41 protein-coding genes and 2 pseudogenes are annotated in these 42,333 nt (G+C 40.6%); 40 read left to right on the forward strand and 3 right to left on the reverse strand.

The window, feature by feature from the left end; all coding sequences use genetic code 11:
• The coding region (locus AACT42_RS00560) for a helix-turn-helix domain-containing protein (RefSeq protein ID WP_141194988.1) at nt 1–266 on the reverse strand (266 nt) is incomplete at its 3' end.
• 757 nt (nt 267–1,023) lie between these two features.
• Between AACT42_RS00560 and AACT42_RS00565 the strand changes: the two genes are divergently transcribed.
• Nucleotides 1,024–1,560: a nucleotidyltransferase family protein gene (locus AACT42_RS00565; protein WP_047691683.1), complete on the forward strand. Its 537-nt coding sequence runs from the start codon at nt 1,024–1,026 to the stop codon at nt 1,558–1,560.
• A 191-nt stretch (nt 1,561–1,751) separates the two neighbouring features.
• On the opposite strand, the gene AACT42_RS00570 is transcribed toward AACT42_RS00565, so the two are convergent.
• A complete protein-coding gene (locus AACT42_RS00570) occupies nt 1,752–1,976 on the reverse strand; it encodes a hypothetical protein (RefSeq protein ID WP_254918662.1) in 225 nt (74 codons plus the stop codon).
• 282 nt (nt 1,977–2,258) lie between these two features.
• Between AACT42_RS00570 and AACT42_RS00575 the strand changes: the two genes are divergently transcribed.
• The 22 genes and pseudogenes from AACT42_RS00575 (at nt 2,259) to AACT42_RS00685 (ending at nt 20,472) form a co-directional block, all read left to right on the forward strand.
• Nucleotides 2,259–2,444, forward strand: coding sequence for a hypothetical protein (locus AACT42_RS00575; protein ID WP_094132230.1), 186 nt, complete (start codon nt 2,259–2,261; stop codon nt 2,442–2,444).
• A 1,247-nt stretch (nt 2,445–3,691) separates the two neighbouring features.
• Nucleotides 3,692–4,183, forward strand: a complete 492-nt coding sequence (locus AACT42_RS00580) for a GNAT family N-acetyltransferase (RefSeq protein ID WP_045571645.1) — start codon at nt 3,692–3,694, stop codon at nt 4,181–4,183.
• A 613-nt stretch (nt 4,184–4,796) separates the two neighbouring features.
• Nucleotides 4,797–5,309 (forward strand): DUF4145 domain-containing protein, encoded by a 513-nt coding sequence (locus AACT42_RS00585; RefSeq protein WP_094132228.1) that lies wholly within the window; start codon nt 4,797–4,799, stop codon nt 5,307–5,309.
• 219 nt (nt 5,310–5,528) lie between these two features.
• The gene (locus AACT42_RS00590; RefSeq protein WP_079400291.1) at nt 5,529–5,819 is read left to right on the forward strand and encodes a YkgJ family cysteine cluster protein; all 291 of its coding nucleotides are present in this window, start codon (nt 5,529–5,531) and stop codon (nt 5,817–5,819) included.
• Nucleotides 5,820–6,013: 194 nt separating this feature from the next.
• Nucleotides 6,014–6,478, forward strand: coding sequence for an ASCH domain-containing protein (locus tag AACT42_RS00595; RefSeq protein ID WP_021704928.1), 465 nt, complete (start codon nt 6,014–6,016; stop codon nt 6,476–6,478).
• A gap of 261 nt (nt 6,479–6,739) precedes the next feature.
• Nucleotides 6,740–7,381, forward strand: coding sequence for a DUF6037 family protein (locus AACT42_RS00600; RefSeq protein WP_029853472.1), 642 nt, complete (start codon nt 6,740–6,742; stop codon nt 7,379–7,381).
• Between the two features lie 152 nt (nt 7,382–7,533).
• Nucleotides 7,534–8,031 carry a GNAT family N-acetyltransferase gene (locus AACT42_RS00605; protein WP_094168063.1) on the forward strand — a complete coding sequence of 166 codons (498 nt, stop codon included), beginning with the start codon at nt 7,534–7,536 and terminating at the stop codon, nt 8,029–8,031.
• Nucleotides 8,032–8,166: 135 nt separating this feature from the next.
• Complete coding sequence (locus AACT42_RS00610) at nt 8,167–8,637, forward strand: GNAT family N-acetyltransferase (protein ID WP_004737548.1); 471 nt, start codon at nt 8,167–8,169, stop codon at nt 8,635–8,637.
• 594 nt (nt 8,638–9,231) lie between these two features.
• Nucleotides 9,232–9,837, forward strand: a complete 606-nt coding sequence (locus AACT42_RS00615) for a DUF922 domain-containing protein (protein WP_094182949.1) — start codon at nt 9,232–9,234, stop codon at nt 9,835–9,837.
• Nucleotides 9,838–10,492: 655 nt separating this feature from the next.
• Nucleotides 10,493–10,966 (forward strand): T6SS immunity protein Tdi1 domain-containing protein, encoded by a 474-nt coding sequence (locus AACT42_RS00620; protein WP_094182950.1) that lies wholly within the window; start codon nt 10,493–10,495, stop codon nt 10,964–10,966.
• Between the two features lie 165 nt (nt 10,967–11,131).
• On the forward strand, nt 11,132–11,572 hold the full coding sequence (locus AACT42_RS00630) for a hypothetical protein (RefSeq protein ID WP_040122767.1): 441 nt from the start codon (nt 11,132–11,134) through the stop codon (nt 11,570–11,572).
• A 1,065-nt stretch (nt 11,573–12,637) separates the two neighbouring features.
• Nucleotides 12,638–13,303, forward strand: a complete 666-nt coding sequence (locus AACT42_RS00635; RefSeq protein WP_094182952.1) for a hypothetical protein — start codon at nt 12,638–12,640, stop codon at nt 13,301–13,303.
• 147 nt (nt 13,304–13,450) lie between these two features.
• Entirely contained in the window at nt 13,451–14,014 is a 564-nt protein-coding gene (locus tag AACT42_RS00640; RefSeq protein WP_088733285.1) for a sugar O-acetyltransferase, read from the forward strand.
• Between the two features lie 236 nt (nt 14,015–14,250).
• Nucleotides 14,251–14,469 (forward strand): DUF6500 family protein, encoded by a 219-nt coding sequence (locus AACT42_RS00645; RefSeq protein WP_017049924.1) that lies wholly within the window; start codon nt 14,251–14,253, stop codon nt 14,467–14,469.
• Between the two features lie 611 nt (nt 14,470–15,080).
• Nucleotides 15,081–15,596, forward strand: coding sequence for a lipocalin family protein (locus tag AACT42_RS00650; RefSeq protein WP_094167991.1), 516 nt, complete (start codon nt 15,081–15,083; stop codon nt 15,594–15,596).
• Nucleotides 15,597–15,817: 221 nt separating this feature from the next.
• Nucleotides 15,818–16,420: a histidine phosphatase family protein gene (locus tag AACT42_RS00655; RefSeq protein WP_094132213.1), complete on the forward strand. Its 603-nt coding sequence runs from the start codon at nt 15,818–15,820 to the stop codon at nt 16,418–16,420.
• 137 nt (nt 16,421–16,557) lie between these two features.
• On the forward strand, nt 16,558–17,136 hold the full coding sequence (locus AACT42_RS00660; RefSeq protein WP_000395682.1) for an O-methyltransferase: 579 nt from the start codon (nt 16,558–16,560) through the stop codon (nt 17,134–17,136).
• A 221-nt stretch (nt 17,137–17,357) separates the two neighbouring features.
• Nucleotides 17,358–17,828, forward strand: a pseudogene (locus AACT42_RS00665) (alpha/beta hydrolase fold domain-containing protein); the annotation flags it as partial.
• Nucleotides 17,829–17,875: 47 nt separating this feature from the next.
• Nucleotides 17,876–18,421: a glutathione S-transferase family protein gene (locus AACT42_RS00670; protein WP_254918664.1), complete on the forward strand. Its 546-nt coding sequence runs from the start codon at nt 17,876–17,878 to the stop codon at nt 18,419–18,421.
• Nucleotides 18,422–18,624: 203 nt separating this feature from the next.
• Nucleotides 18,625–18,876: a TIGR03643 family protein gene (locus AACT42_RS00675; protein ID WP_001890111.1), complete on the forward strand. Its 252-nt coding sequence runs from the start codon at nt 18,625–18,627 to the stop codon at nt 18,874–18,876.
• Nucleotides 18,877–19,497: 621 nt separating this feature from the next.
• Nucleotides 19,498–20,094, forward strand: coding sequence for a class I SAM-dependent methyltransferase (locus tag AACT42_RS00680; protein WP_094182955.1), 597 nt, complete (start codon nt 19,498–19,500; stop codon nt 20,092–20,094).
• Between the two features lie 150 nt (nt 20,095–20,244).
• Nucleotides 20,245–20,472, forward strand: a complete 228-nt coding sequence (locus AACT42_RS00685) for a hypothetical protein (RefSeq protein WP_141194990.1) — start codon at nt 20,245–20,247, stop codon at nt 20,470–20,472.
• 584 nt (nt 20,473–21,056) lie between these two features.
• Here the strand turns inward: AACT42_RS00685 and AACT42_RS00690 are convergent.
• A pseudogene (locus AACT42_RS00690) lies at nt 21,057–21,305 on the reverse strand (IS30 family transposase); the annotation flags it as partial.
• Nucleotides 21,306–21,565: 260 nt separating this feature from the next.
• Between AACT42_RS00690 and AACT42_RS00695 the strand changes: the two are divergent.
• From AACT42_RS00695 to AACT42_RS00780, 17 genes are all read left to right on the forward strand, one after another.
• On the forward strand, nt 21,566–22,381 hold the full coding sequence (locus tag AACT42_RS00695) for a DUF2971 domain-containing protein (protein ID WP_094134093.1): 816 nt from the start codon (nt 21,566–21,568) through the stop codon (nt 22,379–22,381).
• A 253-nt stretch (nt 22,382–22,634) separates the two neighbouring features.
• Nucleotides 22,635–22,895: a DUF3709 domain-containing protein gene (locus tag AACT42_RS00700; RefSeq protein WP_176429052.1), complete on the forward strand. Its 261-nt coding sequence runs from the start codon at nt 22,635–22,637 to the stop codon at nt 22,893–22,895.
• 266 nt (nt 22,896–23,161) lie between these two features.
• Nucleotides 23,162–23,698 (forward strand): nucleotidyltransferase family protein, encoded by a 537-nt coding sequence (locus AACT42_RS00705; protein ID WP_071178897.1) that lies wholly within the window; start codon nt 23,162–23,164, stop codon nt 23,696–23,698.
• Between the two features lie 1,592 nt (nt 23,699–25,290).
• Nucleotides 25,291–26,235, forward strand: coding sequence for a D-2-hydroxyacid dehydrogenase family protein (locus AACT42_RS00710; RefSeq protein WP_141192780.1), 945 nt, complete (start codon nt 25,291–25,293; stop codon nt 26,233–26,235).
• A gap of 721 nt (nt 26,236–26,956) precedes the next feature.
• Nucleotides 26,957–27,334: a hypothetical protein gene (locus tag AACT42_RS00715; protein ID WP_094182957.1), complete on the forward strand. Its 378-nt coding sequence runs from the start codon at nt 26,957–26,959 to the stop codon at nt 27,332–27,334.
• Complete coding sequence (locus AACT42_RS00720; protein WP_176432240.1) at nt 27,324–28,103, forward strand: hypothetical protein; 780 nt, start codon at nt 27,324–27,326, stop codon at nt 28,101–28,103. The genes AACT42_RS00715 and AACT42_RS00720 overlap by 11 nt, the downstream gene beginning before the upstream one ends.
• Before the next feature lie 2,130 nt (nt 28,104–30,233).
• Nucleotides 30,234–30,698, forward strand: coding sequence for a GNAT family N-acetyltransferase (locus AACT42_RS00725; RefSeq protein ID WP_057573370.1), 465 nt, complete (start codon nt 30,234–30,236; stop codon nt 30,696–30,698).
• 660 nt (nt 30,699–31,358) lie between these two features.
• Nucleotides 31,359–32,102 (forward strand): hypothetical protein, encoded by a 744-nt coding sequence (locus AACT42_RS00730; protein WP_094182959.1) that lies wholly within the window; start codon nt 31,359–31,361, stop codon nt 32,100–32,102.
• A 197-nt stretch (nt 32,103–32,299) separates the two neighbouring features.
• Complete coding sequence (locus AACT42_RS00735; protein ID WP_033930501.1) at nt 32,300–32,647, forward strand: DUF3024 domain-containing protein; 348 nt, start codon at nt 32,300–32,302, stop codon at nt 32,645–32,647.
• A 716-nt stretch (nt 32,648–33,363) separates the two neighbouring features.
• Nucleotides 33,364–33,612 (forward strand): DUF3297 family protein, encoded by a 249-nt coding sequence (locus AACT42_RS00740; protein ID WP_026028286.1) that lies wholly within the window; start codon nt 33,364–33,366, stop codon nt 33,610–33,612.
• 1,331 nt (nt 33,613–34,943) lie between these two features.
• Nucleotides 34,944–35,897 carry a GapS4a family protein gene (gapS4a, locus tag AACT42_RS00750; protein WP_094133053.1) on the forward strand — a complete coding sequence of 318 codons (954 nt, stop codon included), beginning with the start codon at nt 34,944–34,946 and terminating at the stop codon, nt 35,895–35,897.
• Complete coding sequence (gene gapS4b, locus AACT42_RS00755; protein WP_094133051.1) at nt 35,890–37,005, forward strand: GapS4b family protein; 1,116 nt, start codon at nt 35,890–35,892, stop codon at nt 37,003–37,005. Before gapS4a ends, gapS4b begins: the two co-directional genes overlap by 8 nt.
• Nucleotides 37,006–37,140: 135 nt before the next feature.
• On the forward strand, nt 37,141–37,926 hold the full coding sequence (locus AACT42_RS00760; RefSeq protein ID WP_094167930.1) for a hypothetical protein: 786 nt from the start codon (nt 37,141–37,143) through the stop codon (nt 37,924–37,926).
• A gap of 132 nt (nt 37,927–38,058) precedes the next feature.
• Entirely contained in the window at nt 38,059–38,604 is a 546-nt protein-coding gene (locus AACT42_RS00765; protein ID WP_088733287.1) for a hypothetical protein, read from the forward strand.
• Nucleotides 38,605–39,564: 960 nt separating this feature from the next.
• Nucleotides 39,565–39,783, forward strand: a complete 219-nt coding sequence (locus tag AACT42_RS00770) for a hypothetical protein (protein ID WP_202599544.1) — start codon at nt 39,565–39,567, stop codon at nt 39,781–39,783.
• A 248-nt stretch (nt 39,784–40,031) separates the two neighbouring features.
• Nucleotides 40,032–40,484: an NUDIX hydrolase gene (locus AACT42_RS00775; protein ID WP_094167973.1), complete on the forward strand. Its 453-nt coding sequence runs from the start codon at nt 40,032–40,034 to the stop codon at nt 40,482–40,484.
• Nucleotides 40,485–41,591: 1,107 nt separating this feature from the next.
• Nucleotides 41,592–42,333 (forward strand): hypothetical protein (locus tag AACT42_RS00780; RefSeq protein ID WP_176432241.1); only part of this gene is annotated, 742 nt, incomplete at its 3' end.

A 42,333-nucleotide genomic window follows, 5' to 3' on the forward strand; every position in this document is an offset into this window, starting at 1 on the left:
GCTTCAGGTAGTCTGAAGTCAAGTTTGGTATAGCGTTTATTTCGCCGTGAACGACTAAGCCGGTTGCGCGCCATTTGCTGTGCGCGCTCTGGTTGATAAGAGTACCTATCGAAGAACTTGTTATAACGACAATTGCGTTCAATTTCTCGATAGATAGTGGCTTTGTGACGCCCTAGTTGTTTAGCTATTTTTGCGGTACTGATCCCTTGCTTTCTGAGCGCAGAAATCATATACCTTTCGTTCTCAGTGAGGTGCGTGTATTTCATGTTTTTTACTTCTTGGCGGGAGCAAAGTTCATGATTATCGCACCTTACTGTTTTTATGTTCAGAGGTGTCGCACTTCGTACTTGAATCCAAGTTGCATAACAAACAATTTAAGAGGGATTCCCAACGCTTGGCATTTTTTCTTCTACTTCACTTTTAGTGGTTACGGTGTAATGCTTTAGGTTGGGTGGTAGCGTTGCTCACCCCTTAATTGGGCGTTATGCAACTCAGGTAAATTTAGGGGTTCAATCTTTTGGGATTTCTCCGGCCATTCGTTCTGTGTTGTCGGCAAATGAGCATTTTTACCCTCAAATTCGTGGTTCACTCAAGCCGTAAAACAGGTAAGATTCTTTGTTTGCCTCAATGAGTTTTGGTGCTGGTTTGTTGTCAATTCAGCGTGTGCAAAGTGTGGAAAGGGCAAGTTTATCGAGCATTTCGCATTTGCTGAAAGTCTTGCTTGTTGAGTTTGTCTCATTCAAAAGCTTGGTTTGTTGTTGAAAGGTGGACTTTGTTTTGGCGGCTCATTTATCACAGTTCTTGCTTGGGTTGATTCTTGAATCACTCAACCATTGCAATTGTGGCTTTTGGTCGTGTAAGGTCTGTTTATCTCATTGAATTTGCATAACAAACGGCTCAAGAGGGATTGCCAACGCGTGGCGGTTTTAGTGCAAAATTGAAGTTCAGTGTTTACAGTGTGTTTTTTGAGTCTGGCGGTGCGTTGTCAACCCCTTAGCCGGGCGTTATGGCGCAAGGTGAAAAATGGATACTATCGTTGATTTAGTTAGAAAAGATCCCGTTCGATTTGAAGCACTGGAATGTGTTTACCAGCTTGAATTGCCTCAGTGCTACATAGCCGCAGGTTTTGTGCGAAACCTTGTCTGGGACTTTTTACATCGCAACGTAAAGCCGACGCCATTAAACGATATTGATGTCATTTTCTTCGATGCTGATTGTGTCGATTCAGATTATGAAAAATCACTTGAACTCAAGTTATCGGAGCAAATGCCCCAGATCAATTGGCAAGTGAAAAATCAAGCCAAGATGCACTTACAAAATGGCGACGATCCTTACCAAAGCACATTGGATGCCATGAGCTATTGGCCTGAAAAAGAAACGGCGGTAGCAGTGAGAAAAGTCGAGCACGATCATTATGAATGTATATCAGCCTTTGGTTTCGAGAGTTTATTTCAAGGTTTAATCACACATAATCCTAAACGAGCATATGGAACCTTCGAAAATCGAGTAAAGTCAAAGGGTTGGTTAGTTATATGGCCTAACTTGAGAATTGCGCCATAACAAACGCTTCAAGAGGGACAGCCAACGCGCGGCATTTTTACTATGCGTTGGTTTCTGTGATTACGGTGTTATGCGGAAAGTTGGTAGTAGCGTTGTCTGCCCCTTAAGCGGGCGTTAGCTGAGGTTAAGAAAAACCATAAAATTAAGCGCTTATTTTTCTTAGTCTGAGGCTCTAGCTTTACACCTGAAAGTCAGCACTTTTCCGCGTATCTCGCCAGTGGCACTGTTCGTGAAGTGGTTGAACTAACCGAAGTCTTCTTACGGGAAGTGATGTGTTTGTTTATTTCTTTGGTGTGGCTTCTTTGGTTTTGAAGCTCTTTCGCGCTCAAATGGGTTTCACGCACTTGGTTGTTGGCTTCTTCGACATAATTCTTTGTAAATTTAAGCTCTAGAAACTCGTCAAATTTTGTTGTCATTTCTTCTTTGCCAAGTGCGTTTCGTGGATTAGGTTTTAGTTTCTCAGTTGTCCGTTTTACTTTGCCGCTTGAAAGCAATAATGTGTTTTAAATTAGGCTGCTGGGTAGTCAATCTCCTGCTAAAGTGCAGCAGCTAACAAACGGCTCAAGAGGGATTGCCAACGCGTGGCGGCTTTAGTGCAAAATTGAAATTCAGGGTTTACGGTGTGTTTTTTTAGTTCGGTGGTGCGTTGTCAACCCCTTAGCCGGGCGTTATGCTTAATTATGTAAAATCAGTGGTTTATTGTTTTTCTTTGTTCCCTTGGTTGGTTAGTTTCGAGTTTGTCGGCAAATTGGCTTCGGTGGGCGCTATTTTCTGGACATCCATTCTTGGGCGCTAAAAATTCCGAGAGTTGCCTCAATCAATTTTCGGGCAAGCGCGAGGTTAGGGCGGTTGGCGCAATCAGCAAATTGAACTTAGGTTTTTAAGTTTTAGCAGCCAAAAATTCAAAGTCTGATTTTCAAAATCATGAGTCATTTCCGTTTTTAGGTTTTGGCTTTTGCTTGTGAATCAAGGTCGAGTTAATCTTGGTTTTATCAAAACGTAAGTCATTGAAGCTTAAGCATAACAAAGCGTTCAAGTGGGATTTGGCACGCGTGGCATTTTCAGTTTGCGTTAGGTTTGGTGGTTACGGCATTGTGCGGTAACTTGTGTATTGCGTGCCTGCACCCCTTAACGCGGCGTTATGTTTACAAAAGCAAAAAAGCTATCTTGAGGAAAAGATTGGGAATTTCTCCGGCTTTTTAGCTTCATCGATATTCAGCAATTTGAGTCCAGTTATCCAAAATTCTTTGTCATTGCCAGCCTCGTGCAAACCAAGTTCGTGGGTTGCTTCATTGTGGAGTTGTGGAAATATCGGTTGAGAGTTTCTCTGGCTCAAAGTCGTTGTAACTGGTGCAGTTTAATGGGCTGAATGGGATCGCATTAAGCTGATCGCATTTGTCGACCAAGTTAGCTTAAAAACTTGGTAATGGTTTTGAGCAATGCAGTAAAATCGGCGGTTCTTTGTCATGTAGGTTTTCTTAAACCGTAATCATAACAAGGCATTAAAGTGGGACTTGGCCCGCGTGGCATTTTTAGTTTGCGTTAAGTTTTGTGTTTAAGGTGAAATGCAGAAACATTGTATTGCGGGCCTGCACCCCTTAACGCAGCGTTATGTTTACAAAAGCAAAAAAGCTATCTTGATGAAAAGATTGGGGGTTTCTCCGGTTTTTTAGCTTCATGGGTTTTCAGCAATTTGAGTCCAGCTATCCAAAATTCTTTGCAATAGCCAGCCTCGTGCAAACCAAGTTCGTAGGTTGCTTCATTGTGGAGTTGTGGAAATATCGGTTGAGAGTTTCTCTGGCTCAAAGTCGTTGTAATTGGTGCAGTTTAATGGGTTGAATGGGGTCGTTTTAAGTTGATCACATTTGTCGGTCAGGTTAGCTTAAAAACTTGGTAATGGTTTTGAGCAATGCCGTAAAATCGGCGGTTCTTTGTCATGTGGGTTTTCTTAAACCGTAATCATAACAAGGCATTAAAGTGGGACTTGGCCCGCGTGGCATTTTTAGTTTGCGTTAAGTTCAGTGTTTACGGCGCTGTGCGGTAGCTTTTGTATTGCGGGCCTGCACCCCTTAACGCAGCGTTATGTAACAAGGAAGGTTCAGTGGAAAAAATATTTTCAGATCGTTTAGTGATGTCTCCGATATCGGAAGATGATTGGTCTCTATTTCACACACTTCATACCGATCCTGAGGTCATTTCACTTTGCTTTGATGAACCGACTTTGCTGGAAATTCAGTCTAAATTTCGTTCTAGGCTTGAACCATGGACACCAGATTCTAGTCATTGGTACTGTTTGGTTGCTTCGGAATTAGAAACGGGTATCAAAGTGGGTATAACGGGTTATTGCATCCAGAATGGAACTGCTGAAGTTGGTTTTATGTTTTTACCTAGTTTCCACGGTCGAGGTTATGGAACTGAATCATTACGAGCTTTAGTCGAATATTCCCGAAAACAGTTTTGCCTAAACAGTTTTTCCGCTGTAGTTACTGAAGGTAATCTGGGTTCGGAAAAAGTATTAATCAAAAGTGGATTCACATTACATAGTGTTATTCCTGATGCATATGGAATTGGTGGTCAAATGTATGCTGATCACATATACCTGATGGAAAATATTGTTACATAACAAACGCTTCAAGAGGGACAGCCAACGCGTGGCATTTTTATCATGCGTTAGGTTTCGTGATTATGGTGTTATGCGGGAAGTTAGTAGTAGCGTTGTCTGCCCCTTAAGCGGGCGTTAGGTTTACGAAGAGAAAAAGCGTAATTGTTGGGGAAAAGATTTGGGGATTTCTTTAGCCATTTGTTTACGGCTTTCAGCAAATCAGTTTCATTTGACCCAATTCTTTGTGATCTCCAACATCAGCGAAAACCAAAATCCGTGGGTTGCTTCATTGGGAAATCGAGTCGGTCGGTTGAAAGTTTCACTGGCGCAAAGGCGCTTTAGGTTTATTAATCGGCTCAACAAAATAGTTGTTTTAAGTTTGTCGCATTTGGCTGTCAAATTGAGTGAAATGTTTGGGTTTCATTGATCACAATGCGGTAATCTAGCGGGATTCTTTGCCAAGTGGGTGAAGGTTAAACAGTAAAACCTAACAAGAAATTCAAGCCTGACTACCAACGCGTGGCTGAATTGGTTCCAAAAAGTTTGGTGATTACGGTGCATTGCTTTCAATGACTTTGTGCGTTGGTAGCAGCTTAATTCGGCGTTAAATGCTTTTCGGTAAAAGTAGGAATCAATGACATCACATCCATTATTACCAATGCCAAGTACAAATCTAGAAATCTCTGAATCATATGCACTTCTTGGTCGTGCGTTAGCATACGCTACAGATTTTGAACACAACTGTAGAACGTTGGCTCATTTGACAGATGTTGTGAGCACAAATAATGAGTTTTCATTCGAGGTCTACATGCTTTTGAAGTCAGGTACTTTGTATGAAAAAATTCGGTCATTGGTATCTGAGTACAGTTTACCAACGCATTCAGAGGACAGTATTCACGCCGCTAGGAAGGCAAGAAATAACATTGCTCATAGTATCTGCATAGAACATGAAAAACTCTTGTCTAGTGAGGGTGGGCGTTTGGCTTTTAGAGCAAACATCATGTGTGAAATGGATGCGCTAATTCAAGGTAACCAGTTAGTTCAAGACATAACACGAATACTTAAACAAGGCAGCAAAGACACGCATGGCTCAGAGACTATTGAGTATTTTTTTGCTGTATCTGAATGGCTTGATGGTAAAAATTAGCCACGCATTTAACAATCTGTTTAAGAGTGATTCGCAACGCGTGGCATTTTCATCATGCGTTGGTTTAAGTGATTAAGGCGGTTTGCGGTTGCATCGGTATTGCGTTGCTCACACCTTAACAGAGCGTTATGGCTCACAAGGTAAGCAATCATCAGAAATGAAGGTTGTTAGCATCAAATTTACGGTATCATGCACAATTGACTAAACTTGTAGTTACTTATGCTTATACCAACTAATACACCTTCTTCCTCAAATGTATCTTGCTCAAACTGCCAAGCTTGCTGCTGCCGTCTTGAAGTTATGATTATCTCGGATACTGGCGTGCCTGAAGAGTTCATCGCACGTGACCAGTATGGCGGTGAAACAATGATGCGATTAAATGATGGTTGGTGTGCGGCTTTAGATAGAGACACTCTAATGTGCACAATTTATGAAAATCGTCCTTGGATATGCCGCGAATTTGAAATGGGTTCTAATGAGTGCTTAGATGAACGTGTTAAGTTCATCTAAAACAGTCGGTTAATCTTGCAGGTCATTCGTGAGTTGTTAGCCATAACAAAGCGTTTAAGAGGGATTCTCAACGCTTGGCATTTTTAGTTTGAATTGGTTTAAGTGATTACGGCACAATGGTTTAGGTTGGGTGGTAGGCGTTGTTCACCCCTTAACGCGGCGTTATATTTTTAATCAAATCCCGAGTCAAAATCATGGATGAAAGAAGTCAAAGTTATCTAGATCAATACCTCAAATCTTTACCTGATGAAGTAGCATCAAACTACACTTCATTTAGTTCAGACTATTTCTGTGCAGATGAATACAATGCAAATGTATGTGCAGACTTAATTCTTCGTGGAGAAAAACGTGCGTCATGTAGCTTAGATTACTGGTACAGTGAAAAAGGAGAATTGTTGCCAGAAGTCGGTCATCTTCAAGTAGTGACAAATTGGGATGGCATGCCAATTTGTATTATAGAAATCACCTCAGTAACTAAGTGCAAATACCATGACGTAACACCTGAGTTTGCAGCTTTGGAAGGTGAGGGCGACAAGACGCTAGCTTGGTGGCGAAAAGCACATTGGAACTTCTTCTCAAGAGAATGTGTCGAGTTAGGTATAGCACCTTCAGACGATATGTTATTGATACTAGAGCAGTTTAAAGTCGTATATAAATAAAAATATAACAAGCAGTTCAAGAGGGATTCAGCACGCGTGACATTTTTGGTTTGCATTGATTTCGGTGTTGAAGTGCCATGCGGTGGCTTGGTCATTGCGTGCTTCACCCCTTAACTGGGCGTTATATTTTTGTTCGAAATCACAGTTCAGAAATATCCTATCTTTATTCTAAATTGTGAGCTTTTTCAAACTATACGCTGTACAGTTAAGGGCATTTAGATTGTAATGTGTACAACGATAATAGAATAAAGTGGTAGCGTTATGAATGTGTTAGAAAACCTTAGAGTACTCAAAACAGACATGGAAAGTAACGGTTGGGTGATCGATGCGTTTCCATTCACATTTAAAGCGGTAGATTATATTGTACTAGTTAAGCTGTACGATAAAAACGATGCTAAAAGACCAGAGCATGCACTTTTGGAGCTAGAGTTTTTGAAGAAAAATGACATCTCAGATAACTTAGTTGCTCCAGCTAATACCAGGAAGCTTTTGATCACAGCTCAAGAGCTAAGAACATATTTTGGTATTGAGTGGTCAGAAAATTTGCGTGATATCTTAAGTCAATTTTATGAATATCTCTCTAACTTTATCCCCTTAACTGTTGGTTTACATAGAACTCAAGAAGTTGATGTTGCTATGGTTGAGTCTTTGTCAAAGAGTGATAGTGAGGACCCAAGAAAAATATACTGTTTTTCAGCTAAGAGAAATTCTAACAATAGGAATAGAAGTCCATATAATGACAATAAGACGCGAATATTAAGACCAATTTTGTACTCAAAACTATCAAGTGATCCTCAAGTTAGCTTTAATTACTCGTTAGACGAGGATAAGAAAAAGTCTGACTCAGAAATTATTAGCAACTTTAGTTCTAACAACAAGCTACCCGTTAGTGGAAAAATATAACAAAGCATTTAAGAGTGATTCCCAACGCTTGGCATTTTTCGTTCCATCGTTGGGTTTCGTGTTTATGGTGGTCTGGTTAAGTTTCGTGGTAGCGTTGCTCACACCTTAATGCGGCGTTATGTGTTTTCACAATTTTTTAGTAAGGATACCATTTGAAAATAAGACGTTTGGAAGATACTGATTCTAAAGATCTTCATGAAATTTATAGCTTTACTTCAGTCTCTGAGAACACATCTCAGCTACCTTTCCTGAGTTCTACTCATATTTCCGGGCTGTTTTCAGGATCAGAACAATATACGTTAGTAGCCGAGGTTGAAGGAAAAGTCGTAGGGCACGTTACTCTATTTTTAACTATCAAAGTGCGTGATAGGCACTGTGCAGGCATCGCTATAGCTGTACACCCAAATAGCCATGGTAAAGGTGTTGGTAAGTCCTTGATGAATGAAGCCATCAACCAAGCTGATAATTGGTTAAATTTGGTTCGTGTCGAACTTGAGGTTCACTCAGACAACCTGTCAGCAGTTTCGCTCTATGAAAAAGTTGGCTTTGAAACCGAAGGTACTAAGCGTCTAAGTACTTTCAAAAATGGTCGTTATATTGATATGTTGCTAATGTCACGTCTTCACCCTAGTTATCAAGTACACACATAACAAAGCGTTTAAGACAGATTCCCAACGCATGGCAATTTTCATTCTATCGTTGGGTTTTGTGTTTACGGTGGTATGGTTGGGTTTCGTGGTGGCGTTGCTCACTACTTAACGCGGCGTTAGCAATCAGGAGAAATAATGAGCATCAATATCAGAAATGCAGAAATTAGTGATGCGAGGGCAATCAGTGAGTTGCTCTTACCCTTAACAAACAAATATGTTTGCCCAACTTGTGATGTGACTGTGCACAGTATTTTGCTCGATTCAATGTCAGAGAAAAACATCGAAAAATATCTGTCTACAAACTATGACTATGTTGTTGCAGTAACTGAGAATAATGAAGTCGTTGGTGTGGCTGGAGTACGAGACAACTCGCATCTGTACCATCTATTCGTAGATGATGATTTTCAAGGTAATGGGCTTTCCCGTCAATTATGGGAAACTGTTAAAGAAAAGGCATTGGAAAACGGTAATAGTGGTCTATTTACAGTTAACTCCGCGGTCAATGCGGAAAGCGTATATGTGCGTTTTGGTTTTAAACGCACAGAAGGCGTCAGAAATCGGCAAGGGATGGTTGATATTCCAATGGTGTTAGAATTTGATTGCTAACAAAGCGTTTAAGAGTGATTCGTAACGCTTGGCATTTATAGTTTGCGCTGGTTTTGGTGTTTAAGGTGCAATGCAGGAACTTCGGCAGTGCGTTACTCACACCTTAACGCGGCGTTAGGCAAAGTGAGTTTTTATCAGCTAAGTCGAGTTTGAATTGAACGGTAAATGCCATGTTTTCTAGCTTAAGTTAAGCAATAAATAATCATCACATATTTGTTGTTTCTTGATCGCGTTGAGTTGCTTTTCGTTATGAGTTTAGCGGCAAAATAACCTTCAGCATCCAAACGTCCGCCGAGCATGCTACGCTCGTCACTTTTCTTCCAAATCGCTCAATTTGAGTTTTCTTGTTTCTTTGCTGATTTAGGGTTTTGGTTTATAAATGAATCGGTTGGTTTTAAGTTTGTAAAAAAGCCCTGTTCTTTGGTTTTAAAAGTTTCAGTGTCAATCGGTTGGCCTAACAAACGGTTAAAGAGGGATTGCCAACGCTCGTCGATTTTAATGCAAAATTGAAGTTCAGTGTTTACAGTGTGTTTTTTGAGTTCGGTGGTGCGTTGTCAACCCCTTAACCGGGCGTTATATGCTTTAGGGAAAACAATGAAAAAATATTTAATTTCAATGGTTTTTATAATGTCTTTCTTCAAGGTTAATGCCGAAGTCCAGCTAGATTTTCCCTTTCAGAAAAAGTTTGAATTGTATGAGGTTGGCGGTAACAGTATTGATGAAATTGAACATTCTTTTGATACCGATAGACCCGACTTCATGATAAAAGATGGTTTTGATGGTCATACCGCTTGGAAATATGACTTTTATACGAACGATGATTCTTGTGAAATTAACAAATTTAGCTTGGAAGTCACCTATATACTACCGAAATTTGAAATGTCTAAGACTTCACCAGAGTCTGCTGAGGGTTTCCGTTCATATATGGAAAAGCTCTATAGGCATGAGCAGATTCATTGTGCTCTCGCGGTGAAGTCTATGCATGAAGTCTACCTAGCCTTTAAAAATGGACAGCGCGGAAAGTGTAGTAGCGCAAATGACAGAGTTATCGAGCTAGAAGATGAATTGGTGGAAAATAATGCTCTCTTTGACACTTATACGTCCCATGGAGAAATCGAATTGGAAAAGTCTCCATTTGGTGAAGAGCGTTATCTGAAAATATGCGAAATACCCTTTCCGCCAATCCCACCACGCATATAACAAACGGCTCAAGAGGGATTGCCAACGCTTGGCGACTTTAGTGCAAAATTGAAGTTCAGTGTTTAAGTGTGTTTTTTAAGTTCGGCGGTGCGTTGTCAACCCCTTAGCCGGGCGTTATGCAACTCAGGTAAATTTAGGGTTTCAATCTTTTGGGATTTCTCCGGCTATTCGTTTTGTGTTGTCGGCAAATGAGCATTTTCACCCTCAAATTCGTGGTTCACTCAAGCCGTAAAACAGGCAAGGTTCTTTGTTTGCCTCAATCAGTTTTGGTGCTGGTTTGTTGCCAATTCAGCGTGCGCAAAGTGTGGAAAGGGCAAGTTTATCGAGCATTTTGCATTTGCTGAAAGTCTTGCTTGTTGAGTTTGTCTCATTCAAAAGCTTGGTTGGTTGTTGAAAGGTGGGCTTTGTTTTGGCGGCTTATTTATCACGGCTCCTACTTGGGTTGATTCTTGAATCACTCAACCATTGCAATCGTGGCTTTTGATCGAGTAAAGTTAGTTTATCTTATTGAATTTGCATAACAAACGGCTCAAGAGGGATTGCCAACGCGTGGCGACTTTAGTGCAAAATTGAAGTTCAGTGTTTACAGTGGTTTTTTGAGTTCTGCGGTGCGTTGTCAACCCCTTAGCCGGGCGTTATGCCTCAAGGAGAAAATGTGTCTTTAACATGGAATGAACTGACAATTAGATTTGATCATATTGAGCGGGATAAGTTAGTTGAAGACTGGCAGTGGCTGGTCGGTACTGCTTTGCCAATTTTGATTACTTCTGTAGGTGATGCATTTCTACAAGAAGCATCGGGTGAAATATATTGGCTCATTACAGGTAGCGGTGAGTTTGAAAAGGTAGCAGACTCATACGAAGATTTTCAGTCGAAGCTTCAAGATAATGAGCTGGTTAATGAGTGGTTCTTAATTCCCGTTGTAGCTCAGTTGAAATCACAAGGTGTAAATTTGGTGGGCGGTAAACTGTATGGATTCAAACAGTTACCAGTATTAGGTGGAGCTTATGAGCCAGAAAACTATGAGCTTACGGATATTGAGGTCTACTTTTCGATGTCAGGTCAAATTAATTTACAAATTAAGGATATTCCTGATGGCACACAAGTTAACTTTACAATCACCGACTAAAGGCATAACAAAGCGTTTAAGAGGGATTTGGCACGCGTGGCATTTTTAGTTTGCGTTGAGTTTTGTGTTTAAGACACTTTGCAGAAGCTTATGTATTGCGTGCCGGCACCCCTTAACGCGGCGTTATGCTCTAGTCACAATCAAACTATTTTGGAATTTATCACAATGAAAAAATTAACAATTCTAGCTCTTTCATCACTGGCTTTCTTCTCATCTAACACTTTTGCTAGAGATGATGTGGGTAATTATTCGATTACAAAGGCAATGAGCTCTGAAGTGGCTAAATCTAAATTAGGCTCTGAAGTTTCATTTTACTTTGGCGAGCAGAGTTACGGCAAAGTTCTCAAAGAATTAGGTGAATTTAAAACCAGTAAAAAAACGAACGCTTTCAATAAAACAGATGAAGAAGCGTGCAATTGGGTTTTTCTTTCCGCCATGATTGCTCTTAAAGACAGAGCGATAAAAGAGGGTGGAAATGCAGTAGTTAATATCAAATCAAATTACAAAAATAACCTCACTTCAAGCAACGATACTTTTCAATGTGGTGCTGGAGCTGTAATGGCTGGAGTTGCATTGAGTGGTGAAGTTGTGAAGCTCAAAAAATAAGCATAACAAACGGTTAAAGAGGGATTGCCAACGCTGGTCGACTTTAGTTCAAAATTGAAATTCAGCGTTTACGGCGCGTTTTTTGAGTTCGGTGGTGCGTTGTCAACCCCTTAACCGGGCGTTAGGCAGGGTGAGTTTTTATCGGCTAAATCGAGTTGGAATTGAACGGTAAATTCCATGTTCTCATGCTGGACTTAAGCAATAAATAATCATCATATATTTGTTGTTTCTTGATCGCGTTCGGTTGCTTATCGTTGTAAATTTAGCGGCGAAATAACCTTCGGCATCCAAACGTCCGCCGAGAATGCTACGCTCGTCACTTTTCTTCCAAACCGCTCAATTTGAGTTTTTTTGTTTCTTTGCTGATTTAGCATTTTGGTTTATAAATGAATCGGTTAGTTTGTTTCAAGTTTACAAAAAAGCTCGTTCTCTGGTTTTGAAAGTCTTGGTGTCAATTGGTTGGCCTAACAAACGGCTCAAGAGGGATTGCCAACGCTTGGCGACTTTAGTGCAAAATTGAAGTTCAGTGTTTACAGTGGTTTTTTGAGTTCGGCGGTGCGTTGTCAACCCCTTAGCCGGGCGTTAGGCAAAGTGAGTTTTTATTAGCTAAATCGAGTTGGAATTGAACGGTAAATTCAATGTTTTCTGGCTTAAGTTAAGCGATAAATAGTCATCACATATTTGTTGTTTCTTGATCGCGTTGGGTTGCTTAGCGCTGTAAATTCAGCGGCAAAATAACCTTCAGCATTCAAACGTCCGCCGAGCATGCTACGCCCGTCACTTTTCTTCCAAATCGCTCAATTTGAGTTTTTTGTTTCTTTGCTGATTTGAAATTTTGGTTTATAAATGAATCGATTAGTGTCTTTCAATTTTACAAAAAGCTTTGTTCTTGGGTTTTGAAAGTATCATTGTCAATCGGTTGGCCTAACAAACGGCTCAAGAGGGATTACCAACGCGTGGCGGCTTTAGTACAAAATTGAAGTTCAGTGTTTACAGTGTGTTTTTTAAGTTTGGTGGTGCGTTGTCAACCCCTTAGCCGGGCGTTAAGTGCCTAGGGAGAAAACAATGGCAAAAATTGATTCAGAAGTATTGATTAAAGCTGAAAGCCTTATTCCAATTGAAATTAAACAAACAGCATTGAGTTGGAAATCAATTCTGCTAAATAATGTCCCTTTCTTAGTAACGATAGCGATTGTTCTTGGAAGTGCTGTCGTGACTTTTTATATTTCTAGGAAAGATATAAAAACTCAGGAAGAACAGAGCGCTATTAATAGACAAGCGGATCATGAAAATAAAATTTCGCACTTTCGTCATGATTGGTTAAACAACTTACGTGATACTGCATCTGAATTAGCAAAGTGCTTACATTTGTGTCAAATGTCGAATCTTCAAAGAAACTGTTCAACCGAACACCGAAATGCTGCGCGTACTTCTGATGACGACGAATCTTACCAAGAGCACCAAAATAAGGTTAATACCCATTACAGTGACTTCATTAAACATCGAGCAGATTTTTATCAGCTTCACGCAAAAATTAAGCTGTTTTTTAAAGCTGATGATTCTAATGCAGAAGAACTTTTGCGTCTTCTAATCCAAGCAAGAAATCAAATGGGAAACGATTCGACTACATTAGATAATGCATTAATTGATTCCATTGTTGATGAGCTGCAAGTCATATTAAAAAATGAATGGGAAGTGACCAAAGACCGGGCCTGGGTAAAAGGCACTTAACAAACGCTTCAAGAGGGACAGCCAACGCGTAGCATTTTTATCATGCGTTGGTTTTTGTGATTGCGGTGTTATGCGGATGCTTAGTAGTTGCGTTGTCTGCCCCTTAAGCGGGCGTTATGAGTAAATTGGTATTGGAGTCCAAATTTAATGTCAGAAAAAGAAAAAATGTTAGCAGGTAAGCTTTATGATCCAAGTGATGAAGACTTATTAAAGCTAAGATTGAACGCTAGATTGTTAACTGAAAAGTTGAATACAACCTCTGTTGAGTTTCAACAAAAGCGTGTTGAAATAATTAAGCATTTGTTCGGCACAACAGGTGACAATATTCACATTGAATCTTCTTTCAATTGTGACTATGGCTCTAACATTCATGTTGGTGATAATTTCTATGCTAATTTCGGCTGCGTGATTTTGGATGTTGCGGAAGTAAAATTTGGTAAGAACTGTTTACTTGCACCTCAAGTTGGAATTTATACTGCAACACATCCCTTAGACCCAACCGAGAGGAACAGTGGTTTAGAGTTAGCAAAGCCAATAACCATTGGTGACAATTGTTGGATAGGTGGTAATGCGGTTATCAATCCTGGTGTGACCCTTGGGAATAATGTGGTGGTAGCCTCTGGTGCAGTGGTAACGAAGAGTTTTGGAGACAACGTCGTAATTGGTGGTAACCCAGCGAAAGTGTTAAAAGAAATCAGCGCTAAGCCATAATTTACTCATAACAAACGCTTCAAGAGGGACAGCCAACGCGTGGCATTTTTATTATGCGTTGGTTTTAGTGATTACGGTGTTATGCGGTAAGTTGGCAGTAGCGTTGTCTGCCCCTTAAGCGGGCGTTATGGCTCATTCAATTGGCTGGGGCTGTATATAAAAACAGTTTTTCTTGTTTTCATGCTTTAATCTGTATAAGTTACCCATCATTTTCTAACAAAGCAGGCAATTAACAAGTGCGTAGTTCATTGAGAAAAAAGGTAATTCAAGTTTGTTCCAAGAAGATTGAGCAGAAGGGTGATAATGTAGGCGTTTCATTTTATGCATTTTTTGCTAATAAAAATGACGATCCAGATTTGTTAATGGAAGCCGCCACATGGTGGATTCAAGAACACAAATTAGATCATTTTGAAAAAGCTCATAAAATCATGGCAATGGTAAAATCTGATATTTAGTGAACTGAGCCATAACAAACGGTTTAAGAGGGACTGCCAACGCGTGGCGGTTTTTGCTTAAATCAACATTTGTGATTACGGTTGCTATTTTAGGTTCGGTGTTTTGCGTTGTCAGCCCCTTAACCGGGCGTTAGGCAAAGTGAGTTTTTATCAGCTAAATCGAGTTTGAATTGAACGGTAAATTCAATGTTTTCTGGCTTAAGTTAAGCAATAAATAGTCATCACATATTTGTTGTTTCTTGATCGCGTTGAGCTGTTTATCGTTGTGAATTCAGCGGCATAATAACCTTCAGCATCCAAACGTCCGCCGAGCATGCTACGCTCGTCACTTTTCTTCCAAATCGCTCAATTTGAGTTTTTTGTTTCTTTGCTGATTCAGCATTTTGGTTTATAAATTAATCGGTTAGTTTGTTTCAAGTTTACAAAAAAAGCTCGTTCTTTGGTTGTAAAAGTGGCGGTGTCAGTCAGTTGGCCTAACAAACGGCTCAAGAGGGATTGTCAACGCGTGGCGGCTTTAGTACAAAGTTGAAGCTCAGTGTTTACGGTGTGTTTTTTGAGTTCGGCGGTGCGTTGTCAACCCCTTAGCCGGGCGTTAGGTATTTGGAGGCATCATGAGAGCTATCTTTTTGATTCTTTGCTCTGTTTTATTGAATGGCTGCTTGGGCATGCCCGAATCAGTAAAACCAGTGTCGGATTTTGAACTGAACAACTATTTAGGCAAATGGTACGAGGTTGCTCGACTCGATCACTCCTTTGAAAGAGGTTTAAGTCAGGTTATTGCGGAATACCGTGTTCGAAATGATGGTGGTATTTCGGTTCTTAATCGTGGATATTCTGAAGAGAAAGGTGAGTGGAAGGAAGCGGAAGGCAAAGCTTACTTTGTGAATGGCTCAACAGACGGCTATCTGAAGGTTTCATTTTTTGGCCCGTTTTATGGCTCCTACGTAGTGTTTGAGTTAGACCGTGAAAACTACAGTTATGCTTTTGTGTCAGGGCCGAATACAGAATATCTGTGGTTACTTTCAAGAACGCCGACTGTAGAACGAGGCATTCTGGACAAGTTCATAGAAATGTCGAAAGAGCGTGGTTTTGATACAAATCGGCTCATTTACGCTCAGCAGCAATAAATACCTAACAAACGCCTCAAGAGGGACTGTCAACGCGCGGCGTTTCCAGTCCCATTGAGCCGCGGTGGTTACAGTTGTTGTGATTGAGTTTAGTGGTATGCGTTGCCAGCCCCTTAGGCGGGCGTTATGCTACGAGTCAAAACTGACTCAAATTCTATTTTTTGAAGTAACCGAACAGTTCTTATAGTCTTGTTAGTCATTGTTGTATTTTGGATTAACAAATGACTAAGAAGATATACGTTATAAGACACGGTGAGACGGTGTTTAATTCAGAGCAAAAATTGCAAGGGCATTGCAATTCACCACTTACGAACAAAGGAAAAGCACAAGCACTTTCTGTTGGGACTGAGTTAAAGAAGCATTTGTCTGGGTGTAGTTATCAAGTGTATTGCAGCTCTCTTGGCCGAGCCGTGCAGACTGCAAATATTATCTGTGAAGCAATCGATTATTCCCCATTAGATTTGTTGCAGGATGAACGTTTAAAGGAGTTTTCATTGGGTGATTGGGAGCAGCAAACAATCCCAAATTTGGTTGAAAACAATCCTAATTTACTTGCCCAAAGAGATTGGTATTTGAGAGCACCAAGCAGTGAATCTTATGAGGCTGTTCGAGCTAGACTACTCTCTTGGCTTTCTGAGTTGCCGGATGAACAAGATATCGTTGTTGTGAGCCACGGTCTTACGGGAATTGTATTGAGAGGGCTTTTGCAAAATCTCTGTTATCAAGACGTTTGGGCCCAAGATTTACCGCAAGACGCATTTTTCATCGTCGAAAACGGTGTTGCGGAAAGAGTTAACTGTATGCCGGTTGAGGCAGTAGCATAACAAACGCTTCAAGAGGGACAGCCAACGCGCAGCATTTTTACTATGCGTTGGTTTCTGTGATTACGGTATTATGCGGAAAGTTAGTAGTGGCGTTGGCTGCCCCTTAAGCGGGCGTTATACCTATTGAGGGAAATACGTTGGAATTTCAAAGAATCATGGAAGATTTAGAGCAGTTCGGGATACAAAACGATCTTGCTCAATCTGATAAATCAAAGAAGTACCTGAATATCACAAGAGACACTGGTGAGTTTCTATCTGTGCTTGTTAAAGCCACTGGGGCAAACAGGATCTTGGAAATTGGTACATCTAACGGATACTCGACGATTTGGTTAGCTTCTGCACTTCCCGATGATGGTAAGGTTTACACCATTGAAGCTAACCCTCAGAAAATCGAAGAGGCCTCGTTAAATTTCAATCAGACGCATACAAGCTCGAAGATAGTTCAACTTGTCGGAGACGCTACGGAGGTCCTATCTAATGTGCCTGAAAGCATGGACTTTATCTTCCTTGATGCTGACAGGAAAACCTATGTATCGTTAGCTGACGACTTATTCAATCTTCTAAAAACGGGTGGTTTGTTGGTCTGTGACAATGCCACCTCTCATGCAGATGAACTTGAAGAATTCAGAGCGTGGGTAAGCTCTCAGCACAACCTGAGCGTTTCGTTAGTGCCTATAGGTAAAGGTGAGTTACTGGTCTATAAGGATGAAAAATAGGTATAACAAACGCCTCAAGAGGGACTGTCAACGCGCGGCGTTTCCAGTCCCATTGAGCCGCGGTGGTTTTGGTTGTTGTGTTTAAGTTTAGTGGTAATGCGTTGCCAGCCCCTTAGGCGGGCGTTATGTTTAATCAGCATCACAAATTTATACTGTTTTTATATACAGCAATATGTGTTCGGCTATCATATTGAGCTTTGAACACATTCGAAGAATTAAATATGAGCAACTATCTAGAGCGCGGCATTAAAGAACTCGTTGAAGAGTTCATTTCTTGTGGGAAACCCTGTCCATCAAAACAAACTATTTCTGATCGTCGGGCAGGTTATCTATCAAGTACAGTTTTAGCTGGCTCTAGCCCTGAAATGGCCGATGAGTTTGTTGATGAGCTGGATGGTATTCAAATCAAAGTTTATAAGCCAAGCGATAAAGCTAATTTGCCAATCACGATTTACTTTCATGGTGGTTGTTTCATTAGTGGTGGTTTTGAAACACATGAAGCACAACTGAGGCAGCTAGCTCATCTATCAGAGACTATAGTGGTTTGCATTAAGTACCGATTAGCACCAGAACATACATATCCATCAGCTCATGATGATGTATTTCAGGCCACGTTGGGTATCAAAGAGCATGGTCATAAATATGGCGGTGATACTGAACATGTGTTTTTTGTCGGTGATAGTGCTGGCGCANGGTTTATGGAGATATCCAATCTGGAAACTGTTACAAGGTCAAGCTGTTGCTTGCCTTCTTAGGCATTGAGCATGAATGGCATCACGTCAATATTTTAAAAGGTGACACAAAAACAGCCGAGTTTTTATCCATTAACCCAAACGGAAAAATACCCGCAGTTGTTTTGGATGATGGTCGTTGTTTGTCAGAGTCGAACGCAATTCTTGGCTATTTTGCAGATGGCACAGCGTTAATTCCTAGTGACCAATATGAAAAGGCTAAAATGTACGAATGGTTGTTCTTTGAACAATACAGTCATGAGCCATTTATCGCCGTGGCTCGTTTTATCCAAAAATATCAAGGTATGCCAGAGTCAAGGTTAGAGGAATATCACGCCTTACAACCTGGAGGTAATAAAGCCTTATCAATAATGGAAAGTCGCTTAGCTCAAACGGATTACCTTGTCGGTAAGCAACTCACTATCGCTGATATTGCACTGTACGCTTATACGCATGTTGCAGATGAAGGTGGATTTAACTTATCCGATTACCCCAATATTCAAGCGTGGTGCAAAAGACTCCAAGAGCAAACCGGCTATGTTGGTATGGCGTAAACAAACACATAACAAACGCTTCAAGAGGGACAGCCAACGCGTGGCATTTTTACTATGCGTTGGTTTTTGTGAGTACGGTGTTATGCGGAAAGTTAGTAGTAGCGTTGGCTGCCCCTTAAGCGGGCGTTAGGTGTTCATCAGCTATGTGAACCAAAAATTGAGCGTGAACGTAGAACCGATTTTCGAAACTTCGGTTATTTGAGATGGAACTGAACACGGCAATCGAGTCAAGAATTATAGAAATGGCATGGGAAGACCGCACCCCATTCGAAGCAATCAAGCATCAATTTGGTCTGAACGAAGCTGAAGTGATTAAGTTTATGCGTAGCCGACTCAAACCTAGTAGTTTTAAATTATGGCGTGGTCGTGTTTCTGGTCGCAACACAAAACATGCTAAGTTGCGCAGTTCAGAAATTAGTAGAGGCTACTGCCCAACCCAATACAAGCATCGCTAATTGGCACACACCTAACAAACGCTTCAAGAGGGACAGCCAACGCGTGGCATTTTTACTGTGCGTTGGTTTTTGTGGTTACAGTGTTATGCGGAAAGTTAGAAGTAGAGTTGGCTGCCCCTTAAGCGGGCGTTAGGCAAGGTGAGCTTTTATCAGCTAAATCGAGTTGAAATTGAGCAGTAAATTCCATGTTTTGTGGCGTAACTTAAGCAATAAATAATCATCACATATTTGTTGTTTCTTGATCGCGTTGAGTTGCTTTTCGTTGTGAGTTTAGCGGCAAAATAACCTTCAGCATCCAAACGTCCGCCGAGCATGCTACGCTCGTCACTTTTCTTCCAAATCGCTCAATTTGAGTTTTTTTGTTTCTTTGCTGATTCAGCATTTTGGTTTATAAATGAATCGGTTAGTTTGTTCCAAGTTTACAAAAAAGCTCGTTCTTTGGTTGTGAAAGTGTCGGTGTCAATTGGTTGGCCTAACAAACGGCTCAAGAGGGATTGCCAACGCTTGGCGACTTTAGTGCAAAATTGAAGTTCAATGTTTACAGTGTGTTTTTTGAGTTCGGCGGTGCGTTGTCAACCCCTTAGCCGGGCGTTATGTACTTTTACGGAAAATCAGAAACTTATGGATAAAAATGCTGAAATTTGGCGTCAGTTCTACGAAAAAGCACTATCTCGTCCGCATTCAAAACGTACTGAGTTTGCAGTTCGTCTCAATGAATCAAATCTCAAAGTAGCTACTGACTGTGGTTGTGGAACAGGCAGCGATATCCAGTATCTAGAACAACAGGGTTTTCGAGTTCATGGCTTCGATATAAATCCTGATTCGGTTGCTATTTGTAGAGACAGGTTTGGTTCAAGGTCGTTAGTGGACATTTCAGAGTCTTCGTTTGAGTCTTTTGACTATCCAAAATCTGGTGTTGTTATCGCAAATTCTAGTCTGTTCTTTGCTGACCCAAACCAGTTTGAAACGACTTGGCGCAACATTAAATCTTCAATTGAAGTCGGTGGGGTATTTTCGGGTGACTTCATGGGTTTCAAAGACAGTTGGGCTGAAAACTATCGTAGCCCGACAACACCTTTATCGGAGTTAGAGGTAAAGGGTTTGTTCTCTGACTTTGAAATAGTCAGGTTCTTTGAACGTGATGAAAATGCTAAAACTTCATTGGGTAGAACGAAGCATTGGCACACATATTCCGTGGTGGCGGTGAAACGTACATAACAAACGCTTCAAGAGGGACAGCCAACGCATGGCATTTTTACTATGCGTTGGTTTTCGTGGTTACTGTGTTATGCGGAGAGTCAGTAGTGGCGTTGGCTGCCCCTTAAGCGGGCGTTATGTGTCTATCTAGAGTATCAAATGGAGCACATTGTGAAATTATCAAAAGCGTTTTTAATAGAAAACATACCGGACGGACGTTTTCGCTCATTTGATGGCAATGTTCCCGAAGTAGGTGATGTTATAGCGTTAGATCAAGGCTTTACATTTGATGACGGTAAGCCCGGATGTTTGGTTTATGCATTAGGTCTGAACGGCCAATATCGATATGAGGCGTTGGTCTATGAGACTGAAATTGGAGATGAGCTCGGTGTCAAATAGGGTAGTGAAGTAGAAGTATACAAATAGTCCTGCTTTGAGTTCTTAACACTTACCAATCTGGGTTGTTGGACAAACACATAACAAAGCGTTAAAGAGGGACTTGGCACGCGTGGCATTTTTGGTTTGCGTTGGGTTTAGTGGTTAAGGTGTGATGCGGTCACTTTTTTAGTGCGTGCCTGCGCCCCTTAACGCGGCGTTATGCTTAATCAAGTAAAATCAGTGGTTTATGGTTTTCCTTTGTTCCCTCGGCTTTTCTGTTTTGTGTTTGTCGGCAAGCCGGCTTTTTTGAGCGCTGTTTTTCGGACACTTATTCTTTGGCGCTGGAAATTCAGAGAATTACCTCAATCAATTTTCGGGTAAGTGCGAGGTTAGGGCGGTTGGCTCTATCAGAAATCCATTTCTAGGTTTCAAACTTCAAACTAGATCTGCCAAAATTCCTAACCTGAATATCAAAACTATGATTCATTTCGGTTTTCTACGTTTTGGCTTTTGTTTGTAAATCAAAGTCGAGTTAATCTTGTTTTTAGTAAAAACGTAAACCATTGAAGCTTAAGCTTAGTATCAAGTTTGAAGTGCGACACTTTTTAAAGATGCGCATGAATATACTCCAGTGGTGTTCTATACCCAAGTCTTTTGCGTGGGCGCGTATTTAATTTGTGTGCAATTTCGTTGCATAGCTTCTGTGTCACGTGTGACATGGAAGTTCGTTTTGGTAAGTATTGTCGTATCAAGCCATTAGTGTTCTCATTAGTGCCTCGTTCCCATGAATGGTATGGATTTGCAAAGTAAAACAGACAGTTATGATGTTTTTCTAGTTGTGCATNGTTGTTGAAAGGTGGACTTTGTTTTGGCGGCTTATTTATCTCGGCTCCTACTTGGGTTGGTTCTTGAGCTACTCAACCATTGCAATTGTGGCTTTGGGTCGTGTAAATTCAGTTTATCTCATTGAATTTGCATAACAAACGGCTCAAGAGGGATTGCCAACGCGTGGCGACTTTAGTGCAAAATTGAAGTTCAGTGTTTACGGTGTGTTTTTTGAGTTCGGCGGTGCGTTGTCAACCCCTTAGCCGGGCGTTATAAAAAGGAGAACTATTTGAGTTTATTTCACTATACAGATATCCAAGCTTTAAAGTCCATATTAGAGAACAATGAAATATGGATGACGGATATACGGTTCCTTAACGATGCTGATGAATATTTGAATGGGTTGAAAGTTTTGTCTGAAGTGGCAGATAGAGATTTGCCACCAAATATGTTTTACAACGGTCAGTATATAGACGAAGCTCAAGATAGGATTAGTCACTTATTAGCTGAAACAGAGTACTTAGGAATGGATACTGATCCAGTATTCGTATTTTCACTTAGTGAAAACCTTGATTCTTTGAGCCAGTGGAGAGGTTACGGACTTTACTGTATTGAATTTGATGATTCAGTGTTGAGAGAGCATCTTCCTTCTTTGGAAAGGTGTATATATCTACAGAGTGAGAAGTATAAGTTTGCAGAAAGCATAATCACATGGGCTTGTGCTAGCATTAGCTCAGAACTAGGCGAAAATGATGGTTCTTGGACTCAGAAGGCTCTCGACATTTACAATAATATAGCTGCGCAAGGAGCAATATTTAAACACGTTGGCTTTGTGGAGGAATGTGAAATACGTTCAATATATCAGCTTCCTGAAACATCAGATGAAATCCGTTTTCGTACTCGTGGTAACATGATGATTCCATATGTGCCATTCAAAATACCAGCTCATTGTATTAAACGAATACACATAGGACCAATGCAAGAGCAGGAATTAGCAAGTAAATCTCTGAGCGCCTTCGCTCGTCGATATCAAAAGAGAGTACGAATAAATAACCCAGAATATTCTCTTGATATAACATGTTCTGAAATTCCATTTCGGGGGTGATTTTTTATAACAAACTGTTTAAGAGGGATTCGCAACGCGTGCCATTTTTATTATGCGTTGGTTTTGGTGATTAAGGTGGTATGCGGCGGCATTGGTATTGCGTTGCTCACCCCTTAACAGGGCGTTATGCTTAATCCATAAAAAATCAGCAGGTTGTGAATGTCGATTCCTTTGGGATTTCGTTCAGGTTTTGTCGGCAATTCAATATTGTTTTTCGCTGCCTAATGAAGCAGCAATGTATCTGGCGTTGTAAATTCTGAGTGATTGCCTCATTGGGTTTTTGAGTCCACGCGAGGTGAATTTTGCTCTCTCAAGTCGCTTTGAGCAGTTTGGTGCCTTTACTTATTGGCTGAAAGTCTGTCGGCAATTGAGCATTGTTTTTCGCTGCCTAATGAAACAGCAATGTGTCTGTCGCTTTAAGTTTCAGCATCATTGCCTCATTGAGTTGTTGTGCCCATGCGTGGTGAGTGAGTTTGTCGGAGAGGGTTTCCACATTGGCCTAGTTGCTAAATGAAAGCCTGCATTGGTCAGTTCATAGGTAAAAGTTGAGCCAGTTCTAGTTCAATGAAATTCGAAGTTTGGCCAATGATTTCAGTGGGTTATTCTTGAGTTGGTTCAAATGTAAAGTGTTGAAGCTTAAGCATAACAAACGCCTCAAGAGGGACTGTCAACGCGTGGCGTTTCCAGTCCCAATGAGCCGCGGTGGTTGCAGTTGTTGCGTTTGAGTTTGGTGATATGCGTTGCCAGCCCCTTAGGCGGGCGTTATGGCGCAAGGTGAAAATGAAAGGCATCGTTGATTTAATTAGAAAAGATCCCATTCGACTTGAAGCACTAGAATGTGTCTACCAGCTTGAACTGCCTCAATGCTACATAGCCGCAGGTTTTGTGCGAAACCTTGTCTGGGACTCTTTACATCACAACGTAAAGCTGACGCCATTAAACGACATTGATGTCATTTTCTTCGATGCCGATCGTTTAGATTCAGATTATGAAAAATCACTTGAGCTCAAGTTGTCGGAGCAAATGCCCCAGCTCAATTGGCAAGTGAAAAATCAAGCTAAGATGCACTTACAAAATGGCGACAATGCTTACCAAAGCATATTGGATGCCATGAGCTATTGGCCTGAAAAAGAAACGGCGGTAGCGGTGAGAAAAGTCGAGCATGATCGTTACGAATGTATATCAGCCTTTGGTTTCGAGAGTTTATTTCAAGGTTTCATCACACATAATCCTAAACGAGCATATGGAATCTTCGAAAATCGAGTAAAGTCAAAGGGTTGGTTGGCTATATGGCCTAACTTGAGAATTGCGCCATAACAAACGCCTCAAGAGGACTGTCAACGCGTAGCGTTTCCAGTCCCAATGAGCCGCGGTGGTTACGGTTGTTGTGTTTGAGTTTAGTGTTAATGCGTTGCCAGCCCCTTAGGCGGGCGTTATGCAACTCAGGTAAATTTAGGGGTTCAATCTTTTGGATTTCTCCGGCCATTGGTTTTGTGTTGTCGGCAAATGAGCATTTTTACCCTCAAATTCGTGGTTAACTCAAACCGTAAAACAGGCAAATTTCTTTGTTTGCCTCAATCAGTTTTAGCGTTGGTGCGTTGTCAATTTAGCGGGTGCAAAGTGTGGAAAGGGCACGTTAATCGAGCATTTTGCTTTTGCTGAAGTTTTCGCTCGTTGAGTTTGTCTGATTCAAAAGCTTGGTTTGTCGCTGAAAGGTGGACTTTGTTTTGGCGGCTTATTTATCACGGCTCTGGCTTGGGTTGATTCTTGAATCACTCAACCATTGCAATTGTGGCTTTTGGTCGTGTAAAGTCGATTTATCTTATTGAATTTGCATAACAAACGGCTCAAGAGGGATTGCCAACGCGTGGCGGCTTTGGTGCAAAATTGAAATTCAGTGTTTACAGTGTGTTTTTTAAGTTCGGCGGTGCGTTGTCAACCCCTTAGCCGGGCGTTAGGCAAAGTGAGTTTTTATCAGCTAAATCGAGTTGGAGTTGAACGGTAAATTCCATGTTTTCTGGCTTAAGTTAAGCAATAAATAGTCATCACATATTTGTTGTTTCTTGATCGCGTTGGGTTGCTTTTCGTTGTGAATTTAGCGGCAAAATAACCTTCAGCATCCAAGCGTCCGCCGAGCATGCTACGCTCGTCACTTTTCTTCCAAATCGCTCAATTTGAGTTTTTTTGTTTCTTTGCTGATTCAGCATTTTGGTTTATAAATGAATCGGTTAGTTTGTTTCAAGTTTACAAAAAAGCTCGTTCTTTGGTTTTGAAAGTATCGTTGTCAATTGGTTGGCCTAACAAACGGCTCAAGAGGGATTGCCAACGCTTGGCGACTTTAGTGCAAAATTGCAGTTCAGTGTTTACAGTGTGTTTTTTGAGTTCGGCGATGCGTTGTCAACCCCTTAGCCGAGCGTTATGCTTAATCACTAAAAATCAGTGGTTTATGATTGTTCTTTGTTCCCTTGGCTTGTAAGTTTCGTGCTCGTCGGCAAATTGGCTTCAGTGGGCGCTGTTTTCTGGACATCCATTCTTGGGCGCCAAAAATTCTGAGAGTTGCCTCAGTCAATTTTAGGGCAAGCGCGAGGTTATGGCGGTTGGCTCAATCAGCAATTTGATCTTAGGTTTTTGAGTATTAGCGGCCAAAGTTCAATGTCTGATTTTCAAAATCATGAGTCATTTCCGTTTTTTAGGTTTTGGCTTTTGTTTGTGAATCAAGGTCGAGTTAATCTTGGTTTTATCAAAGCGTAAGTCATTGAAGCTTAAGCATAACAAAGCGTTCAAGTGGGATTTGGCACGCGTGGCATTTTCAGTTTGCGTTGGGTTTGGTGGTTAAGGCATTGTGCGGTAGCTTTTGTATTGCGTGCCTGCACCCCTTAACGCGGCGTTATAACAACAAGGAGAGTTCAGTGAAAATAACAGTGTTAGATGACTATCAGGATGTGGTCAGAACTTTAGATTGTTTCGACCTATTATCTCACCATGAAGTGTCAGTTTTGAATGAAACACTCCCTGAACCGGAGTTGGTTGCTCAACTTCAGGAAATAGATGTTCTTGTTCTAATTCGAGAGCGGACAGTAATAACAGAGTCCTTGCTATCTCGATTACCTAATCTCAAAGTCATTAGCCAAACTGGCAAGGTCAGCAACCACATTGATGTTAATTTATGTGAAAAATTTGGGGTTCAAGTACTAGAGGGGCGCGGCTCTCCGATAGCACCTTCTGAATTAGGCTGGGCGGTAATTATGGCTGCTAGTCGTTACATTCCTACTTATTCTGCGAACCTTAAAAATGATAAATGGCAAGACTCAGGTGTTCTGGGTTTAGGTCGAACTTTAAAAGGTTTAAAACTTGGTATTTGGGGTTACGGGAAAATAGGGCAACGAATCGCTCAATATGCTAAAGCATTTGAAATGTCGGTTGTTGTTTGGGGTAGTGAGCCGTCAAGAAAGCTAGCACTCGAACATGGTTTTGAAGCTGCTACTTCAAAAGAAACGTTTTTTACTAGCTCTGATATCGTTTCACTCCACCTACGTTTAAATGATGTGACCCGAGCGTGTGTAAAAGCCACTGACTTAAGCTTAATGAAATCTGACTCTTTATTTGTAAACATTAGCCGTTCAGAACTTGTTGAGTCATCAGCCCTCTACAATGAGCTTGTTTCTGTGCCAACTAAGCGTGCTGCTCTAGATGTCTTTGATGTTGAACCAGCACCACTCGATAGCGAGCCTTTACTTTCGTTGCCCAACGTTATGGCAACGCCTCATTTGGGGTATGTAGAGCAAAATAGCTATGAACTGTATTTCAAAATAGCATTTGAGAACATTTTAGCTTTCGAGCAGGGTTCGGTGTAAGTTTCAACATCGAGGAAGTCGTTGTTATAACAAACAATTTAAGAGGGATTCCCAACGCTTGGCATTTTTGGTTTTACTTCAAATTTAGTGTTTATGGCACAATGCTTTAGGTTTGGTTGGTAGCGTTGCTCACCCCTTAATTGGGCGTTAGCTGAGGTTAAGAAAAACCATAAAATTAAGCGTTTATTTTTCTTAGTCTGAGGCTCTAGCTTTACACCTGAAAGTCAGCACTTTTCCATGTATCTCGCCAGTGGCACTGTTCGTGAAGTGCTTGAACTAACCGAAGTCTTCTTACGGGAAGTGGTGTGTTTGTTTATTTCTTTGGTGTGGCTTCTTTGGTTTTGAAACTCTTTCTCGCTTAAATGGATTTCGCGCACTTGGTTGTTGGCTTCTTCGACATAATTCTTTGTAAATTTAAGCTCTAGAAGCTCGTCAGGTTTTCCTGTTATTTCTTCTTTGCCAAGTGCGTTTCGTGGATTAGGTTTTAGTTTCTCAGTTGTCCGTTTTACTTTGTCGCTTGAAAACAATAATGTGTTTTAAATTAGGCCGTTGGGTAGCAAATCTCCGGCTAAAGTGCAGCAGCTAACAAACGGCTCAAGAGGGATTGTCAACGCGTGGCGGCTTTAGTACAAAATTGAAGTTCAGTGTTTACGGTGTGTTTTTTTAGTTCGGCTATGCGTTGTCAACCCCTTAGCCGGGCGTTATAACGATAAGGAAAGTAATGTATTTTACAAATGAGATGTTAATAAATGGGAACGGGAATGTTCTCTATTTTTATAGAACAGCACGCGAACGTTGGGAACAATTGCTCAATGAGGTTGGCTTTACAAACCCAGTAGAACTAGCAAGCCGATTAACTAATGAGCAATTTTGGTTTGAACACTACTGTGGTGGAAAAGCTATTGGTCAGGAGGTTATGGTAACCACTGGTTTAACTATGTTCTACAGTACGCAAACAGGCTATGGTGAATATGTAAATCACGCATATTTTATCTATCAAGCATTTATGCAAAGTTACTGTAGTGTCGAAGTGAAAAGCATGGCTCAAAAACTTGCTCAAGATTATGGGTTGGTTCAAGGAGGAAGCTATGCCTACTAATGTTTTTTCGACTTATAACAAAAATACATATTTAGATTGGCATAAAGAGCAAGTTGATAATGACTGTGAACTAGAAGCGGAGGTTGTTTCCTTTCGACAAGAATTGAAAGACAACTCTTCTACAGACTTAAACAGCCTTGGTCAGCTATTAAGTCAAATTAAAGCTATCACGGAACCAGAGTGCAAACTACAGTCAGGAGGCTTGCTTACCGGTGAGTTTTTTTTGCCTTTAGGGCAGATTTCTCAAAATAGTGATGTTCTCTATAAGTCCGAAGATTCAATCATAGAAAAGCTTTGGCGAAAGAATTCAACGAGAAATTCTAACTATGTTGGCTTGACCAACCTTCAGCAAGAAATCAATGATTTAGTTAGAACTTCAGTAGTTTGTCCTACTCTGCAACAGGCTAAAATGTACTCTGAACGACTTGAGGCATGGATGAGCTTCATACCCGAAGATGCAAGAAATCAGCATTTTTCCGAAATTGTAAGTGTTGAAGTTGACAAAGAGGCTAAGGCAGCAAGTGGTTATTTTGCCTATCATAGCTTAGTTCGTTTCAAGTCAGGCTTGGTGGTAGAAGTTCAACTATATTCGCAATTAAGTTCGGCTTGGCGAAACCTTTCTCATGTACTTTACGAAAAGTCACGTGTAGGCAATCATACAAACGCAAAGCCCGGTTCGGCTGATGCACGTATGGTTTCACTTGGTCATATGCTTCATTTAGCTGAATGTGAACTAGATCGTTTGGTGGATGAGTTTAAACCGAAATAGCATGAAATTATCGTTATAACAAAGCATTTAAGAGTGATTCGCAACGCTTGGCAGTTTCGCTTCGCTCAAGTATAGCTAAGCGCCGCTCACACCTTAATGCGGCGTTATGCAACTCAGGGAAATTTAGGGGTTCAATCTTTTTAGATTTCTCCGGCCATTCGTTTTGTGTTGTCGGCAAATGAGCTTTTTGATCTTAAAATTCGTGGTTCACTCAAGCCGTAAAACAGACAAGGTTCTTTGTTTACCTCAATCAGTTTTAACGTTGGCGCGTTGCTAATTTTGTGGGCGCAAAGTGTGGAAAGGGCAAGTTTATCGAACATTTTGTACTTGTTGAAAGTCTTGCTCGGTGAGTTTGTTTCATTCAAAAGCTTGGTTTGTTGTTTAAAGGTGGGCTTTGTTTTGGCGGCTTATTTGTCATGGCTCTGGCTTGGGTTGATTCTTGAATCACTCAACCATTGCAATTGTGGCTTTTGGTCGTGTAAAGTCAGTTTATCTTATTGAATTTGCATAACAAACGGTTAAAGAGGGACTGCCAACGCGTGGCGGTTTTTGTTCAAATCGGCCTTTGTGATTACGGTTGTTATTTTGAGTTCAGTGTTTTGCGTTGTCAGCCCCTTAACCGGGCGTTAGGCAAGGTGAGTTTTTATCAGCTAAATCGAGTTTGAATTGAACGGTAAATTCCATGTTTTGTGGCTTAATTTAAGCAATAAATAATCATCACATATTTGTTGTTTCTTGATCGCGTTGGGTTGTTTGTCGTTGTGAATTTAGCGGCAAAATAACCTTCAGCATCCAAACGTCCGCCGAGCATGCTACGCTCGTCACTTTTCTTCCAAATCGCTCAATTTGAGTTTTTTTGTTTCTTTGCTGATTTAGCATTTTGGTTTATAAATGAATGGGTTAGTTTGTTTTAAGTTTACAAAAAAGCTCGTTCTTTGGTTTTGAAAGTCTCGGTGTCAATTGGTTGGCCTAACAAACGGCTCAAGAGGGATTGTCAACGCGTGGCGGCTTTAGTACAAAATTGAAGTTCAGTGTTTACGGTGTGCTTTTTGAGTTCAGTTATGCGTTGTCAACCCCTTAGCCGGGCGTTATGTGTTTGATGAGTTTTTAAGGTCAAAACTACGATTTCATTGAGAATTTGTTCCGTGTTTTCGGCAAGTTGGCTTGGTCGAAATGGATTCTTGAACAACCTGAGATTGATCGTTTTGAAGGTTCTTGGGTTGCCTCAATTTAGTTTTGGCTCTGGTTTGTGTTGAGTTTCGGTGGTTTCAAATCGTTTTAATTGAAATGTCTTTTTGACTGACTCTCTTGCTGAAGTTCAGCTCTGAAAGTCTGATGAAGCAAAAGGTTTTATTATGGCTGAAAGGGCGCTTTCTTTGTTGTTGATTCGCAAGTGGCTCTCTTTGGCTCAGATCGCTGTGAAATTTAGGTTGTGGTAAGCATCGTTTTTGCACGTAACTTATTCAAATTCCTTCGTTTCTACGGTGGTTTACTTTGAATGCATAGTGAAATTCACATAACAAACAATTCAAGTGGATTCTCAACGCGTGGCAGTTTTACTATGCGTCAGGTAAAGTGTTTACGGTGTTATGCAGCGGCTTGGTCAGTGCGTTGTTCACCACTTAATTGGGCGTTATGTTTAATCACGCAAAATCAGTTGGTTGTATCTTTTCTTTGCTCCCTCGGCTGATTGGTTTTGTGTTTGTCGGCAAGTTGGCTTCAGCGGGCGCTGTTTTCTGGACACTTATTCTTTGGCGCTGGAAATTCAGCGAATTGCCTCAATCAATTTTCGGGCAAGCGCGAGGTTGAGGCGGTTGGCTCAATAAGCAATCTGATCTTAGGTTTGTTTAGAACTAGCGGTCAAAGTTCAAAGTCTGATTTTCAAAATCATGAGTCATTTCAGTTTTTTGGTTTTTGGGTTTTGTTTGTGAATCAAAGCTGAGTTAATCTTGGTTTTGGTACAACGTAAGTCATTGAAGCTTAAGCATAACAAACGGTTCAAGAGGGACAGCCAACGCGCGGCATTTTTACCATGCGTTAGTTTTTGTGGTTACGGTGTTATGCGGAAGCTTGGTAATGGCGTTGGCTGCCCCTTAACCGGGCGTTAGCTGAATGGTGGTAAATATCAGCATGATCGAAATTAGAAAGTATCAAGAATCAGATGCGCATGATTTATGGGCTATTTTTTATCATACGGTTCGTAATGTGAACTTACGTGATTATTCGCAAGCCCAAGTTGAAGCATGGGCTCCAGATGATTTTTCTTCAGAGATTTGGCAACGAAAAATGAACTCGCTGTCACCTTTTGTTGCTGAAATTGATGGAAAAATTGTTGGTTATAGTGATCTTCAAGAAAATGGATTAATTGATCATTTCTTTTGTCACCATGAACATCAAGGCCGAGGCGTCGGACGACAGTTAATGGAACATGTACTCAGAATGGGTAAGTCACAAGGAATTACTAGGTTTTACTCTGAGGTGAGTATTACAGCTCGTCCGTTTTATGAGAGATTTGGGTTCAAGGTTGCACAAGAGCAAACCATAGAAGTCCGCGGTCAAAAGCTGTGCAACTTTGTCATGGAGAAATTCAGCTAACAAACGCCTCAAGAGGGACTGTCAACGCGTGGCGTTTCCAGTCCCATTGAGCCGCGGTGGTTGCAGTTGTTGTTTTTGAGTTTAGCGGTAATGCGTTGCCAGCCCCTTAGGCGGGCGTTATGCAACTCAGGTAAATTTAGGAGTTCAATCTTTTTAGGTTTCTCCGGCCATTCGTTTTGTGTTGTCGGCAAATGAGCACTTTTACCCTCAGATTCGTGGTTCACTCAAGCCGTAAAACAGGCAAAGTTCTTTGTTTGCCTCAATGAGTTTTTGTGCTGGTTTGTTGGCAATTCAGCGCGCGCAAAGTGTGGAAAGGGCAAGTTTATCGAGTATTTTGTACTTGCTGAAGTTTTCGCTCGTTGAGTTTTCCTGATTCAAAAGCTTGGTTTGTTGTTGAAAGGTGAGCTTTGTTTTGGCGGCTTATTTATCATGGCTCTGGCTTGGGTTGGTTCTTGAATCACTCAACCATTGCAATCGTGGTTTTTGATCGAGTAAAGTCAGTTTATCTTATTGAATTTGCATAACAAACGGCTCAAGAGGGATTGCCAACGCTTGGCGGTTTTAGTGCAAAATTGAAGTTCAGTGTTTACAGTGTGTTTTTTGAGTTCGGCTATGCGTTGTCAACCCCTTAGCCGGGCGTTAGCTATCTGGAGTAAATTTATGGAATATGAGCAAGATTATAGGCTTTATATTGAGCGCTTAGGTGTCGGCGCTAAAGATACCGTTGCTTCTTCAGTTGATAGCTATGTGTCATATTTAAAATCAGTTGAGTCGTATCTAAATATTGAAGTTAATCCTGCGTCTTTAGCAAATAAGTCTCAAGAGATTGATATTGTTAGAAAGTTGACTCAGTTGAATGTTGTTACTAAAAAAACAGTTTCAAATTATCGTTCTGCTATGCGTCAGTACTCAAATATGGTTGAAAACCTAAATTTGGAGCGAGATGAGAACTATTATCTTTCTTCTTATGAGCTCAATGATCAGCTAAAGTCATCGTTATTCTCAGTTCTTCAAGAGCTTCAAATGACAGAAGTAATTCTTATTGACTGTATATTGCTGGGCTACAGTATAATTCAACAACGAACTAAGGGCGTGCTTGACTTTACTTTCAAAGAGACAGACATACAGAGAAAAGGGCTTAATGCATTAGGCACTCTTTACTGCTCTCTCTTTGGTGATGAACTCAAGCGAGACATCAAACAGATAGCAGATATTAGAAATAATATTGCTCATAGGTATGCCTATGAGCATTTCTCACAATCCATGAATTCTGAAAAGTCGCTCAACAAAGCTGAAATTGTAGACAAAACAGTACAACTATTAAGTGATAAAGCAAAAGCTCACTCGTTGAATTCAAAGCTATTAAGCAACCTGAAGCGTGCAGAATCTGAACTAGATAGCTAACAAAGCGTTAAAGAGGGATTCGTGCCGCGTGGCATTTTTGGTATGCGGTTGGTTTTGGTGGTGAAAGTGGTCTGCGGAAAGTTTGTTTATGCGGCACTCACCCCTTAACGCGGCGTTATGTACTTTTTCTGAAAATATCCTAGTCAGCAGATGGAGCTGGTCGTAAACTTCGGATTTGAATTCTTGGGGTAATAGATATGGCATTCTCAGAAATTGAACAAAAGCGTTACGAAAAGGTAGTGGAAAAGTATCTCGAAAATTGCCGACCACCAGTAGAAATTCGAGATCAACTTGATATTGGCTATCGTCTAGATGGGCAGGCAATCGAAATTTTCGAAATTCGTCCCAGATGGGATGACCCATCAGAAAAACTTGAGCATCCAGTAGCGAGAGTCAAATACTACAAATCGCGGAACGAATGGAAAATTTACTGGATGAAATCAGATTTAAAATGGCATGCATACGAACCGATCCCTGAAGTGAAATTTCTAGAGGTTTTCTTTGAGATATTACAAGACGATGCTTATGGCTGTTTCTGGGGATAATCTCAACCACGTACATAACAAACGCCTCAAGAGGGACTGTCAACGCGTGGCGTTTCCAGTCCCATTGAGCCGCGGTGGTTTCGGTTGTTGTGTTTGAGTTTAGTGTTAATGCGTTGCCAGCCCCTTAGGCGGGCGTTAGGCAAAGTGAGTTTTTATCAGCGATAATCGAGTTTGAATTGAACGGTAAATTCCATGTTCTCATGGCTGGACTTAAGCAATAAATAATCATCACATATTTGTTGTTTCTTGATCGCGTTGAGTTGTTTTTCGTTGTGAGTTTAGCGGCAAAATAACCTTCAGCATCCAAACGTCCGCTGAGTATGCTACGCTCGTCACTTTTCTTCCAAATCGCTCAATTTGAGTTTTTTGTTTCTTTGCTGATTCAGCATTTTGGTTTATAAATGAATCGGTTAGTTTGTTTCAAGTTTACAAAAAAGCTCGTTCTTTGGTTGTGAAAGTGTCGGTGTCAATTGGTTGGCCTAACAAACGGCTCAAGAGGGATTGCCAACGCTTGGCGACTTTAGTGCAAAATTGAAGTTCAGTGTTTAAGGTGTTTTTTTTAGTCTGGCGGTGCGTTGTCAACCCCTTAGCCGGGCGTTATATGTCATCTAGTTCTGCGCTCTATACCGCATATGAAATAGCATCTTTACTTTGTTGAGCGGTCGGCTTGTATTGTCTACAATAGCGCACTTTTTTACATATTTTAGGTTATGAATATGAACGACACTACAGCTAAACCCGCTTTGCCGGATCACCTTGCGGGTAATCCTCGCAGCCCACACTATGTAGCGGAGTGCTTTGAACACCACATTGGCATTCGTCTAAATGGCAAAGAACGTACTGATGTTGAAGAATACTGCATTAGTGAAGGGTGGGTGAAAATTCCTTCACCGAAAGCTAAAGATCGTTTTGGCCAGCCGATGCTGATTAAGTTAAAAGGTGAAGTTGAAGCTTTTTATAAATAAGCTGCATTTTATACCGTCCGCATGCAATGTGTTGATAACTATGTAATTCAATGCATTGCATTCAAGATCTAGCTAGGTTCTTCATCCAAACATATAACAAACGGCTCAAGAGGGATTGTCAACGCGTGGCGACTTTAGTGCAAAATTGAAGTTGAGTGTTTACAGTGTGTTTTTTGAGTTCGGCGGTGCGTTGTCAACCCCTTAGCCTGGCGTTATGTTTAATCACGTAAATTCAGTGGTTTATGATTTTTCTTTGTACCATCGGCTTGTTAGTTTCTAGTTTTTCGGCAAGTTGGCTTCGTTTGGCGCTGTTTTCTGGACATTTATTCTTTGGCGCTGGAAATTCAGAGAATTGCCTCAGTCTATTTTCGAGTAAGCGCGAGGTTGGTTCGGCTGGCTCAATCAGTATTTTGAACACAGGTTTTTGTGCTTGAATTGCCGAAATTCGAAGTCTGTTTTTCAAATCTATGAGTCATTTCAGTTTTTTAGGTCTTGGCTTTTGTTTGTGAGTCAACGCTGAGTTAATCTTGGTTTTGGTAAAACGTAAGTTATTGAAGCTTAAACATAACAAACGGTTCAAGAGGGACAGCCAACGCGCGGCATTTTTATTATGCGTTGGTTTTTGTGGTTACGGTGTTATGCGGAAGCTTGGTAATGGCGTTGGCTGCCCCTTAACCGGGCGTTAGCTGAGGTTAAGAAAAATCATCAAATTACGTGTTTATTTTTCTTAGTCTGAGGCTCTAGCTTTACACCTGAAAGTCAGCACTTTTCCGCGTATCTCGCCAGTGGCACTGTTTGTGAAGTGTTTGAACTAACCGAAGTCTTCTTACGGGAAGTGATGTGTTTGTTTATTTCTTTGGTGTGGCTTCTTTGGTTTTGAGGCTCTTTCGCGCTTAAATGGGTTTTGCGCACTTGGTTGTTGGCTTCTTCGACATAATTCTTTGTAAATTTAAACTCTAGAAGCTCGTCAGTTTTCCTGCTATTTCTTCTTTGCCAAGTGCGTTTCGTGGGTTAGGTTTTAGTTTCTCAGTTGTCCGTTTTACTTTGTCGCATGAAAGCAATAATGTGTTTTAAATTAGGCCGTTGGGTAGTAAATCTCCGGCTAAAGTGTAGCAGCTAACAAGCGGCTCAAGAGGGATTGCCAACGCGTGGCGGCTTTAGTGCAAAATTGAAGTTCAGTGTTTAAGGTGTGTTTTTTAAGTTCGGCGGTGCGTTGTCAACCCCTTAGCCGGGCGTTATGCGTGCTTATCAAGTCCAATGCATATTAACGTGGCTATATTATGCAACTATATTTATAATTGTACGGAAATGTTGTATTTAAGGGGTAGATTGTGGCTGGAGAACGTTCTAAGACTATTGGTGAAGTCGGTGAAAGTATTGCTGAAAATTTCTTTAATAAAATTGGTTGGGGGTTACCTCAAAAAGGAGTTTATTATCCTTGTATAAAGCCTCAGAAGCATGCTCTTTCAACTTCTAAAAAAGGTGAAAAAACACAGCATGGGATTGATTTTCAAGTTTCTTACAAGTCTTCACTGGAGTCAGAAACGCTGAATAATCTTATTATTTCTGTTAAACATTCCAAAGATAGCAAGTATCCCGCGTCAGCTACTGACAAATTTAAAGGGTACATTCGAGATTTGGTACATACAAGAGAGTGTTTTTTACGCTCTGCTGAGCGAAGAGAGTCAAATATGACTCATAAAGGTTGCAAGAGAATTAATGATATTCCCGTATTGTTTTATATATCTAGTTACGACCATGAAGATTTTGACTTTGTCTCAAAGCTTCAAAGTAGTAAGTTTATGAGTGAATATGACATAAGTGAATTATATGTAGTGGATAACCGTAGAGTATCCTTTGTTCTCAATGTGCTATCATACATTGAAAGTAAGCATTCAGATTGGGAATGGTACTTTTTTCAACCACTCACTGGCATGAATATAACAGATAATACGATTATGCAACATAATAAGAAAATGCAAGTAGAGTTCTTGAATAGCCCATTTATTCCATTTTTGTTAAAAAAGAATATTGGTGGTCATGAAACTTGTAAATTTCTAGTCGCATCTATCGATGACTTTTCTGAAAATAACCTTGCCAAGCTTATAACATATTGTCGCCAGAATACTAACGACAGCGTCAGCGATGTGGAGATTGTTACTGGTGATTATTTTCCTGATGACCATGATTCAATAAAACGTAAAGTATTATCTGCCAATGAAACAGAGTTAAATGTATCACTTGGAAACTTTAAACCTAACTTTAGGAGTTTGGCAAATGTCTGATTTCTTTATTCCTACTGGCGATTACTTAAGGCAGTTTATTGGTAATTCTATGATAAAGCCAAGTGATATCAGAGATATTTTGAAAAAGAGAGGTATTTTTTCGTCATCTAATGACAAAAAAATTCTTGGTCCTTTGTTAGTTAAAACTGGTATATCTCCCGATGAATTTGAAAGCTTAAAAGAGTCAATTCAGACAAAAGAAGAAAATCCTAAAGTCCAAACTAGGAAACTAGTCTGGAATAGCGATGAAACTTTAGTTAACGCAATACCTCATGATTTCGACTTCTCAGGTTTAATCGAAGATCCATTTGGAATTTCTACTGTGGATAATGATCCATGCTTTTCGCTAGCCGGAGATGGAAAAGATCACAATCATTTAGTTGCAGACATTGTTATAAAGCGAACAGATAAAACTAAAAACTTTGGTGATGACACTAGTTATCACAATTGTTCTATTGAATTAAAACTTGATGATAACAATAACGTTGATTTGAATATCACAATTAAACACTCATCTAAAGAAAGTCTTAGTGTAATTAACAAGGTTTCATCTAGAGTGCATAATCATTTAAAAAGTAATGGGTATGTTTCTGAAGAGCCAATGAAAAAGATTCTATTTGGTGATTTTACCAATGAAAATCGAGTTGATTTTCTCATTGAGCTAGCTAAGTCAAAAGAGATGTATTTGTATTATAAAGATATTAAGAAAATTTATTTTGCTCCCGATGAGCACGTTAAAGGAACAAAGCCTCAAGAAATTGAGTGGTTTGAAAAAAAAGTCAAAGACTTGATGTTTAAAGGTGAAAAGCTAGATTCTAGTATTTATCTGATAAAGCCAGAGCTAAAGAAGCACCTGAAATTGTACAGTATAAGTTCTAGCCATGAGCTAAATGACTCAGATCATCAGGGTACTTGTGTGTTGAACCTTTATTTCCAAGGAATGGACGCGAATAGTGAGTTGATGATGGAGGTCGATGGTTTGAATATTCAACATAAACTAGCTAGTGAAAATAAGTCAATTATTAAGTTGCAGGTTCTAAAGTTTTTAGAAGCCAAAAAACTAGAACTTTACGATAAATACTCACATAAAGCACAATCGCACGCATAACAAACGCTTCAAGAGGGACAGCCAACGCGTGGCATTTTTACTGTGCGTTGGTTTTTGTGATTACGTTGTTATGCGGTAGGTTGGTAGTAGCGTTGGCTGCCCCTTAAGCGGGCGTTAGCTGTTACGAGAAAAATTATGAATAGTAAGCTAGATCTAAGTTTGGTGGTTTATGGGTTAGCTTTGTTCTCCGGAGTGTCCTATCTCTGGGGGTTTTGGCTCAACTTTGAAGTGAATATTTTGTCCTATATAGCACTTACGGATGTAATTAAAGCTTCTGTATATCCAGCTTTACCAGCCTTAGCTATTTTAGCATTTTATTCCGCTATGGACGGGTTTAACTCAATGTCTAAAGGCGAGCACGACATGTTTGTCGCCGAAGGTGGTGTTTCTAAAGGGTATGCGTATTTTTTGAAAATTTACTGCGCTTTGTGTTTTTTGCTCGGACTAGGAAATGCTATCTTTCTAATTGTTGCTAATGAGGGTTATTTTCGCCTTTTGGGCGTCTACCCTCTAGTTTCAATATGCCTTTTCTTATATTTGGTCTTTAGCAATAAGTTTTTGTTGTCTATCCCAGTTAAGTCTCGAGTGTTTGTTATCAGTGTTATTTGTTTCCTACCTACTTATTTGTTCAATAAAGGACATACAAACGGCTCTTTAGTCTCCGACCATAATGCTGTTGGACAGTACGTCGTTGCAGACGGTTATTGCTCTTCAAGTGAAGGTAACAAATTTCGGTTCATTAGTGTTATGGGGGATAAGTTGTTTGCTACTTCCTCAAAAGATAAAAGTATTTGTGTGAGAAAAGCTGAGGATTTTCTGCTTGTTAAATACAACGTTCCTACAGAAGCAAATAAGTCTCATCACGCAACAGATGCAAGCAATGAAAACACAGCTAACAAGTTGCTTAAGAGTGATTCGTAACGCGTGGCATTTTTACTTTGCGGTGGCTTATGTGATTAAGGCACTGTACTTTAGCTTTTGCATTGCGTTACTCACACCTTAATTGGGCGTTATATTCCACAAGCTGATCGGTGAACTTTTTAAGGACAAAGGATGAAATATATTGAAATTCCCAAGTATCTTCATGAGGTCTTTGGTGAAAAGCAATCTTTAATTGAAATTACTTGTACGGCAATATTTGCCTTATTTGGTAGTTTTCTAATTTATTTTCAGTTTTATCGTCCTATAGCCCATGAAAATGGTTGGTTGACAGCGTTAGGTTTCATTCTAATTGCTGATGTGTTGGCTGGATGTATTGCAAATTTTAGCCGAGGCACAAATAAGTTTTACGCAGAAAGGAGCAAGGGACGCTTTCTTTTTATTGCTATACATATTCATATCTTAGCGATAGCGTGGCTTCTTTCTGCACCCTTAGAGTATGCGTTTCTAATCTGGGCCTACACAATAATATCTGCCTTAGTGGTAAATGCTTTAAAGGACAATCGTATCCAACTGTTCATTTCTGCAAATCTAATGTGTAGTGGTTTGTTATTACTTATGTTTTTACCGTTACCCACTTGGTTCTTAATCACCAGCACGTTCTTTTTGATTAAAGTCATGTTTAGTTTCGCCGTGGATCATTATGGCAATCAGGGTTAGATATGTAGCCTATCATGGTTAAGTNCAATTGGTTTTAGTGTTGGCGCGTTGTCAGTTTAGCGGGCGCAAAGTGTGGAAAGGGCAAGTTTATCGAGTATTTCGCATTTGCTGAAAGTCTTGCTTGTTGAGTTTGTCTCATTCAAAAGCTTGGTTTGTTGCTGAAAGGTGGACTTTGTTTTGGCGGCTTATTTATCACAGTTCTGGCTTGGGTTGGTTCTTGAATCACTCAACCATTGCAATTGTGGCTTTTGGTCGTGTAAATTCAGTTTATCTCATTGAATTTGCATAACAAACGGCTCAAGAGGGATTGCCAACGCTTGGCGACTTTAGTGCAAAATTGAAGCTCAGTGTTTACAGTGGTTTTTTAAGTTCGGCGGTGCGTTGTCAACCCCTTAGCCGGGCGTTATGCAACTCAGGGAAGTTTAGGGGTTCAATCGTTTTAGATTTCTCCAGCTATTTGTTTTGTGTTGTCGGCAAATGAGCATTTTTACCCTAAAATTCGTGGTTAACTTAAACCGTAAAACAGGCAAGGTTCTTTGTTTGCCTCAATGAGTTTTGGTGCTGTTTTGTTGTCAATTCAGCGTGCGCAAAGTGTGGAAAGGGCAAGTTTATCGAGCATTTTGTACTTGCTGAAAGTCTTGCTTGTTGAGTTTGTCTCATTCAAAAGCTTGGTTTGTTGCTGAAAGGTGGACTTTGTTTTGGCAGCTTATTTATCGCAGTTCTTACTTGGGTTGATTCTTGAATCACTCAACCATTGCAATCGTGGCTTTTGGTCGTGTAAAGTCAGTTTATCTCATTGAATTTGCATAACAAACGGCTCAAGAGGGATTGCCAACGCTTGGCGGTTTTAGTGCAAAATTGCAGTTCAGTGTTTACAGTGTGTTTTTTAAGTTCGGCGGTGCGTTGTCAACCCCTTAGCCGGGCGTTATGTGCTTTTGCCTAGAAATTAGGAAATTCACAATGATTAAGTTACGTCAAAGTGGAAAGGTGTTCAGTATGGATAGTTTTGAGTCAAAAGGTGAGTTGTTACGAAATCACGCCAAAGGTTTAGTTGTTGAGTTTATGCAAAGTCATCCTGACTGCTCCCCAAACAGCCTTGGAATGAAGCAGGCAGACGTTGTGGTCTTGGCTGGGGAGAGCAGCGTAAAGCAAGCCCATCGAACCAGCAATATTGGCTAGTAGCCTTGCTACGACAGCTTGAGCAAGAAGGTGTAGTTGTTCAGGTGGTAGAGTCTGGTCCTTGGAGACTCTGCTAACTCAAAGAGTACGCACATAACAAACGGTTCAAGAGGGACAACCAACGCGTGGCATTTTTACTATGCGTTGGTTTTTGTGGTTACTGTGTTATGCGGAAGCTTGGTGTAGCGTTGGTTGCCCCTTAACCGGGCGTTAGCCGACAAGCGGAAATTTCAAATTCAGAGGTAAATATGATTCCATTAAATTCATCTGTTGTTTCAGGGGTGGCAGTCTCGGAAATTGATGGTGAAATGAAGCTTCTACTTATGAAGCGAGTAAAAGGTGGCTTCTGGTGTCATGTTGCAGGTTCAATTGAACAAGGCGAAACAGGCATTGACGCCATCACTCGAGAGTTCAGAGAAGAAACACAAATTGAGGCTTCAGCCCTATATAATGCTCAGTTTCTAGAACAATTCTACGAAGCCAGTGTTAATGTTATTCAGCTCATACCTGTTTTCGTAGTGATGTGCCCACCAGAGCAAGGGGTGGTTTTAAATGAAGAACATACAGAATATAAGTGGTGCAGTTTAGACGAAGCTCTTGGATTGGCTCCATTTCCAAACCAACACGAAGTGTATAAGCATGTTTGGTCGTATTTCGTAGAAAAGCCAGCTAATGCACTCTATCGTGTAGATGTCGGCTAACAAACGGCTCAAGAGGGATTGCCAACGCGTGGCGACTTTAGTGCAAAATTGCAGTTCAGTGATTACGGTGTGTTTTTTGAGTTCGGCAATGCGTTGTCAACCCCTTAGCCGGGCGTTAGGTGTCAATTGATGGAGTGTCAATTCAAGGAGAGAATATGAAGTGTCCATATTGCGGTGTGAGAGTTAGCTACTTTAAAGCATGGAAAATTAGTCGTTGGAAAAACCATGTCTGTCTAAATTGCGGTGGTGAATCTAGCACAACGACAGGCAATGTTGTCTTGATGGTGGCTTGTGTATTGGTGCCTCTATTTTCGATAGACATGTTGTTTTCGAGCCTGCAACAACCGTTGCACCGAGGCCTGTATCTTGCTCTGGCAATATTATTATCTTACATAGCCCATAGATATATTGGGAAGCTTCAAAAAAGTAAGCAACAAAACACCTAACAAACGCTTCAAGAGGGACAGCCAACGCGCGGCATTTTTATCATGCGTTGGTTTTTGTGATTCCAGTGTTATGCGGAAGCTTGGTAGTAGCGTTGTCTGCCCCTTAAGCGGGCGTTATGCAACTCAGGTAAATTTAGGGGTTCAATCTTTTTTAGATTTCTCCGGCCATTCGTTTTGTGTTGTCGGCAAATGAGCTTTTTTATCCTCAAATTCTTGGTTAACTCAAACCGTAAAACAGGTAAGGTTCTTTGTTTGCCTCAATGAGTTTTTGTGCTGGTTTGCTGTCAATTCAGCGTGCGCAAAGTGTGGAAAGGGCAAGTTTATCGAGCATTGCGCACTTGCTGAATGTTTCGCTTGTTGAGTTTGTCTCATTAAAAAGCTTGGTTGGTTGCTGAAAGGTGGGCTTTGTTTTGGCGGCTTATTTGTCATGGCTCTGGCTTCGGTTGGTTCTTGAATCACTCAACCATTGCAATTGTGGCTTTTAGCCGTGTAAAGTCAGTTTATCTCATTGAATTTGCATAACAAACGGCTCAAGAGGGATTGCCAACGCGTGGCGACTTTAGTTTAAAATTGAAGTTCAGTGTTTAAGGTGTGTTTTTTGAGTTCGGCGGTGCGTTGTCAACCCCTTAGCCGGGCGTTAGCAATTTTCAGAGGGGGCGGTGTGGAAAGTAATGATTTGATGAGAAAGATAAATTCATTTGCGCAAAGGTCTTTTAGAGACAATGCGGATCGCGATTATATACATGCACGTATGGCATATAGAGCTGAATTGTATCCTCAATTTCTTTGGTCATCGTTACATGCTCTGGAAAAATATGCTAAATGCATACTAATTTTAACTCGCACAGAAAGAGTTCATATAAAAAAGAAACAATTTGATGATGTTGGTCATGAGGTTTTAAAAGCTCTGGAGTTGCTTAAAAATAAAGTAGATATTAATTTATCAGAGCAGACTTTAGATTTTATTAAACGCTTGGGAAATGGGGCCAGATTTCGTTATTTAGAAGTTTCATGGCATGCAGAACAAGCCGAACTAACAATACTGGATAGGGCTGTTTGGGAACTTCGACGATACTGTAATTCAGGCTTGTATTGTTATAAGAACTCGCCAGAAACGCAATGTGTCGACAGTAAAATACTACCCCTAAAAGACATCGTAAACTTAACGCACGAGAACACTTATATACCCGATGGCCGTATCGAAAAGCTTCTTAAACTGAGATCTAATCCAGCGAGAAAAGAATTGGTCTGGAATAACCTTTACTATTCAAATTCCAACAGAAAAATAGTTTTGATTAAATCAAACTTTATGGCTGAGAATTCGTCATTTTTCTTATATCCAGAGTTGTTAGACGAAGTTGTGAAATATACGAGGGTACCTAAAGAAATTATTAATTCATATA

It is taken from the genome of Vibrio sp. V15_P4S5T153 (assembly GCF_963874485.1).
Lineage (GTDB): Bacteria > Pseudomonadota > Gammaproteobacteria > Enterobacterales > Vibrionaceae > Vibrio > Vibrio anguillarum.

What these genes read in the sequence shown, in the direction of transcription:
- AACT42_RS00565 (WP_047691683.1), top strand. Translation starts at nt 1,024, where the DNA reads ATGGATACTATCGTTGATTTAGTTAGAAAAGATCCCGTTCGATTTGAA.
- AACT42_RS00570 (WP_254918662.1), bottom strand. Translation starts at nt 1,976, where the DNA reads ATGACAACAAAATTTGACGAGTTTCTAGAGCTTAAATTTACAAAGAAT.
- AACT42_RS00580 (WP_045571645.1), top strand. Translation starts at nt 3,692, where the DNA reads ATGTCTCCGATATCGGAAGATGATTGGTCTCTATTTCACACACTTCAT.
- AACT42_RS00585 (WP_094132228.1), top strand. Translation starts at nt 4,797, where the DNA reads ATGACATCACATCCATTATTACCAATGCCAAGTACAAATCTAGAAATC.
- AACT42_RS00590 (WP_079400291.1), top strand. Translation starts at nt 5,529, where the DNA reads ATGCTTATACCAACTAATACACCTTCTTCCTCAAATGTATCTTGCTCA.
- AACT42_RS00595 (WP_021704928.1), top strand. Translation starts at nt 6,014, where the DNA reads ATGGATGAAAGAAGTCAAAGTTATCTAGATCAATACCTCAAATCTTTA.
- AACT42_RS00600 (WP_029853472.1), top strand. Translation starts at nt 6,740, where the DNA reads ATGAATGTGTTAGAAAACCTTAGAGTACTCAAAACAGACATGGAAAGT.
- AACT42_RS00610 (WP_004737548.1), top strand. Translation starts at nt 8,167, where the DNA reads ATGAGCATCAATATCAGAAATGCAGAAATTAGTGATGCGAGGGCAATC.
- AACT42_RS00615 (WP_094182949.1), top strand. Translation starts at nt 9,232, where the DNA reads ATGAAAAAATATTTAATTTCAATGGTTTTTATAATGTCTTTCTTCAAG.
- AACT42_RS00630 (WP_040122767.1), top strand. Translation starts at nt 11,132, where the DNA reads ATGAAAAAATTAACAATTCTAGCTCTTTCATCACTGGCTTTCTTCTCA.
- AACT42_RS00635 (WP_094182952.1), top strand. Translation starts at nt 12,638, where the DNA reads ATGGCAAAAATTGATTCAGAAGTATTGATTAAAGCTGAAAGCCTTATT.
- AACT42_RS00640 (WP_088733285.1), top strand. Translation starts at nt 13,451, where the DNA reads ATGTCAGAAAAAGAAAAAATGTTAGCAGGTAAGCTTTATGATCCAAGT.
- AACT42_RS00650 (WP_094167991.1), top strand. Translation starts at nt 15,081, where the DNA reads ATGAGAGCTATCTTTTTGATTCTTTGCTCTGTTTTATTGAATGGCTGC.
- AACT42_RS00655 (WP_094132213.1), top strand. Translation starts at nt 15,818, where the DNA reads ATGACTAAGAAGATATACGTTATAAGACACGGTGAGACGGTGTTTAAT.
- AACT42_RS00675 (WP_001890111.1), top strand. Translation starts at nt 18,625, where the DNA reads ATGGAACTGAACACGGCAATCGAGTCAAGAATTATAGAAATGGCATGG.
- AACT42_RS00680 (WP_094182955.1), top strand. Translation starts at nt 19,498, where the DNA reads ATGGATAAAAATGCTGAAATTTGGCGTCAGTTCTACGAAAAAGCACTA.
- AACT42_RS00705 (WP_071178897.1), top strand. Translation starts at nt 23,162, where the DNA reads ATGAAAGGCATCGTTGATTTAATTAGAAAAGATCCCATTCGACTTGAA.
- AACT42_RS00715 (WP_094182957.1), top strand. Translation starts at nt 26,957, where the DNA reads ATGTATTTTACAAATGAGATGTTAATAAATGGGAACGGGAATGTTCTC.
- AACT42_RS00720 (WP_176432240.1), top strand. Translation starts at nt 27,324, where the DNA reads ATGCCTACTAATGTTTTTTCGACTTATAACAAAAATACATATTTAGAT.
- AACT42_RS00725 (WP_057573370.1), top strand. Translation starts at nt 30,234, where the DNA reads ATGATCGAAATTAGAAAGTATCAAGAATCAGATGCGCATGATTTATGG.
- AACT42_RS00730 (WP_094182959.1), top strand. Translation starts at nt 31,359, where the DNA reads ATGGAATATGAGCAAGATTATAGGCTTTATATTGAGCGCTTAGGTGTC.
- AACT42_RS00735 (WP_033930501.1), top strand. Translation starts at nt 32,300, where the DNA reads ATGGCATTCTCAGAAATTGAACAAAAGCGTTACGAAAAGGTAGTGGAA.
- AACT42_RS00740 (WP_026028286.1), top strand. Translation starts at nt 33,364, where the DNA reads ATGAACGACACTACAGCTAAACCCGCTTTGCCGGATCACCTTGCGGGT.
- gapS4b (WP_094133051.1), top strand. Translation starts at nt 35,890, where the DNA reads ATGTCTGATTTCTTTATTCCTACTGGCGATTACTTAAGGCAGTTTATT.
- AACT42_RS00760 (WP_094167930.1), top strand. Translation starts at nt 37,141, where the DNA reads ATGAATAGTAAGCTAGATCTAAGTTTGGTGGTTTATGGGTTAGCTTTG.
- AACT42_RS00765 (WP_088733287.1), top strand. Translation starts at nt 38,059, where the DNA reads ATGAAATATATTGAAATTCCCAAGTATCTTCATGAGGTCTTTGGTGAA.
- AACT42_RS00770 (WP_202599544.1), top strand. Translation starts at nt 39,565, where the DNA reads ATGATTAAGTTACGTCAAAGTGGAAAGGTGTTCAGTATGGATAGTTTT.
- AACT42_RS00775 (WP_094167973.1), top strand. Translation starts at nt 40,032, where the DNA reads ATGATTCCATTAAATTCATCTGTTGTTTCAGGGGTGGCAGTCTCGGAA.